Source organism: Agarivorans sp. QJM3NY_33, from assembly GCF_050870865.2.
Classification (GTDB): Bacteria; Pseudomonadota; Gammaproteobacteria; order Enterobacterales; family Celerinatantimonadaceae; genus Agarivorans.
On record NZ_CP194039.2, the window covers coordinates 837,465 to 895,135 of the forward strand.

54 protein-coding genes and 1 tRNA gene (1 of these 55 only partly in view) are annotated in these 57,671 nt (G+C 44.8%); 31 read left to right on the plus strand and 24 right to left on the minus strand.

Annotated features, from left to right (window positions below; all coding sequences use genetic code 11):
- Window positions 1-572 carry the 5' portion of an LpxL/LpxP family Kdo(2)-lipid IV(A) lauroyl/palmitoleoyl acyltransferase gene (gene lpxL / locus ACRRSY_RS03735; protein WP_432454516.1) on the minus strand. It extends 352 nt beyond the left edge of the window, so 572 of the gene's 924 nt are visible here — the first part of the coding sequence; the start codon lies at window positions 570-572; its stop codon lies off the left edge, out of view.
- A 118-nt stretch (window positions 573-690) separates the two neighbouring features.
- On the opposite strand from lpxL, the gene hldE reads away from it, so the two are divergent.
- Window positions 691-2,124 (plus strand): bifunctional D-glycero-beta-D-manno-heptose-7-phosphate kinase/D-glycero-beta-D-manno-heptose 1-phosphate adenylyltransferase HldE, encoded by a 1,434-nt coding sequence (hldE, locus tag ACRRSY_RS03740; RefSeq protein WP_432454515.1) that lies wholly within the window; start codon window positions 691-693, stop codon window positions 2,122-2,124.
- Window positions 2,125-2,236: 112 nt separating this feature from the next.
- Here the strand turns inward: hldE and tolC are convergent, their stop codons facing one another.
- Window positions 2,237-3,562 (minus strand): outer membrane channel protein TolC, encoded by a 1,326-nt coding sequence (tolC, locus tag ACRRSY_RS03745; protein WP_432454514.1) that lies wholly within the window; start codon window positions 3,560-3,562, stop codon window positions 2,237-2,239.
- A gap of 248 nt (window positions 3,563-3,810) precedes the next feature.
- On the opposite strand from tolC, the gene nudF reads away from it, so the two are divergent.
- The 10 genes from nudF to ACRRSY_RS03795 all read left to right on the plus strand — a co-directional run bounded on the left by nudF (window position 3,811) and on the right by ACRRSY_RS03795 (window position 14,999).
- On the plus strand, window positions 3,811-4,461 hold the full coding sequence (gene nudF, locus ACRRSY_RS03750) for an ADP-ribose diphosphatase (protein ID WP_432460934.1): 651 nt from the start codon (window positions 3,811-3,813) through the stop codon (window positions 4,459-4,461).
- Window positions 4,451-4,888 (plus strand): DUF1249 domain-containing protein, encoded by a 438-nt coding sequence (locus ACRRSY_RS03755; RefSeq protein ID WP_432454512.1) that lies wholly within the window; start codon window positions 4,451-4,453, stop codon window positions 4,886-4,888. Before nudF ends, ACRRSY_RS03755 begins: the two co-directional genes overlap by 11 nt.
- Window positions 4,889-4,908: 20 nt before the next feature.
- Entirely contained in the window at window positions 4,909-5,733 is an 825-nt protein-coding gene (gene cpdA, locus ACRRSY_RS03760) for a 3',5'-cyclic-AMP phosphodiesterase (RefSeq protein WP_432454511.1), read from the plus strand.
- A gap of 72 nt (window positions 5,734-5,805) precedes the next feature.
- The gene (locus ACRRSY_RS03765) at window positions 5,806-6,318 is read left to right on the plus strand and encodes a YqiA/YcfP family alpha/beta fold hydrolase (RefSeq protein WP_432454510.1); all 513 of its coding nucleotides are present in this window, start codon (window positions 5,806-5,808) and stop codon (window positions 6,316-6,318) included.
- Between the two features lie 11 nt (window positions 6,319-6,329).
- Window positions 6,330-8,222 carry a DNA topoisomerase IV subunit B gene (parE, locus tag ACRRSY_RS03770; RefSeq protein ID WP_432454509.1) on the plus strand — a complete coding sequence of 631 codons (1,893 nt, stop codon included), beginning with the start codon at window positions 6,330-6,332 and terminating at the stop codon, window positions 8,220-8,222.
- Window positions 8,223-8,235: 13 nt separating this feature from the next.
- A complete protein-coding gene (locus ACRRSY_RS03775; protein ID WP_432464373.1) occupies window positions 8,236-10,632 on the plus strand; it encodes a putative bifunctional diguanylate cyclase/phosphodiesterase in 2,397 nt (798 codons plus the stop codon).
- A gap of 13 nt (window positions 10,633-10,645) precedes the next feature.
- Complete coding sequence (gene parC / locus ACRRSY_RS03780; protein WP_432454507.1) at window positions 10,646-12,937, plus strand: DNA topoisomerase IV subunit A; 2,292 nt, start codon at window positions 10,646-10,648, stop codon at window positions 12,935-12,937.
- A 73-nt stretch (window positions 12,938-13,010) separates the two neighbouring features.
- Window positions 13,011-13,796: a 1-acylglycerol-3-phosphate O-acyltransferase gene (locus tag ACRRSY_RS03785; protein WP_432454506.1), complete on the plus strand. Its 786-nt coding sequence runs from the start codon at window positions 13,011-13,013 to the stop codon at window positions 13,794-13,796.
- The gene (rraB, locus tag ACRRSY_RS03790) at window positions 13,793-14,167 is read left to right on the plus strand and encodes a ribonuclease E inhibitor RraB (RefSeq protein WP_432454505.1); all 375 of its coding nucleotides are present in this window, start codon (window positions 13,793-13,795) and stop codon (window positions 14,165-14,167) included. The genes ACRRSY_RS03785 and rraB overlap by 4 nt, the downstream gene beginning before the upstream one ends.
- An 85-nt stretch (window positions 14,168-14,252) precedes the next feature.
- On the plus strand, window positions 14,253-14,999 hold the full coding sequence (locus ACRRSY_RS03795) for a substrate-binding periplasmic protein (protein ID WP_432464374.1): 747 nt from the start codon (window positions 14,253-14,255) through the stop codon (window positions 14,997-14,999).
- Between the two features lie 16 nt (window positions 15,000-15,015).
- On the opposite strand, the gene ACRRSY_RS03800 is transcribed toward ACRRSY_RS03795, so the two are convergent.
- The 4 genes from ACRRSY_RS03800 to pepA form a co-directional block, all read right to left on the minus strand.
- Entirely contained in the window at window positions 15,016-15,717 is a 702-nt protein-coding gene (locus ACRRSY_RS03800) for a DUF445 domain-containing protein (protein WP_432464375.1), read from the minus strand.
- Window positions 15,718-15,778: 61 nt separating this feature from the next.
- Window positions 15,779-18,652, minus strand: coding sequence for a valine--tRNA ligase (locus tag ACRRSY_RS03805; RefSeq protein ID WP_432460940.1), 2,874 nt, complete (start codon window positions 18,650-18,652; stop codon window positions 15,779-15,781).
- A 14-nt stretch (window positions 18,653-18,666) separates the two neighbouring features.
- Window positions 18,667-19,113, minus strand: a complete 447-nt coding sequence (locus ACRRSY_RS03810; RefSeq protein WP_432460941.1) for a DNA polymerase III subunit chi — start codon at window positions 19,111-19,113, stop codon at window positions 18,667-18,669.
- 117 nt (window positions 19,114-19,230) lie between these two features.
- On the minus strand, window positions 19,231-20,739 hold the full coding sequence (gene pepA, locus ACRRSY_RS03815) for a leucyl aminopeptidase (RefSeq protein WP_432454500.1): 1,509 nt from the start codon (window positions 20,737-20,739) through the stop codon (window positions 19,231-19,233).
- Window positions 20,740-20,932: 193 nt separating this feature from the next.
- Between pepA and lptF the strand changes: the two genes are divergently transcribed.
- Both lptF and lptG read left to right on the plus strand, forming a co-directional pair.
- Entirely contained in the window at window positions 20,933-22,048 is a 1,116-nt protein-coding gene (lptF, locus tag ACRRSY_RS03820; RefSeq protein WP_432454499.1) for an LPS export ABC transporter permease LptF, read from the plus strand.
- A 25-nt stretch (window positions 22,049-22,073) separates the two neighbouring features.
- The gene (lptG, locus tag ACRRSY_RS03825) at window positions 22,074-23,099 is read left to right on the plus strand and encodes an LPS export ABC transporter permease LptG (RefSeq protein ID WP_432456101.1); all 1,026 of its coding nucleotides are present in this window, start codon (window positions 22,074-22,076) and stop codon (window positions 23,097-23,099) included.
- Window positions 23,100-23,224: 125 nt separating this feature from the next.
- On the opposite strand, the gene ACRRSY_RS03830 is transcribed toward lptG, so the two are convergent.
- Complete coding sequence (locus tag ACRRSY_RS03830) at window positions 23,225-23,695, minus strand: RDD family protein (RefSeq protein ID WP_432464376.1); 471 nt, start codon at window positions 23,693-23,695, stop codon at window positions 23,225-23,227.
- A gap of 204 nt (window positions 23,696-23,899) precedes the next feature.
- Here ACRRSY_RS03830 and ACRRSY_RS03835 point away from each other — a divergent pair.
- A tRNA-Leu gene (locus ACRRSY_RS03835) sits at window positions 23,900-23,986 on the plus strand.
- Window positions 23,987-24,130: 144 nt separating this feature from the next.
- On the opposite strand, the gene ACRRSY_RS03840 is transcribed toward ACRRSY_RS03835, so the two are convergent.
- Entirely contained in the window at window positions 24,131-25,051 is a 921-nt protein-coding gene (locus ACRRSY_RS03840) for a hypothetical protein (RefSeq protein ID WP_432464377.1), read from the minus strand.
- 477 nt (window positions 25,052-25,528) lie between these two features.
- On the opposite strand from ACRRSY_RS03840, the gene ACRRSY_RS03845 reads away from it, so the two are divergent.
- Complete coding sequence (locus ACRRSY_RS03845; RefSeq protein ID WP_432464378.1) at window positions 25,529-25,921, plus strand: NUDIX hydrolase; 393 nt, start codon at window positions 25,529-25,531, stop codon at window positions 25,919-25,921.
- A 244-nt stretch (window positions 25,922-26,165) separates the two neighbouring features.
- On the opposite strand, the gene ACRRSY_RS03850 is transcribed toward ACRRSY_RS03845, so the two are convergent.
- The 3 genes from ACRRSY_RS03850 to metN all read right to left on the minus strand — a co-directional run bounded on the left by ACRRSY_RS03850 (window position 26,166) and on the right by metN (window position 28,780).
- Window positions 26,166-26,975: a MetQ/NlpA family lipoprotein gene (locus tag ACRRSY_RS03850; protein WP_432454494.1), complete on the minus strand. Its 810-nt coding sequence runs from the start codon at window positions 26,973-26,975 to the stop codon at window positions 26,166-26,168.
- An 88-nt stretch (window positions 26,976-27,063) separates the two neighbouring features.
- On the minus strand, window positions 27,064-27,756 hold the full coding sequence (locus ACRRSY_RS03855) for a methionine ABC transporter permease (RefSeq protein ID WP_432454493.1): 693 nt from the start codon (window positions 27,754-27,756) through the stop codon (window positions 27,064-27,066).
- Window positions 27,746-28,780 carry a methionine ABC transporter ATP-binding protein MetN gene (metN, locus tag ACRRSY_RS03860; protein ID WP_432454492.1) on the minus strand — a complete coding sequence of 345 codons (1,035 nt, stop codon included), beginning with the start codon at window positions 28,778-28,780 and terminating at the stop codon, window positions 27,746-27,748. The genes ACRRSY_RS03855 and metN overlap by 11 nt, the downstream gene beginning before the upstream one ends.
- A 209-nt stretch (window positions 28,781-28,989) precedes the next feature.
- Here metN and ACRRSY_RS03865 point away from each other — a divergent pair, with 209 nt between their 5' ends.
- Window positions 28,990-29,151: a hypothetical protein gene (locus tag ACRRSY_RS03865; RefSeq protein WP_432464379.1), complete on the plus strand. Its 162-nt coding sequence runs from the start codon at window positions 28,990-28,992 to the stop codon at window positions 29,149-29,151.
- Between the two features lie 410 nt (window positions 29,152-29,561).
- On the opposite strand, the gene ACRRSY_RS03870 is transcribed toward ACRRSY_RS03865, so the two are convergent.
- A complete protein-coding gene (locus ACRRSY_RS03870) occupies window positions 29,562-29,954 on the minus strand; it encodes a helix-turn-helix domain-containing protein (protein WP_432454489.1) in 393 nt (130 codons plus the stop codon).
- An 82-nt stretch (window positions 29,955-30,036) separates the two neighbouring features.
- Between ACRRSY_RS03870 and ACRRSY_RS03875 the strand changes: the two genes are divergently transcribed.
- On the plus strand, window positions 30,037-30,519 hold the full coding sequence (locus tag ACRRSY_RS03875; RefSeq protein WP_432464380.1) for a DUF2938 domain-containing protein: 483 nt from the start codon (window positions 30,037-30,039) through the stop codon (window positions 30,517-30,519).
- A gap of 87 nt (window positions 30,520-30,606) precedes the next feature.
- On the opposite strand, the gene ACRRSY_RS03880 is transcribed toward ACRRSY_RS03875, so the two are convergent.
- Both ACRRSY_RS03880 and ACRRSY_RS03885 read right to left on the minus strand, forming a co-directional pair.
- The gene (locus ACRRSY_RS03880; protein ID WP_432464381.1) at window positions 30,607-31,329 is read right to left on the minus strand and encodes a hypothetical protein; all 723 of its coding nucleotides are present in this window, start codon (window positions 31,327-31,329) and stop codon (window positions 30,607-30,609) included.
- Window positions 31,330-31,522: 193 nt separating this feature from the next.
- Window positions 31,523-31,975: an Lrp/AsnC family transcriptional regulator gene (locus ACRRSY_RS03885; RefSeq protein WP_432460956.1), complete on the minus strand. Its 453-nt coding sequence runs from the start codon at window positions 31,973-31,975 to the stop codon at window positions 31,523-31,525.
- Between the two features lie 119 nt (window positions 31,976-32,094).
- Between ACRRSY_RS03885 and ACRRSY_RS03890 the strand changes: the two genes are divergently transcribed.
- The 4 genes from ACRRSY_RS03890 to ACRRSY_RS03905 all read left to right on the plus strand — a co-directional run bounded on the left by ACRRSY_RS03890 (window position 32,095) and on the right by ACRRSY_RS03905 (window position 36,432).
- On the plus strand, window positions 32,095-33,024 hold the full coding sequence (locus ACRRSY_RS03890; RefSeq protein ID WP_432464382.1) for a DMT family transporter: 930 nt from the start codon (window positions 32,095-32,097) through the stop codon (window positions 33,022-33,024).
- Between the two features lie 279 nt (window positions 33,025-33,303).
- Window positions 33,304-34,131 carry a substrate-binding periplasmic protein gene (locus ACRRSY_RS03895; RefSeq protein WP_432464383.1) on the plus strand — a complete coding sequence of 276 codons (828 nt, stop codon included), beginning with the start codon at window positions 33,304-33,306 and terminating at the stop codon, window positions 34,129-34,131.
- Between the two features lie 235 nt (window positions 34,132-34,366).
- A complete protein-coding gene (locus ACRRSY_RS03900) occupies window positions 34,367-34,834 on the plus strand; it encodes an Lrp/AsnC family transcriptional regulator (RefSeq protein ID WP_432454483.1) in 468 nt (155 codons plus the stop codon).
- Window positions 34,835-34,977: 143 nt separating this feature from the next.
- A complete protein-coding gene (locus ACRRSY_RS03905; RefSeq protein WP_432464384.1) occupies window positions 34,978-36,432 on the plus strand; it encodes a pyridoxal-phosphate dependent enzyme in 1,455 nt (484 codons plus the stop codon).
- Between the two features lie 391 nt (window positions 36,433-36,823).
- On the opposite strand, the gene lepA is transcribed toward ACRRSY_RS03905, so the two are convergent.
- A complete protein-coding gene (gene lepA, locus ACRRSY_RS03910; protein ID WP_432454481.1) occupies window positions 36,824-38,617 on the minus strand; it encodes a translation elongation factor 4 in 1,794 nt (597 codons plus the stop codon).
- Between the two features lie 338 nt (window positions 38,618-38,955).
- Here lepA and ACRRSY_RS03915 point away from each other — a divergent pair, with 338 nt between their 5' ends.
- Window positions 38,956-39,339: a hypothetical protein gene (locus tag ACRRSY_RS03915; protein WP_432454480.1), complete on the plus strand. Its 384-nt coding sequence runs from the start codon at window positions 38,956-38,958 to the stop codon at window positions 39,337-39,339.
- A gap of 117 nt (window positions 39,340-39,456) precedes the next feature.
- Here ACRRSY_RS03915 and ACRRSY_RS03920 read toward each other — a convergent pair whose 3' ends face one another.
- The 3 genes from ACRRSY_RS03920 to ACRRSY_RS03930 form a co-directional block, all read right to left on the minus strand.
- Window positions 39,457-39,966: a YgjV family protein gene (locus ACRRSY_RS03920; protein ID WP_432454479.1), complete on the minus strand. Its 510-nt coding sequence runs from the start codon at window positions 39,964-39,966 to the stop codon at window positions 39,457-39,459.
- Window positions 39,967-39,976: 10 nt separating this feature from the next.
- Window positions 39,977-40,633 carry a hypothetical protein gene (locus ACRRSY_RS03925; RefSeq protein ID WP_432464385.1) on the minus strand — a complete coding sequence of 219 codons (657 nt, stop codon included), beginning with the start codon at window positions 40,631-40,633 and terminating at the stop codon, window positions 39,977-39,979.
- Window positions 40,634-40,974: 341 nt separating this feature from the next.
- The gene (locus ACRRSY_RS03930) at window positions 40,975-42,438 is read right to left on the minus strand and encodes a fructuronate reductase (RefSeq protein ID WP_432454477.1); all 1,464 of its coding nucleotides are present in this window, start codon (window positions 42,436-42,438) and stop codon (window positions 40,975-40,977) included.
- A gap of 858 nt (window positions 42,439-43,296) precedes the next feature.
- Between ACRRSY_RS03930 and ACRRSY_RS03935 the strand changes: the two genes are divergently transcribed.
- The 7 genes from ACRRSY_RS03935 (at window position 43,297) to ACRRSY_RS03965 (ending at window position 50,356) form a co-directional block, all read left to right on the plus strand.
- Entirely contained in the window at window positions 43,297-44,079 is a 783-nt protein-coding gene (locus ACRRSY_RS03935) for an FCD domain-containing protein (RefSeq protein ID WP_432460965.1), read from the plus strand.
- Window positions 44,080-44,211: 132 nt separating this feature from the next.
- Window positions 44,212-45,390, plus strand: coding sequence for a mannonate dehydratase (gene uxuA, locus ACRRSY_RS03940; protein ID WP_432464386.1), 1,179 nt, complete (start codon window positions 44,212-44,214; stop codon window positions 45,388-45,390).
- A gap of 631 nt (window positions 45,391-46,021) precedes the next feature.
- Entirely contained in the window at window positions 46,022-46,849 is an 828-nt protein-coding gene (locus ACRRSY_RS03945; protein WP_432454474.1) for an HDOD domain-containing protein, read from the plus strand.
- A gap of 78 nt (window positions 46,850-46,927) precedes the next feature.
- Entirely contained in the window at window positions 46,928-47,791 is an 864-nt protein-coding gene (gene rluF, locus ACRRSY_RS03950) for a 23S rRNA pseudouridine(2604) synthase RluF (protein ID WP_432464387.1), read from the plus strand.
- Window positions 47,792-47,835: 44 nt separating this feature from the next.
- Window positions 47,836-48,222, plus strand: a complete 387-nt coding sequence (locus tag ACRRSY_RS03955) for a DNA polymerase III subunit psi (protein WP_432454472.1) — start codon at window positions 47,836-47,838, stop codon at window positions 48,220-48,222.
- Complete coding sequence (gene rimI, locus ACRRSY_RS03960; RefSeq protein WP_432460968.1) at window positions 48,195-48,659, plus strand: ribosomal protein S18-alanine N-acetyltransferase; 465 nt, start codon at window positions 48,195-48,197, stop codon at window positions 48,657-48,659. The genes ACRRSY_RS03955 and rimI overlap by 28 nt, the downstream gene beginning before the upstream one ends.
- A gap of 407 nt (window positions 48,660-49,066) precedes the next feature.
- The gene (locus ACRRSY_RS03965) at window positions 49,067-50,356 is read left to right on the plus strand and encodes a DEAD/DEAH box helicase (RefSeq protein WP_432464388.1); all 1,290 of its coding nucleotides are present in this window, start codon (window positions 49,067-49,069) and stop codon (window positions 50,354-50,356) included.
- Between the two features lie 113 nt (window positions 50,357-50,469).
- On the opposite strand, the gene ACRRSY_RS03970 is transcribed toward ACRRSY_RS03965, so the two are convergent.
- The 5 genes from ACRRSY_RS03970 to ACRRSY_RS03990 form a co-directional block, all read right to left on the minus strand.
- Window positions 50,470-51,786, minus strand: coding sequence for a MipA/OmpV family protein (locus ACRRSY_RS03970; protein WP_432464389.1), 1,317 nt, complete (start codon window positions 51,784-51,786; stop codon window positions 50,470-50,472).
- Window positions 51,770-52,342 (minus strand): thioredoxin family protein, encoded by a 573-nt coding sequence (locus ACRRSY_RS03975; protein ID WP_432464390.1) that lies wholly within the window; start codon window positions 52,340-52,342, stop codon window positions 51,770-51,772. Before ACRRSY_RS03975 ends, ACRRSY_RS03970 begins: the two co-directional genes overlap by 17 nt.
- Before the next feature lie 268 nt (window positions 52,343-52,610).
- On the minus strand, window positions 52,611-52,796 hold the full coding sequence (locus ACRRSY_RS03980) for a DUF2986 domain-containing protein (protein ID WP_432454467.1): 186 nt from the start codon (window positions 52,794-52,796) through the stop codon (window positions 52,611-52,613).
- Window positions 52,797-52,921: 125 nt separating this feature from the next.
- On the minus strand, window positions 52,922-53,596 hold the full coding sequence (locus tag ACRRSY_RS03985) for a Bax inhibitor-1/YccA family protein (RefSeq protein ID WP_432454466.1): 675 nt from the start codon (window positions 53,594-53,596) through the stop codon (window positions 52,922-52,924).
- Between the two features lie 71 nt (window positions 53,597-53,667).
- Window positions 53,668-54,009: an HPF/RaiA family ribosome-associated protein gene (locus ACRRSY_RS03990; RefSeq protein WP_432454465.1), complete on the minus strand. Its 342-nt coding sequence runs from the start codon at window positions 54,007-54,009 to the stop codon at window positions 53,668-53,670.
- A gap of 115 nt (window positions 54,010-54,124) precedes the next feature.
- On the opposite strand from ACRRSY_RS03990, the gene nhaR reads away from it, so the two are divergent.
- Window positions 54,125-55,018 (plus strand): transcriptional activator NhaR, encoded by an 894-nt coding sequence (gene nhaR / locus ACRRSY_RS03995; RefSeq protein WP_432454464.1) that lies wholly within the window; start codon window positions 54,125-54,127, stop codon window positions 55,016-55,018.
- A gap of 573 nt (window positions 55,019-55,591) precedes the next feature.
- On the opposite strand, the gene ACRRSY_RS04000 is transcribed toward nhaR, so the two are convergent.
- The gene (locus ACRRSY_RS04000) at window positions 55,592-56,326 is read right to left on the minus strand and encodes an SDR family oxidoreductase (protein ID WP_432454463.1); all 735 of its coding nucleotides are present in this window, start codon (window positions 56,324-56,326) and stop codon (window positions 55,592-55,594) included.
- Window positions 56,327-56,446: 120 nt separating this feature from the next.
- Here ACRRSY_RS04000 and ACRRSY_RS04005 point away from each other — a divergent pair, with 120 nt between their 5' ends.
- Complete coding sequence (locus ACRRSY_RS04005) at window positions 56,447-57,340, plus strand: LysR substrate-binding domain-containing protein (RefSeq protein WP_432454462.1); 894 nt, start codon at window positions 56,447-56,449, stop codon at window positions 57,338-57,340.
- The last annotated feature ends 331 nt before the right edge of the window (window positions 57,341-57,671 follow it).

Here is a 57,671-nt window from a genome sequence, read left to right on the forward strand (position 1 = left end):
AAAGCTTTTATCATGCCTCGCACATCGGTTCGGTCGACCAGGTACTTATTGGCTCTGGTTCGTCCATGGTATTGGAAATACTCGTAGACTTGGTTTTTATTCGGACGATAGATACCAACACCAGGATCAATGACTCCAAAGGCTCTGGCATGGCTTTCTAAAGTCCAGAAGTGAGCACTTAACAGCAGAATGCCGCCTGGTTTTTGTCTCACCTGTTCTAAATGTTCCAAACCTTCAAAATGAAGATGTTTGGCAAAGCGCCATTTGGGCCAAAACCAAGCATTCGCGGTATCAACTACCGAGTGTCCGAGATGTGTGAAGCATTGTTCAAGCAATTGCTCACGCTGCACCGCAGATTTTTCTGGGAAACAAATGTGCAAGTTTCGACGTGCGATATGCACTCGTGATTTGAGTAGTCTTTTTCCTAGGCGGCCAATCGCCAAGCCTAAGTAATGTTGCAGGCGATGGGGCAGCAGGCTAATACCAAGCATGAAACTAATTAACAACCAAGCCCCCCAATTTCGGGGGTGAAAGGAGCCAGCGTTGAGTGTGGGGGGAGATATTTCAGCCATGTTTTTCTTTTTGCTTCAGTTGGTGAGTCAAGTTTACCCGAATTCTGGTAATTATGCCGCAGACCAGATTTTTAACTATGATAAACTGTTCGCAATTTATTTTCGATGAGAGTGAGTAATGCGAATAACCCTCCCTGAGTTTTCTCAAGCTAAGGTGCTAGTTGTTGGTGACGTGATGTTAGACCGATATTGGCAAGGACCTACTGGACGAATATCTCCAGAGGCACCAGTTCCAGTGGTGAAAGTTGAGCAAATTGAAGAGCGCCCTGGTGGTGCAGCGAATGTCGCCTTAAACGCGGTCGCTTTGGGTGCCAGTTCAACTTTACTCGGCATGAGTGGTGACGATGAGGCATGCCATGCCTTAGAAAATCAGCTAGCCGCAGTGGGAGTGAGTTGTCAGTTCAGTAAATTTGCTGATTATCCCACGATTACTAAATTGCGGGTATTAAGCCGTCATCAGCAGTTGATCCGTCTGGATTTTGAAGAGAGCTTTCATAACGTAGATAGCCAAGACTTGCGTGATCGTTTTACCCAACAGATCAACCAGCATCAAGTGGTGATATTATCCGATTACAATAAAGGTGCATTGAATCGGGTTGGTGATTTAATCGGCTTAGCGCGTGAAGCGAAGGTGCCGGTTTTAGTCGATCCTAAGGGCAGTGCCTTTGATAAATATCGCGGCGCAACGCTGCTTACGCCTAACTTCTCCGAATTTGAAACAGTGGTTGGTGCTTGTAAAGATGAGGTAGAGATCGTTCAAAAAGGTCTTCAATTAATTGATGAATTAGATTTGCAAGCCTTGCTGGTGACGCGCAGTGAGCACGGAATGACCCTGATTCGTAAGGGGCAAGATGCTTTGCATTTGGCCGCCTTAGCGCAAGAAGTCTATGATGTCACGGGTGCTGGTGATACGGTTATTTCTACTTTAGCCAGTGCCCTTGCAGCGGGTGCTAGCCTAGAAGATGCCTGCGCTTTAGCCAATGTGGCCGCTGGTATTGTGGTGGGTAAGTTAGGGACCTCGACGGTGTCGACCATTGAACTTGCCAACGCAGTATATGGTCACCAGGAAACCGGTTTTGGGGTGTTGAATGAACAGCAGTTAAAACAAGCTTTAGACGCTGCCCATCGTCGTGGTGAAAAAGTTGTGATGACGAATGGCTGCTTTGATATTTTACATGCCGGTCACGTATCTTATCTTAATCATGCTCGTACTTTAGGTGATCGCTTAATCGTTGCCGTTAATAGTGATCATTCAGTGAAGCGCTTAAAAGGTGAAGGACGCCCTGTGAACAGTGTTGATCGTCGGATGGCTGTATTGGCTGGTTTGGGGGCGGTGGATTGGGTGGTTGACTTTACTGAAGATACCCCACAGCGGCTGATCGCTAGTTTGTTACCGGATTTGTTAGTCAAAGGCGGTGATTATAAACCAGAGGAAATCGCGGGTGGTGAAGAAGTGATTGCCAATGGTGGCGAGGTAAAAGTGCTTAATTTTGAGGAGGGCTGCTCTACCTCTGAGATTATTCAATCGATCCGTCAGAATCAGATTGATTAGTATGCATCATCGTCTAAAAAAGGCGCCACTGGCGCCTTTTTTATTAACCAATAATTCTCCGTGGTCATGCATTCTCTCTGTTTTTAACATTGAATGCATGACATTGGGGGATTTATTGAGCGGCCATTAAACCGGAATTAACCAATACTACGTCTTCTTCATTTAGGGTGCCTACGGCTTGTTTAAGCGACAGCATATTTAAGATGTAATCGTAACGAGCATTTGATAAATCACTTTTTGCTGAGTATAAATTACGCGTTGCATCTTGTACGTCAACGATGGTTCGAGTACCCACTTCAAAACCTGCTTCGGTGGCTTCCAGAGCGCTTTGAGATGAGACAACCGTTTGCTCGAAGGCTTTTACCGAGCCGATACTCGCACTGACATTGTTGACCACCGAGTTTACGGTGCTTTGTACTGAACGATAGGTTTGCTCTAAGGCTTGAGACGCTGCAATGTAACTAAATTGAGCTTGTTTAACCTGAGAGTCAATACTGCCACCTTGGTAGATCGGCCAGTTGAATTCAAGACCGATATTGCCCGAATTCGCACTGCCACCTTGAGCGTTGTCGGTCATACTATTCCCGTATTTATTGTTGTCGTAACCAATACCTGCGGTTAAATCTAAGGTTGGCGCATGACCACTTTGAGCCAATTTAATTTGCTCTTGAGAGACTTCTTTGGCAATCCGCTGAGCGTTCAACTGAAGGTTCTTATCGCTGGCAAGCTCTAACCAGTGCTTTGCGCTTTGATTTAGTTCGGCGGGATCGAAGCGTTCGGTATTTAAAATATTGAGTTGGCGATGTTCTAAACCAGTTAACTCGCGCAAGGCTTCGTAACTATTTGATAAGGTATTACTGGCTTGAATTTCTTCGGCAAGCGTTCGGTCATATTCGGCTTGTGCTTCATGAACGTCGGTAATCGCAGTTAAGCCAACATTAAACCGTTGTTTAGTTTGCTCTAGTTGACGAGCGACAGCAGCCTTGTTTGCTTGTACAAAACTAACATTATCGATGGCGCGTAATACGTTAAAGTAAGCGGTGCTCACTCGAATAATCAGATTTTGCACATCGTTGGCATACAAGGCATCGACCCGAGTCGCATCTTTTTCTGAAATGCTTAAACTGGTCCAGTTGGTTCTGGAATAGAGTGACTGGCTTAAACCTACCGATGCATTGGTATTGGTGATACTGTCGATACTGCTGTTATCGGAATTGGTATATTTTGCCCCCGCTGAAAAACCGATTTGCGGGAGTAGCGATGCTCGGGTTTGAGTTATTTTCTCAAAGGCGATGTCACGCTGCGATTTACTTTGCAAGATGACGGGATCTTTTTCTTGAGCTAATTGATAAATTTGCAATAAGTCGTCAGCTTGAGCTTGATAAGCTATCGAGCCAAAAGTACAAGCTAATATCAATGATTTCATTTTCAGCTTCATTTCGCCTTTCCTCTATTCGCCTTGGATGTGCGAAGTTTATCGGGAGTGAGTTAAATTAATTCTAGGAGTTAAACAATATGGCTTAAACAGCTAACATATTGCGAATAAATGTTAGTCTATCTCAGCTTTAACTTTAGATTAAGACTTAGTTAAGAAAAATCATAATAGATTGTAGTCAATCTGTCATTGGATCATTAAGAGTCGGCAAATTATATACTAAATCGCCAAACAAAGGGGACTAGATTCATATGCTTAAGTTGAAAAACCTGAGTCAGTTTTCTCATCAAGACATGGAAATACAGAAGGTAGAGGATGTCTATAAAGGTTTCTTTAAATTAAAGCGTTACACCTTGCGTCACCGTTTGTACCAAGGGGGGTGGAGTCAGTGGTTTCAGCGTGAAATGTTAGACCGAGGTCATGCGGCAGCAATTTTGCTTTTTGATCCGCTACTTGACCAAGTCGTTTTAGTTGAGCAATTTAGGATCGGTGCGGTCGAAACTGGAGCCAGTCCTTGGTTATTGGAAATCGTGGCCGGGATGCTTGATAGTAACCAACCACCATTGGATGTTGCGGTACGTGAAGCCGAAGAAGAAGCTGGGCTAAGGGTGAAGCGAGTGATTTCGTGTAATAGTTTTTTACCGGGCGCGGGAGGCTTAAGTGAGCGCATTCATTTGTACCTCGGTGAAGTTGATGCAAGCCAAGCGGGTGGTGTTCATGGATTGGAAAATGAAAATGAAGACATATTGGTGAAAGTTTTAAGTCGCGAACAAGCCTTCGAATGGGTACAATCGGGCCTGATTGATAATGCTGCGGCTGTAATTGCGATTCAATGGTTGCAGCTAAATTTGCAGAAAGTGTTGCTGCAATGGCAAAATAATGGCGTTGCAGATGCAGGCTAAAAAACTTGGTCGTTATCGCGTAAATCTTGAGCAACTGATGCAGCTTTATGCTGCTAATTATGTCTTGCTGATGCGCCTATTCCCGACTGAGCTTAGCCGTGGACAGACACTACGATTACAGCCACAAATTGGTGAAGACTACCAGCTCGAGTGTAAAGAACGTACGCGTTATACCTCGCTGTATGAGATCAGACAAACTGGTCGCCAAGCGCATCAGTATTTACGATCTCAGCTGATTGTGCGCTTGTATCACGATGCGCGCTTGGCGGAAGTGTGTGCTAGTCAGCAGATTTATAAGCTAAAACCAAGGTATGATTATCCTAATAAAAAGATGCATCATCGTGACGAAAAGCATCAAATAAATCAGTTTCTTAATGACTGGTTGGCATTTTGTTTAAAACAGCGGATGAAAGTAGAGTTTGAATAATCAAGCTCCAAGAAAAGATTGTGGCATTTACTAAATTAAATATTAATACAGCAGAAGATGGCAGTGTGCATTTGTTGCAAGTGACTGATACCCACCTTTTCGCTGATGAACGTACCGGGTTGCTAGGCGTTAATACTTGCGACAGTTTTAGTGCTGTGTTGTCGAACATCCAACAAGACCAAATTCCCTTTGATTACATTCTGGCCACTGGCGATTTGTCTCAAGATCACAGTAAACGTTCCTATCAACGTTTCGCTGAAAAAATTGCGCAGTTAGAGAAGCCTTGCTTTTGGTTGCCGGGGAATCATGATCTACAAGGAAACATGGACACGCTTGAACAGCATGGGATTTTGACCGCCAAGCAGTTAGTCAGTGAACATTGGCAAATCATCATGTTAGATACTCAAGTGGCGGGAGAGCCGCATGGTTCATTGAGTCAGTCACAGTTAGATCGCTTAGCCAAGGCTTTAGCTGAGTATCCTGATAAACATGTACTCATCGCAATGCATCATCAAAGTATTCCTGTGGGGAGTAAGTGGTTAGATCAGCATAATTTGAAAAATGCAGATGCTTTTTTTGCTGTGATCGCCAACTATCCAAATGTGCGAGGAGTTATTTTTGGTCATGTGCATCAAAACTATGAGTTTCAGTTTGATGGCATCGCTTATATTGCAACACCAAGTACTTGTATTCAGTTTTTACCGTTGTCGGCAAATTTTGCTCTTGATCACCAACAACCGGGCTGGCGTTACTTGCAGTTAACTAAAGAGGGGCGAATTGCCACTCGTTTACGTCGTTTATCTGAGCGAAGTTTTCTTCCGGATCCAAAATCTAAAGGTTATTGAGTGGAGCAAGCGTCAGTTTTATTGTATTTACATGGTTTTAATAGTTCGCCTTATTCTGCGAAGGCGCAAGTTATGGCGAACTATGTCGCAGAGAATGCACCACATATTCAGTTTTTATGTCCTCAGTTAGCCTGTTATCCACAGCAAGCTTGGGAGCAAATTTCCCAGTTATTAGAATCAAATCATGATGCTCGTTTAGGTGTTATTGGTAGTTCTCTTGGTGGCTTTTTGGCGACCAAAGTGGCGCAACAAACGGGCGCTCCTGCGGTACTGGTTAATCCAGCAGTAAAACCATATATCTTATTAAACGACTATTTAGGGGAACAAATTAATCCCTATACTCAGCAACGTTATGACTTGCAAGCGCAGCATATACAACACTTACGACAACTGGAAGTTAGCGATTTGAGCTGTCAACAACAGTTATGGGCGTTGTTACAAACGGGTGATGAAGTGCTGGACTTTAGGCTAGCGGTCACCGAGTATAAAGGCGCAAAATTCACTATTGAAGAGGGCGGAGACCACAGCTTTCAAGGCTTTGAACGGCATTGTGGTGCTATTCTCGACTTCTTGGCTCTTAGGTAAATATTTCCATCATGGCTGACCAATATAATTCCGACTCTATTGAAGTATTAAGTGGCTTAGATCCGGTAAAACGCCGACCTGGCATGTATACCGATACCACTCGTCCCAATCACTTAGCACAAGAAGTCATCGATAACAGTGTGGATGAGGCGCTTGCCGGTCACGCTCGGTCTATTATCGTTACCTTATACGCAGATCAATCTATCGAAGTGGTCGATGACGGTCGTGGCATGCCTACCGATATTCATCCGGAAGAGAAGGTGAGTGGTGTTGAGCTGATTTTTACTCGCTTGCATGCGGGGGGCAAATTCTCGAATGAGCATTACCAATTTTCTGGAGGGCTACACGGGGTTGGTATTTCGGTGGTTAACGCCTTATCTTCCCGGGTCGAAGTGCAGGTTCGTCGTGATAGCCAGGTCTATGAAATGGCCTTTGAAGATGGGAATAAGGTTCAAGAGTTAGCGGTTACTGGCAGTGTCGGCAAACGTAATAGCGGAACCAAAGTTCGGTTTTGGCCAACCCCAAGTTATTTTGATAACCCTAAGTTTTCGGTTTCACGGCTGCGTCATTTGTTGCGAGCTAAAGCGGTATTGTGTCCAGGCTTAAATATTAAGTTTATTGATAAAATTAGTAATCAGCAGGATGAATGGTATTACGAAGATGGTTTAAAAGACTATTTAAGTCAGTCCTTTAAAGATTACATTAGTCTGCCAGACGACCCCTTTACCGGCGCTTTTAGTAGCAATGTAGAGGCTGTAGATTGGGCGGTGAGTTGGTTGCCTGAAGGTGGCGAAAGTATCACCGAAAGTTATGTGAACTTAATTCCTACCGCGCAAGGCGGAACTCATGTGAATGGTTTACGGCAAGGTCTACTCGATGCGATGCGAGAGTTTTGTGAGTTTCGTAATATTTTGCCGCGAGGTCTGAAATTGACGCCGGACGATGTCTGGGACCGTTGTTGCTATGTGTTATCGGTAAAAATGCAAGATCCACAATTTGCCGGACAAACTAAAGAGCGCTTGTCGTCTCGACAGTCAGCAGCTTTTGTTTCTGGGGTTGTCAAAGATGCCTTTAGTTTGTGGCTAAATAGTAATACCGATCAAGCCGAATTGCTTGCCGAAGTGTTTATTAACAATGCGCAACGGCGAATGCGTTCCAGTAAAAAAATTGCTCGTAAGAAAGTGACATCGGGACCAGCCTTACCAGGGAAACTGACTGATTGTACTAGTCAGGATCCGCTGGCTGGGGAACTGTTTTTGGTGGAAGGTGACTCGGCGGGAGGCAGTGCGAAGCAGGCGCGTGAACGAGAGATCCAAGCGGTGATGCCTTTACGGGGTAAAATTCTCAACACTTGGGAAGTGGACGGGAGTGAGGTTCTGGGCTCGCAAGAGGTTCATGACATCTCGGTGGCCATCGGTATTGATCCTGATAGTCATGATTTAAGCGGCTTACGTTACGGTAAAATTTGTATTTTGGCGGATGCTGACTCCGACGGTTTACATATTGCCACGCTATTATGCGCATTGTTTATGATGCACTTTAGGCCATTGGTCGAGCAAGGGCATATCTATGTGGCGATGCCTCCTTTGTATCGAATTGATGTGGGTAAAGAAGTGTTCTATGCCCTAGATGAAGATGAAAAACAAGGCATATTAGATCGTATCGAAGCCGAAAAGAAACGCGGTAAAGTGAATGTACAGCGCTTTAAGGGATTGGGTGAAATGAACCCTCTACAATTGCGCGAAACTACCATGGATCCTAATACACGACGTTTGGTTCAGCTCACTATTGATGAAGAGCACGCAACTTTGCAGTTGATGGATATGCTGCTCGCGAAGAAGCGCGCAGGTGATCGGAAGCAATGGTTAGAAACCAAGGGAAACATGGCCTCTGACTTGGTATAGGGTAGCCTAAAAAATGCGAGATCTTCGACTTGGCTTAGCAACGAAGGCGTTGTTGTTGCTGTGCGGTGTATTGTTGATTAGTTTGGTGGGCCTAATCAGCTTTAATCATGACAATTTGCAGAGTTTCTTCAGAGACAGTCGAACCAATGTCATTGCAAATCAAAATTATCAGTTACAAAAATATTATGACGATGTATTTGCGCGTTTAAATTCCTTTAATGCCAGCCAAGCATATCGTTTTGAGAAAGCTAAGTCCGAGGATTTAGCAATGGTATTCGATTCTTTTTGGCAAGATCTAAAGAACTATACAGAGCTACCCATTCGCAGTTTAACCCTTGTGGTGCCTGAGCTAGGAGAGCGTTATGACTTCGGTTATTTAGAGCATAGCCAAAAAGCGACCGATTGGATGTTACAAGCGCATCAACCGCTTTCTTGGATCTTAGATTGCCCGTTAAGCTGCCGAGTGATCGTTGCTACTCATTTTAAGGTGGGTGAGCAACAGACAGATTATCAAGCCTTTTACAGCATCGACGCCTTGCGGTTATTGGAATTGTTTCCTGCCAGTCGAGGCAGCCACCATTTTATGCTCGAGCTGAACGACGATGCCTCCTTGCATTTATTATATGCCGAATCGATGTATCGTCAGTCAATCGCTAACATGTTGACCAAGCTTGACAGCCATTCGATTGTAAATGGTCTTGAGCAATTTAATAGTGAATGGGGTTTGAGTGAATTACATGCTTTTCCGATAAAACGAAACGTCGGTAACAAGCCGGTTTATTACGCCATTATCAATGACATTAATAGCCAATCTCAGCTGCTTAATCGGGCTAACTATAACAACATGTTGTTTGGCATGGCAGCCTTGGTTATCGCAGGTGCGATTGTTATTTTCTGCTTGAGTCCTTCATTGCGACGGATCCGACAAACCATCGATCACTTACCCTTATTGGCGCGCTCATCACATAATCTATTTCGGCGTAATTTGGAAAGTACAGGTAAACGGGTATTGCCTGATGAGTCCGATGAACTGAATCACGCCTTGGTTCGATTGTCTTATCAATTGGAAGCATTAGAACAACAATTGAAGAGCCGCGCTGAAGAGCTAGAGTGGGTTGCTAATTATGATAACCTCACCGATCTGCCGAATCGTCGTAAGTTTGAGCGAGTCTTGAATCAAATGGTTGAAGAGCAACGTTTTGGTTGCTTGTTGATGGTGGATTTAGATAATTTTAAATATGTGAATGATATTAGTGGTCACGGTGCTGGTGATGAAATGCTTTGCCAAGTCTCGGCTAGCTTAGAGCGCTTGCTACCAAACGATAGTATTTTAGCGCGCATCAGTGGCGATGAATTTGCGATTTATCTTGAAGATACCAGTTTAGCCTATGCTGAAGTCGCGGCACAACGGATCATTAGCTTATTGGCCCAAGTTCGAGTACCGGGACACAACATCATTCATACCACTTCGGCTTGTGTTGGAATTGTTGCTTTTCCTGAACATGGCAGTAGATTTGAAGAGTTGATGGCAAAAGCCGATATTTGCAACAATCAAGCGAAAGAGCGTGGTAAAAACTGTGTGGTGAGTTTTGAAGCGGAGAATAGTGATTCGGAGCTTGCTAAAAAACACTTTTGGTTGGACTTGGCACAACATGCTATCGAACGCGACCGTTTGGAACTGTTTTATCAACCGATCATGAACAATAAGCTGAATAAGGTTGAGCATTACGAGGTTTTATTACGGGTTCGAGATGAACAAGATCGTTTACATTCCCCTTATCAACTTATTTTAGCAGCAGAGAAGAATGGCCAGATCGACAAAATCGATTTATGGGTCGTGCAACAGGCCTTGCAGCAGATGGAAACCAATCTGCGTTGTGGTTATACCGATAAGTTGGCGATAAACTTATCGGCACGCTCCTTCTGCAGTGAAAAGGTTATAGCCCGGATTGCCCGAGAATTTGTGAGTCGTAATATTGCTGGCGAAATGATTATTTTTGAAATCACCGAAACAGCAGCGTTACCAAACATGCAGCAAGCAGAAGAGCATATACGGCGTTTGAAGGCACTTGGTTGTGCGATTGCATTAGATGATTTTGGGGTCGGTTATTCTTCGTTTCACTCGCTGAAACAGTTACCCTTTGATTACTTAAAAATTGATGGCTCTTTTGTTCGAGAAATTTTGAATCAACACCAAGATAAGGTGTTTATTCAGGCCTTGGTTGGTATTGCCAATCAATTGGGCCACAAGACCATTGCTGAATTTGTTGAATCGGAAGCATTAAATAACGAACTGATTAAATTGGGAGTTGATTACTCTCAGGGTTATTACATTGGTAAACCAGCTAGCGCACGCTATTTCTGGCAATTTGACAAAGCATCCGCAGTGCTAGCTTTGCAAGGAACATAAAAGGTTATAGAGCATGAGTAGTGCGAATGAACTCAGTTTAGATGGCATAGAACGTCAATCGATGAGCACTTTTACTGAGCAAGCGTATTTAAATTATTCCATGTACGTCATCATGGATCGCGCCTTGCCCCATATTGGTGATGGATTAAAGCCAGTACAGCGCAGAATTATTTATGCGATGTCTGAATTGGGGTTATCGGCTAACGCAAAATATAAGAAATCGGCACGTACCGTGGGGGACGTTTTGGGTAAGTATCATCCGCATGGTGATTCTGCCTGTTATGAAGCGATGGTATTGATGGCTCAACCATTCTCCTATCGCCATCCCTTAGTGGATGGTCAGGGAAACTGGGGCGCGCCAGATGATCCAAAATCTTTTGCTGCGATGCGTTATACCGAAGCGAAATTGTCGAAATTTTCTGAGGTTTTACTGAGCGAGCTGGGCCAAGGAACCTGTGATTGGGTACCTAATTTCGATGGCACCATGAATGAGCCGAAAGTGCTGCCCGCACGTTTGCCGCACATTTTACTGAACGGGGTCACCGGGATTGCAGTGGGAATGGCCACCGATATCCCACCGCACAACGTGGGTGAAATTGCCAAGGCTTGTGTTCATCTTCTGGATAATCCGAAGGCTGAATTGAGTGAGTTGCTCGAATTTGTACAAGCGCCCGATTATCCAACTGAAGCGGAAATAATTACCCCGAGACGCGATATTCGCAAGATTTATGAAACGGGCCGTGGCTCGGTGAAGATGCGAGCCGTATTCCACACCGAAGATGGTGACATTGTGATTACGGCTTTACCGCATCAGGTCTCGGGAGCCAAAGTTCTCGAACAGATCGCGGCACAAATGCAAGCGAAGAAGCTGCCGATGGTGGTGGATTTGCGTGATGAATCGGATCATGAAAACCCAACTCGAATTGTGGTGATACCGCGCTCTAATCGAGTGGATGTTGACCAATTAATGAATCACTTGTTTGCATCCACCGATTTAGAGCGAAATTACCGAGTCAACCTTAATATGTTGGGGCTTGATAATCGGCCTCAAGTGAAAGGCTTGTTACAGATCTTAAGTGAATGGTTGCGGTTTCGCCGCGATGTGGTGCGCCGTCGACTGCAATATCGTTTAGACAAGGTATTAGCTCGTTTACATATTTTGGATGGCTTGCTGATTGCCTTCCTCAATATTGATGAAGTGATTGAAATCATTCGAACCGAAGACGAGCCTAAAGCGGCGCTGATGGCGCGTTTTGGCTTGTCGAATAAACAAGCTGAAGCGATCCTTGAAATTAAATTGCGTCAGTTGGCTAAGTTAGAAGAAATTAAGATCCGAGCCGAGCAAGCAGAGTTAGCTGAAGAGCGCGATAAGCTGGAGAAGCTACTGGGTAGCGAACGTCGACTCAGCACGCTGATCAAGAAGGAAATACTTGCTGATGCCGAAACCTATGGTAACGCACGTCGTTCTCCACTGATGGAGCGTGCAGAAGCAAAAGCCCTGAGTGAAAAAGAGCTGATGCCAAACGAAGCTATTACCGTGGTCTTGTCAGAAAAAGGTTGGGCAAGAGCGGCTAAGGGCCATGAGGTTGATGCTAAAGCCTTGAGTTACAAGTCGGGGGATGTCTTTTTAAGCAGTGCTTATGGACGCAGTAATCAGCAGGCAGTATTTTTAGATACAGCAGGACGCAGTTATGCGCTCGATTCACATACCTTGCCCTCGGCACGTAGCCAAGGAGAGCCATTGACTGGTCGCTTTAATTTGGCGGCAGGGGAAGTATTCTGCAATGTCGTGATGGCCAATGACGAACAGCGCTACTTGGTGGCCTCCGATGCCGGCTATGGTTTTATCGGTAAGTTTAGCGATATGTTAAGCAAGAATAAAAATGGTAAGGCGTTTTTGAGTTTACCTGCGGGCAGTAAGGTTGTGGCTCCGATTGTGGTGGACAGCTACCAGAATGATAGTTGTCTGGTCATCTCTAATGAGGGCAGAATGTTGGTCTTTCCGCTCACCAGTTTGCCAGAGCTCTCTAAAGGTAAAGGGAATAAGTTAATTAGTATTCCTAGTGCAAGAGTGAAAAATCGCGAAGAATATGTGACTTTGCTGAGTGTTGTTCCGGCCGATGCTTCGGTGACTCTATTTGCGGGCAAACGCAAGTTGACTTTGAAACCGAGCGATTTGGATCATTATCGTGGGGAGCGAGGACGACGTGGTAACAAATTGCCTCGAGGCTTACAGCGCGTCGATGGCATTGAGGTCGAGGCTATCGAGAGTGAGCTTGGAGAGGGGCCCAATGCAGATGCCTAAGTGTAGATTTTCAGCTTACACTTGTTCACTTAAATCTCAGCGCGTATACTGCGTGCTGTTTTAAGGGGGTGCTATGTTAGCTGTAATTCGAATTATTTTTATTGCTTTAGTGATGTTAACGGCATTTCCGTTTGTCATTTTGTATTGTTTGGTTCGACCTCGTCATCCTGACCTAGTGCATCAGATTGGCGTTTTAATTGCCAAATGTGGACGCTTTGTGGGCCTTGAGGTTGAAGTTCGAGTGGTTACACAACAATTGCCAGAAAAGGCGGTATGGATAGCCAACCACCAAAATAGTTATGACATGTTTACCTTGCCATTCGCCTTGCGTAAGGGGGTGGTGTCTATCGGTAAGAAAAGTCTCGCGTTGATCCCTTTCTTTGGGCAAATTTACTGGATTACCGGTAATATTTTAATTGACCGGGATCGACGTAGTAAAGCCGCCGACACCATTAAGCAGGCGGCCGCTGCGATAGAGAAACGTCATCTGTCGGTATGGATGTTCCCTGAAGGTACTCGTAGTTATGGACGTGGCTTGCAGAGTTTTAAAACCGGAGCTTTTCATCTAGCCATGCAAGCCAAAGTTCCTATGTTACCGATCTGTTGTTCTTCAACTCATGGTCAGGTAAAACTGAACCGTTGGAACAATGGTAAGGTGATCGTTGAAGTGGGCCATGCTTTTTCGGTCGCAGAATGGAAAGGACAGCTGCGCAGTCACATTGCCGACTTGCATCAGCAGATGGAACAACGGATCTATGAGCTGACCATGGAAGCACGCGGTGAAGCTGCCGATTATGCCGATGTTCATCAACGAAATTTAGCCAGCCCAGCAGAGACCATGGTAGGAGAGAATACATGAGTACCCAACAATTGATTGCCGATTGGCAGGCCGAAACTGATTTAATTATTCAAGAATTATTGGCCGATGGCAGCGATCCAGATGCCGAATATACCATCGAACACCACCTTGCCAGCAACGATTTTAAAGTGCTTGAAAAAGCGGCGGTAGATGTCTTTAAAGCGGGTTATGAGGTGAGTGATGCCGAAGAAGCCGAGCTAGAAGATGGGACTAAGGTATGGTGCTTTGATGTGATTGTTGAAGTGCCGCTAGAAGCGAAAATAATCAAACAAAGTATTGAAGAATTAGCGAATATTGCCGATAAGCATAAGGTCATTTATGATGGATGGGGCACCTATTTCGAGTCTGATGAGGATGACGACGAGTCATAGAGCCTAAAATTTATCGATGAAAACGACGCCTAGGTGTCGTTTTTTTTATTACACTGAGCTATATGCTCAGGATTTAGGATAGGCTGTGTCGCTGCGTATTGTTGTTCTATTATTTTTTCTGGCTTGGCCCGTTGCCGCTATGCAGATGGTCACCGCCAACGCTAATTGGCCGCCATGGCGAGTGATTGAGGCCGATGGTAGTTTGAGCGGTATCGAGATCGATATTCTTAAGCAGCTTAGTCAGGCTCTTGATCTGGAGTTAAAGACTCAGCCCTGTGGTTGGAAACGTTGCTTAAAGTATATGGAACTTGGTGAAAGTGATGTGATGACCGGCCTCTATAAAAACGATGAGCGTGCGCAGTATATGCACTTTGTTGAGCCGCCTTACCGTAGTCATAACGACATGTGTTTTTATCAAGCGAAAATTAGACCTGTGCAGAAGCTCGATAGCTATTCTGATTTGTACTCCTTAACGATAGGGGTATTGAACAAAGTCGCTTATTTTGAACAATTTGATCAAGATCTTAAACTGTTCAAACACTATGCAACGACCGATGAAAGTTTATTTCGCCTACTACTTGGTGGCCGTATCGATACGCTGATTATGTCTTGTATTGAAGGTGATATCTTTTTAAAGCAAAGACACATGACAGATATATTTGAGCATACCAATTATACAAAACGTAATTACCGCTCGGTTTATTTGGCCATTTCAAAACGTTCTAAGTTGATCGAGCGCGCCGCAGAAATCTCAAAGCACTTACAACAAATGTTGGACTCTGGCGAGATTACTAAAATACTCGCATCTTATGGCGTGGTAGAGCGCGATTAACGCGCGCTATCGAGTTTTATACGAGGCCATTAAGTAGGCCAAACAAGCCCCCAAAAACACCGCCCCAAACCACTAACCAGCCTAAGTGTTTTCTAATCATTTGTTGAATAATTTGCTTCACTAATTGCGGCGTGAGTTCGGCTAAGCGTTGTTCAATAATTAAAGTGATTTTTTGTTGTACGTCACCCAAGTGTTCTGGTTGCTCTAATTCTTGGCGCAAAGCCTCACTAAACTGTGGATCCTGACTAATTTGAAGGACAGCCTCTTTTAGTTTATCGATAAAAGGCTGCTCTAAGGGGGTGAGTGCTTCCTTACCACCAAACATCGCTAACATCCCGCCAAATGAAGATCCTTCGATGGTTTCTACTAAGGCATGATAAGCCGGACTAAAATCGGTTTTGTTGATGACGGGACTCAGGTTGACTTGAATTGCTTTGCCACTGGCATCGGATAAAAAGCGGTCGATGTTTTCGGCGGTAAAAAACTGGCTTAGCATCAGTTCTTTGATACCTTGCTTAAAGTCATCGAAGCGGTCTGGAATAACCCCCGAGCCATATAATCCGGGGACTTTTTCAAATAGCATATGAATGGCTATCCAGTTAGTTGCGGCACCAGATAGAGCAAATAAACCGATGGAAAACATCAGTGCTTGTTGGAAAAAATAGCCGACGCAGACCAATACGAGGGCAATCAGATTGGTGATGAAACTTTTATTCATGTTGGTTCCTCGTCTACAAATAAAAAGGTCCCCCGGCGGAGGACCCTTAACTAGACGTGATTTATAACGCAGCGATAGTCGTTTGTTGCGCGACTAGTTTTGCTTTTGCTTTGTCCATTTCGGCTAACTTAGCACGCTCTTTCGCAATCACTTGCTCAGGTGCGTTTGCCACAAACTTTTGGTTAGACAGTTTACCTGCAACTTTTGCTAAGTCCTTGTCGAGCTTTTCAAGTTGTTTGCCAATCCGCGTTAGCTCGGCTTCTTTATCGATGAGACCAGCCATGGGGATCAGTAGTTCCATGTCACCAAGTAAGGCGGTAGCAGAAGCAGGGGACGCTTCGCCTTCGGCTAACAAACTTGTACTCTCCAATTTGGCTAAAGAAGCTAAGAACGGTGCGTTATCCTTTAGGCGGCGTTGGTCTTCACTGGAGGCATTTTTCAATAAGACATTGAGTGGTTTGTTGGGACTAATGTCCATTTCACCGCGAATATTACGAATTGCCAAAATAAATTGTTTGAGCCATTCAAGATCGGCGATGGCGGCTTCATCCATACGACTTGCATCAAACTCAGGGAAAGCTTGTAACATAATGCTGTCATCCGCCTTGCCCTTGCCAGCCAACGGAGCGACTTGGCGCCAAATTGTTTCGGTGATGTAAGGGGTAATTGGATGCATCAAACGGAGTAAGCTTTCTAGTACATTTAGCAAGGTATAGCGGGTGCCACGTTGCTGTGCTTCGCTGCCTTTGAACAAAATCGGCTTCGTGAGTTCTAAATACCAGCCACAGAATTGATTCCAAGTGAATTCATAGATCGTTTGTGCGGCAATATCGAAGCGATAGCTGTCGAGCGCTTCGCGGTAGGCCTTAATGGTTTGCTGATACTGACCTTCGATCCAGCGATCGGCCAGTGAAAATTCCATGTCGCCGCCGTGCTCTTGTGAAGACAGCCCGCAATCTTGCTGTTCGGTATTCATTAAGACGTAGCGACTGGCGTTCCACAGCTTATTACAGAAGTTACGATAACCTTCGAGGCGGTTCATATCCCAGTTAATGTCGCGGCCAGTAGTGGCCATAGCGGCAAGAGTAAAGCGCAGCGCATCGGTACCGTGGGCTTCGATGCCACTTTCAAAGGTTTTACGAGTATCTTTTTCAATTTTCTTCGCCAGCTGCGGTTGCATCATGTTGCCACAACGCTTACTGACCAAGCTTTCGAGATCAATGCCGTCGATCATGTCTAAGGGATCGAGTACGTTCCCCTTCGATTTAGACATTTTGTCGCCGTTTTCGTCGCGGATCAGCCCGGTCACATACACCGTCTTAAAGGGAACTTGTGGCTTGTTGTTTTCATCTTTGATGAAGTACATGGTCATCATAATCATACGGGCAACCCAGAAGAAAATGATGTCGAAACCGGTGACCAATACGTTGCTGGGGTGGAAGGTAGCCAGATCGGGCGTTTTTTCCGGCCAACCTTGGGTGGCGAAAGTCCACAGTCCAGATGAGAACCAGGTATCCAGAACGTCATCGTCTTGGCGCAGACTGATATCGTCGGCTAAACCGTGTTTGCTGCGTACCTCGGCTTCGTTACGACCCACGTAAACTTTGCCTGTTTCGTCGTACCATGCAGGGATGCGGTGCCCCCACCAAAGTTGGCGAGAAATACACCAATCTTGAATGTCGCGCATCCACGAGAAGTACATATTTTCATATTGTTTAGGTACAAACTCAATTTCACCGTCTTCCACGGCTTGGGTTGCGACCTTGGCTAAGGGCGCTGCACGTACATACCATTGGTCGGTCAGCATCGGTTCAATGACCACTCCACCGCGGTCGCCGTAAGGGACGGTGTTATTGTGTTCTGCTACTTCTTCGAGCAAGCCGAGTTCATCAAACTTAGCCACAATCGCTTTGCGGGCGGCAAAGCGCTCGAGGCCTTGGTATTCGGCAGGAATGTCGGTGGCGTAAGCGTCTGATGGCTCACCTTTGCTATTAAATACTTCAGCTTCATCACGGATCTCTGCATTCAGGGTGAGAATGTTGATCATCGGCAATTGGTGGCGTTTACCTACTTCGCAGTCATTGAAGTCGTGGGCAGGGGTGATTTTCACACAACCGGTGCCTTTTTCCATGTCGGCGTGTTCATCGCCAACAATCGGAATTCGACGACCCACCAATGGCAGTTCAATAAATTTACCAATCAGGCTGTTATAACGCGGGTCTTCGGGATTTACGGCAACACCGGTATCACCCAACATGGTTTCTGGACGGGTGGTGGCAACGACTAAGTAGTTAAAGCCTTCACTGGTGGTTTCACCATCAGCCAGCGGATAGCGCAGGTGCCACATGTGGCCTTTTTGTTCTTTGTTTTCTACTTCTAGATCAGAAATTGCCGTGTGTAGTTTTGGATCCCAGTTCACCAAACGTTTACCACGATAAATTAGGTCATCTTCATAAAGACGGACGAAGGCTTCTTCAACCGCTTTAGACATCCCTTGGTCCATGGTGAAGCGCTCACGTTCCCAATCAACCGAGGCGCCGAGACGACGCAATTGTTTGGTAATAGTGCCACCGGATTCGGCCTTCCAATCCCAGATCTTGTCAATAAATGCTTTACGACCGTAATCGTGCTTGGTTTTATCTTCTTCGGCGGCGATTTTACGCTCGACCACCATTTGGGTAGCGATACCGGCATGGTCGGTCCCTACTTGCCACAGGGTATTTTTACCCTGCATACGCTGATAGCGGACCAGAGTATCCATAATGCTATCTTGAAACGCATGCCCCATATGCAAGCTGCCAGTGACGTTTGGCGGCGGGATCATGATGCTAAACGATTCTTTAGCGGTGTTGCCATGGGGCTTAAAATAGCCCTGTTGTTCCCATTCTTGATATAGCGACTGTTCAATAGCGCTGGGGTTGTAGGTCTTTTCCATTGGATGTCTTGACTCTATTTAATTTCTGGGTTTGTGTAGGCTACGGTGTCTAGTTGTAGACCCTGTTGGCGATACACTCGATAACGTTCTCTAGCCGCTGCTTTACCGATTTCATCCGCGGGTACAAAATCGATAAGATGTTGAAAATTTCTGGCAAAATCGACCGCAGTGCTGGTGAGATTCACCAAACATTGACGGCGTTGCCTTGGTACCTGCCAGGTTATTTCGACAGGCGCTCCCCCTTGGGGGCCTTCACCATTGAGATTGTGCGGTACAAACTGTTCTGGTTCAAACTGCCATAGCAGCTCATCAAGTCGCTCGGCGTGTTGTTTTGACGCACAATAGACGACGATCCGCTCACCATTTCGATAGTATTGTGCGACGATTTGACACACTATTTTATCGAGGGCCTCGCTGTCACTGATGACCGAATCGGGCATGATATAAAATTTCGCATTCATACGCTAGAGACTACTTGTTCCAAATACGCGAGCCAAGCCCTGTCGGGCTATATTCGTGGTGCTTATTTAAACCAAAACAGGGAGCAAGGCTCCCTGTTGATTGATCTAGAATGTTGCTTATTCTTCGATTTCCTGACCAGATTTACTGAGTAAAAATTGAGTCAGTAGCGGAACTGGTCTGCCAGTTGCGCCTTTTTCGCCACCTGATTTCCAAGCGGTACCTGCGATATCGAGATGAGCCCAGCTGTATTTCTTGGCAAAACGGGATAAGAAACAGGCCGCGGTAATTGAACCTGCAGTTTTACCACCAATGTTCGCCATATCGGCAAAGTTGCTCGCCAGTTGTTCTTGGTACTCTTCACCGAGTGGTAGCCGCCAAGCTTTATCACCACTTTGTTCGGCACTGTTGAGTAAATCATGAGCCAATGGATTATGTGGCGTCATTAAGCCAGAAGTATGATGGCCTAAAGCGACGACACAGGCACCGGTAAGGGTGGCGACATCAATCACTAACTCTGGATCATAACGTTCTACGTAGGTAAGTACATCACATAGAACCATACGACCTTCAGCATCGGTATTGAGAACCTCAACGGTTTGTCCTGACATGGTCGTAATCACATCGCCGGGTCGATAAGCGTTGCCTCCGGGCATGTTTTCACATCCAGCTAAAATACCGGTCACCTTGAGCGGCAATTGTAACTCGGCTAGGGCTTTCATCGCGCCATAAACACCAGCTGCGCCGCCCATGTCATATTTCATCTCATCCATGCCTGCGCCAGGTTTTAAGGAAATACCACCGGAGTCAAAGGTTAAACCCTTGCCAATTAATACCAGTGGTTTTTGCTCTTCACAACCAGGAGCGCAATATTCGATGATGCTCATCATCGATTCATTATCGGAGCCACGACCAACCGCTAAGTAAGAGTTCATTTCTAGCTCGGCCATTTGCGCTTCTGCAACCACGCTCACCTTAATATTGTCATAATCATTCGCAAGTTGTTGTGCTTGGTCTGCTAAATAGCTCGGATTACAGATATTGGGAGGTAGATTGGCTAAATCTTTGGCATGTTTCACACCATGCGCGACAGCCAAACCATGTTGCACAGCGCTTTCTCCGATAGCCAGTTCACGACGTGTTGGCACATTGAAGACAATTTTGCGCAGTGGACGACGCGTTTCCTCACGATTGCTTTTGAGCATGTCGAAGCTGTATAAACTTTCTTGAGTGGTTTCTACTGCTTGGCGTACTTTCCAATAAGTATTACGTGATTTGACGTGTAACTCAGGTAAGAAACAGACCGCTTCCATAGAACCGGTATCGTTTAAGGTGTTGATCGTTTTGGTGATAATTTGACGGTATTGACGCTCGTTTAATTCCCGTTCTTTGCCACACCCCACCAAGAGCACGCGTTCGCTCAATACGTTGGGTACATGATGTAGCAGCAATACTTGTCCTGCTTTCCCTTCTAGATCACCGCGGCGTAATAGGGCACTGATATAGCCGTCACTAATTTTATCTAGTTGTTCGGCAACTGGTGATAAGCGACGTGGTTCGTAAACACCGACGACTATACACGCACTACGTTGCTTTTCAGGACTGCCACTTTTTACGCTAAATTCCATGAATGCTCCTACAATTAGCAAAACTGGGTTAAGATAGTTTATCTGCTCGAATGGATCAGTTGATCCTAGCGACTGTTTAAATAAATATGAGTGATACAGTCACATTTAGCTATGTGAAACTGTACAAAATAGAAAGTTTATCTGAAATTTTTGCTATTACCAGCAAAGTTCCAAGTTTGAAGTGAATGACTGAGTGCTAATATTCCGCTACTTATTTAAAGAAACGGCCAAAACACAACTCGCAGTGCTTGCTGTTTTGATGCTAATTTTCACCTCGCAAAAGTTTGTTCGGATCTTAGCTCAGGCTGCCGAAGGCAATGTTGCGGGTGAGATCATCGCCAAGGTGATGCTATTAAATGTCCCTTCTTTTTTAATTCTTATCTTACCGATTAGTATGTTCATCGGTGTGTTAGTGGCTCATGGGCGCTTATACGCCGATAGCGAGATGGTGGTATTACAAGCTTGTGGTTACAGCACCGCTCAGTTATTGCGCGATACCTTGGTTTTGGGTTTGCTGTTTACCGTCGTCGCTGCTGCGAATACTTTGTATGTTAGTCCCTACACTAACTATTTGGAACAACGCTTGTTTGACCAAATGGACGCCGAGGCTGGTATGTCGGTGTTGGTACAAGGCCGTTTCGAATCGCTAGGCGGCGGGGTGGTGACCTTCGTTGAACAAATAGAAAATAAAGGCGAACATCTTGAGAAAGTATTTGTGGCGCATACGCCTGCCGCAGGTTCTGAGACCCGCCCATCAGTGGTTATGGCTGAAGAAGGAGGCATAGAGCGCCGCAGTGACGGTTCACAATGGATGGTACTCAGCAACGGCAAACGCTATGAACAAGCGCCTAAAGATTTAGATTTTAGTATTTTACATTTTGAGCGTTATAAAGTTTATTTACGCGAGCAAGAGAGTACTCAATCACAACGGCGGTTGTGGTCACAACCCACCATGGAATTATGGGGGGCGACCGAGTTAGCACAAATTGCTGAATTACAATGGCGAATTTCTTTACCGTTAACTATTCCGATCCTTACTTTTATGGTGGTGCCCTTAGCTGCCGTGAACCCAAGGCAGGGGCGTTACGCAAAGTTATTGCCAGCTATTTTGTTATACCTTAGTTACTACTTGTTATTGAGTGCCGCTCGCAGTGCTGTTGAGGAAGGGACTTTGCCACCCCACATTGGTTTGTGGTCGGTACATGCGCTGATGTTTAGTATTGCCCTGAGTTATTTGTTTATTCGTAGTGAGTATTACTTGAAAGTGCGTGGAAAATTTAAAGGAAAGGCCTGTGTTTCGAATACTTGATTGGTACATTGGCCGAACGATTTTAATGTCTAGTTTGTTGGTCTTGGTGACCCTACAAAGCTTGAGTATGATCGTAAAATTTGTTGAGCAACTGGGCAGCGTTGGTCAAGGGGATTACCAAGTGGTGGATGCCCTATGGTATGTGTTGCTGAGTGTGCCTCGCGAGTTAGAAATATTTTTCCCTATGGCTGCCTTATTAGGTGCCCTGATCGGCTTAGGATCTTTGGCCAGTACCAGTGAATTGGTGGTGATGCAAAGTGCCGGCTTATCTCGTTTTAATATTGCTTCGGCGGTGCTTAAAACGGCTGTGCCGATGATGATCGCGATGATGCTTTTAGGAGAATATGTTGCCCCTTCCTCAGATTTGGCGGCTAAACAGTTACGTTCTAGCAAGATGTCTGGTGGCTCATTGGTCGCGGTACAACGTGGGATATGGGCTAAAGATGGCGATAGCTTTGTGAGTATTGGCGAAGTTCAAGAAAGTAAAGATATATTCAATATTACGATTTATCGCTTTAATCAGAATGCCGATCTTTACCAACAGGTAGAGGGTGAACGTGCTATTTATGATAAAGATTATTGGTTGATCGATCAGGCTGTGGTGACCGATTTTAGTGATGATGGAGTGACTCGACAACACTTCGACCGTTATCGATGGAATAGCAGCCTCACGCCAGAAAAATTGAGTGTAGTGACGATTAAACCCCATGATTTGTCGATCTCGGGAATGTACTCTTACATTAGTTATTTGCAACAAAACCATCAAGATCCCGCTCGCTACCAGTTAGCCTTAGCACGTAAATTGATGATGCCTATACTCACTGGCATCATGATGTTATTAGCTCTGTCTTTTGTATTTGGTCCGTTGCGTAGCTCCAGTATGGGCGCAAAAATAATGATGGGTGTTGTGGCGGGATTTAGCTATTACATTCTTGATCAAGTCTTAGGTTCGATGAGCTTAGTTTATGGTGTGCCCCCTTATGTGAGCGCAGCCATTCCAAGTGCATTGGTACTTGGGATTGCCTTGTATTTGATCAATCGCCGCGCATAAGTGGTGAGTGAATCACAACAGCCCTCGCGATGAGCTTATTAATCGCGTGGGCTCCTGCCATGATTGCAGCCTACTGTTCGCGTTTTCTGCGCGGCTATTTTTATCATCTGGTGATTTAGATAGGGTTACTTTTTAGGTAGGGTGACCACTTGGCACTTTCCCCATATATCTTGAAAAGCAGTTTTGTCTTTGGTGAGTAATACCATTACGTTACCTAGCCCAAGGGCTGAAGTGAATAAGCGGATCAGCGCTTGGGTATAGGAAATATTCGATCCATCTTTATTTTGAACTCGCAAACGCCAGGCTCGCATTCCGATTGTTTGGCCTTGGTTGTGCCAAAACCAAATATAGAACAAGATGATGCTGCCCCAAATGAGCCCCTGAAACCAAATTTGTGTCACCAAGTAACTCGAGGGCTCCACTCCCTCGGGGAGCGTGAGTAAGCCTAAACTACTACTGACGGCAACCATGGCCAAGCTCAACATGGTTACGACCATCGCAATGGCTGTTGCCATCACTGCATCATAAATATAAGCACCTAAGCGGCGGAAAAAGCCTGCGGTTGGAAGGGCTGAGAGAGAAGCTGCTTGTGTCATAGGATGTTTCCAAAAAAGTGAGGCCTTCATTCTAGCAAAACTCAGTTCACCACCACCAAACTATTGCCGAATTTTGCCAACATAAGCTTATAAAATGCTCGCGCGAGCAAATCTTAAACACTTAGACGGCTTATTCTTAAAAAGCACTTGCCAATCTAAAAACGCAGCTTATAATGCCAATCACTCGCTAAGGCGGGGAAAAATGCCAGAGTGATGAAATTGGTAGACATAGGGGATTCAAAATCCCCCGTTAGAAATAACGTGCCGGTTCAAGTCCGGCCTCTGGTACCAAATTAGAAAAAGCCGTCCTAGTGACGGCTTTTTTGTGTTTCAAAATCACCGTCGTGTAGTCTCCCCCCCAACATTCAACTCCTATACCGTCTCATCCTATGCTCTGTAGACAAATCATTTGCGAAGTCATTATTCGGCGGCATTCTACTCGGGTATAATTGTAGGGTAATTTGTCATCCATTCTTCTCGTGTTAAGTAGGTTTTAGCGCCACTTTTATAGTACTCACTGCTTTTATCTACAATCGAAAGGTCATCGGGCGTTGTCGTTATCATATAGAACCAAGTTGGTTTCGTGCTTAAGTACATAAATCGACTGCCCCCAGCACCAGGTAAATAGTTCGCGTTAGCGAAGTCACCTTTTGATACCGACGAAGAAACCGTTGGGTAGTAGTCGGCACCAATACTTAATAGGATCTTTGCTTCCTCGAGATTAGAATCATTATATTTCTTATCGTTGACCACCCATGCTTTCACGCGAACAAAAGCGCCGAGAACGTTTCGGCCATTTATACAGTTACGACTTGTTCCACCGTGAATAGGATAATGTTGCTCACTGATTTGGTATTCAGCAATACCTTCTTCTGAATATCGGACAGGCGTATCCGAAATGTAATTCATTATGTTGCTGGAGTAATAAGCTGCCCATTCAAAGTCGCTTATGGGAGCTTTAGACCAGTTGGCTTGATTTGTGGATACAGTCTCTTCACTGCTTCTTAGCAGCCATACTTCTGGCTTGCCCATGACAAGCCGTACGTTTTTGTTGGTATTGCTCTGCGCTTCAAATGCGGTAAACCATATTGTGATTGCATTCCAAGGTTCACTGCTAAGTATGGAATGATCGAGAATGCTCGTAGACCAATAGTCTGGTGTAGCGTCGCCTCTTGGTACACCTTGAACCAAGGTGGCATGGTTCGCCCATGCGGCAGTTAAAGGTGCGTTATACAATTTATCGTCATTGGGTAAAGCCATTGATGCATAGGCGTCTGCTGCCATTATATGGTTGGCGCTAGCTGATAGAGAGAAAATCGCCGCTAGCAGTGTAATGAGATTTGTTTGTTTAAACATAATGCTTCCTATACATTGTTTTATTGGAAATTATTTTTCCCTGTGGATGGAGTTTTAGGGATAAAAGGTCGCAGAGTCTGGGGGCTCTCCGCGAATTTATTTATGATTTTCGAGCCTCGTTTCAAGGGGGCTAGTGGCTCATTTTTGCAAGGTTTTTAATGCTTGCTGTTGATGCTATTTTTTTTACTTTAACCGCTTATCTCGATAAGCCCTTAAATCAATCATTTGGTTAGACAACACCTTATAATGCTTAATTGAATTGGCTTGAAAACGGTGGTGTTTACCCGCGGTTTTCACTGTTAGCCCAAGCACCTAAAAACCGAAATGGCTGCCCGTCGATACTTTGTTATTTTCACGAATATATTCTCTTGGTTAAAGAGTGTATGGATGGCGACCAAGTTAAGCCAGTTGATTTTTAGTCTCTCGTCAAAAATAATGATCTATTCATTACATGCTTTATATCCATGAGGGGTAAAAATGGAACAGTTGGTGAGTGTCGGGTGGCTCTATAGAAAAGGAGAGCGCTTACTCTGTGTGAAGTCTAAAGGTAAAGATAAATTTTTTATCCCAGGTGGCAAGCTGGAGAGCGGAGAAACCAATGAAGTTGGCTTACAGCGTGAAATTCGCGAAGAACTGAGTATTGAATTAGCTCTCGATTCAATTCAGCACCAATTCTCGATCACTGATACTGCATATGCTTTAGCCAATACTCAGCTGACAATGCATTGTTACACCGCAAATTTCACGGGGGATATATTTGCTAACGCAGAAATTGAAAAGGCTGAATGGTTGGGACTTTCTGAAATGAGTTGCTGCGCACCAGCGGCGCAGAAAGCACTTCATCGCGTTCTAAAAACCCCCAATGCTTAGGTCTTAAATTTGAGATGGATCTATGGCCACAAACGTTGACTGCAAGATTGGTTTTTCTGAGATTGATGAAAGAGTCTTAAAATGCCCGTTTTGCTATCGCTCGACGGGCATTGTTGTTGGCTGATTAATCAGCAATAAAAAGGCTTATCTTCTATGTTCAGTGAGCGTGATGCGGGCTCTTTATTCGTAAAAGTAAACGCGATGTTTAATTTTGCTCACTCATTTTCTAGCGGCTGTGGCTTGATTACCAGCCTTTTACCACTCCGCCTTTAAAGATTGTGGAAGCCGCTTGGTATACTTCATCGGTTTGGTAGGCTTTTACAAAGTTTTGCACATTTGCTGCGTTAACGTTGTCTTCGCGAGCCACGATTAAGTTGACGTAAGGCGATTTTTTACTCTCTACAAAAATACCATCTTTCTCGGGTGACAAGTCGATGCTACTAGCGTAAGTGGTGTTGATAATCGAAAGGGCAACGTCATCAAGTGAACGAGGCAATTGGGCGGCGTCTAATTCAACAATGCTAATGTTTTTAGGATTAGCAACGATATCGCGAACGGTGCCTTGTAGACCAACGCCGTCACGTAAGGTGAGTAGGCCTTGCTGCTCAAGAAGAATTAATGAGCGACCAAGGTTGGTTGGATCATTTGGAACCGCGATACGTGCGCCGTCTGGCAGTTCTGCGATAGTTTTAATTTGCTTTGAGTAGCCGGCGATTGGGTAAACAAAAGAGTTACCTGCGATAGCCAATTTATAGCCGCGATCGAGGATCTGTTGATCCAGATATGGTTTATGTTGGAAGGCGTTGATATCAACAGAGCCATCATCTAATGCTGCATTTGGTGTGACGTAGTCGGTAAAGGTCACTAACTCTACGTCTAGGCCGTATTTTTCTTTGGCTACCTTGGCTGCAACTTCTGCTACTTGAGCTTCTGCTCCGGCAATTACTCCAACTTTAATCTTGCTTAGGTCGGTCTCTTTCTCGCCACAACCCGCTAAAACTAAAGCAGATGCCGCCAGGCTAACTGCGAGAATACTTTTAAGACTAAATTTCATGCTGTGTTTCCTGTAATTAATATCTATTTGTGTCGATCTGGTGGTCGTTTTTAAAACCGTTATTTGCAAATTTTTTCGTTGAAAATCACTATCTGTGGTCGACCCGTCTTACAATCAAGTCGCCAATCGACTGAATAATCTGGACTAAGATGATGAGCATCACTACAGTCACGGCCATAATCACCACATCATAACGGTGAAAACCATAGCGAATAGCCACATCACCCAAGCCCCCTCCACCAACAGTGCCTGCCATCGCAGAATAACTGACTAAGGTTACTAGTGTGATGGTGACGGCATTGATAATGGTGGGGAGCGCTTCGGGCAGTAAAACTTTGGTGATGATTTGCCTTGGCGTTGCGCCCATCGACTGCGCTGCTTCAACTAAACCAGAAGGAACCTCTAGCAGTGCGCCTTCGATTAAACGTGCAACAAATGGGATTGCACCAATCGTTAGCGGCACAATCGCGGCGGTGGTGCCAATAAAGGTACCTACTAGCAGCTTGGTGAGTGGAATAATTGCGACCATGAGCACTAAAAACGGTACCGAACGACCGATATTTACGATTGCACCTAATATTCGGTTTAGTTTGTTGTTTGCAGCTAATCCACCTTTTTTAGTGATATGTAAAATAACACCTAAGGGAATACCAAGTGCAAAACCAACAATGCCCGCGACCGACACCATGTAGAGGGTTTCGCCCGTAGCGCCGAGTAGTAACTGACCATTGAAGTTTAGCCACTCCACGATTTGTTGAAATGAAAAACCGTTACTGGACATAACCAAGTACCTCCACTTTGACTTTATGTTGTTTCAGAAACTCAATCGCTGCGCTATCGTCTGCTTCATTGCCAAGTAGTTCGGCGACCATCATGCCAAATTTCACCCCTCCGGCGTAATCAAGATCGGAACTCAAAATACTGACATCGATATTAAATTGGCGAGCAATTTGACTGATCAGAGGTGCGTCAACCGTTGCTCCCGTAAACTCTAAGCGCACTAAGGGGTGACTTCCCACGACTCTTTTTGTGTTTAGCCGTACTCGGTAATCTTCGGGGATAGAGAGGTCTAAAGTTGAGCGTATAAAGTCATGAGCCAGTTGGGTTTTGGGATGCGCAAAAATTTCACCAACGGTTCCCTTCTCTACCAGTTCACCACCACCGATGATCGCGACTTGATGACAGATGCTCTTCACTACATCCATTTCATGAGTGATTAGTAAAATGGTAATGCCAAGTTGCAAGTTTATCTCTCGTAATAACTCCAGAATCGACTGGGTGGTTGCGGGATCAAGGGCACTGGTGGCTTCATCACATAACAGTACTTTCGGATCAGAGGCTAGGGCTCGCGCAATCGCGACTCGTTGCTTCTGACCGCCACTAAGATTGGCTGGATAGGTGTCTCGTTTATCGGTGAGGCCGACTAAGTCCAAGAGCTCTGTTACTTTACGATCAATCTGCGTTTTATCTGTGTTTGCTAGCTCTAAGGGCAGCGCGATATTGTTGAATACCGTACGTGAAGACAGCAAGTTGAAGTGCTGAAAAATCATCCCTATATTGCGTCTAGCTTGGCAAAGTTGTGGGTGTGAAAGAGTGGTGAGATCGACCCCATCAACAATGATTTGTCCCGAAGTTGGCGCTTCCAGCATATTGACACAACGGATCAAGGTACTTTTACCTGCACCGGATGAGCCAATCACGCCAAAAATGGTTCCTTGAGGAATAGAAAGGTTGATGGCATTAAGCGCAACAATCTCTTTCTCTCCTTGATAGAAAACCTTATTAACATCGCTGATTTCAATCATTTACATAGGCCTATACAAGAGAGCTTAGAATTACATGCTAAGGTGTGACTGAATGGTAGAAGGATGCTATGGATAAGTGCCCTTGAAGTCAATGATTAATTAGCCGTCCAGAAGTCTAATTGGGTATTTTAACAAATCTAATTTGTTCTGAGTTATAGCCGGCTGCTATAAGAGCGCTTTGTGGTTAAACCAAGCGCTATGAAATTCTGTTGTTGTTTGCAGTGGCGGGGCGCGTTGTGGCGGCTTTTTATTTGCCGCGCGGGCAACTTGGGATGATTGTACCGCCATCAAGCGGTAAGGCTGGCTACTTGCAACAAGGGGGGATTGGCCGCCGTCGTTTATTCAACTTGGTTATTTTGTGTTATTTGTGAAACGCAAAAAGTCATCGAAATAATCGATGACTCGTCACAATTTGAATCTAAAGTCCTAGACCTTTCTTTGGCGATTTTTTGGCTGCTTTGACTGCTTTCTTTTCTTTGGCGGTTAACAGCGGTTTCTTCTTGGAGCCTTTTTTACGGTCTTGTCCTTTACTCATGATCATTTCCTATTTGGGGAAGCACTTAAACCTGCAGTTAGTTTGGATCCAAGCTTAGGAGAATTGTATGCATTGAGCTCTGTAAACGGAATGCGTAACCATTTCGGTATGGCCTCATGGCGCAACAATAGATATAAATAGCTTATTTTAGCTGGCTGGTTTGCCATCACAGGCAATCTAGTCGTTGCTGACAAAGCCTATTTTCCTGAGTTCAGGTCAGCTAACACCGCGCTTGGCCCGATAAATCTAAGATAGATCACGCTTCACTGCGCTCATCATTTTCTGAAATGACGGGCATTCTAAATGCGAAGTTTGTGGGCAAGTTGCAACATGGAAAAGGCTATTGCGTATTGCTTGTAGCTGTTTAATTTGCGCATCAATCTCAGTCGTTTTTTGGATTAACAATGTTCTATCGATAGACAATTCATCGTTTGTATCGAACATCATTGAAATTTCAATGAGCGATAGCCCAGCCATGCGGCCCAAAGAAATAATATTTAATTTATTCAATACACTTGGAAAATATTGTCGGCGTAGCCCTTTTCGACTGGGGGAGTGGATCAGCCCGATTTTTTCATAATATCTTAAGGTTGAAGGTTTTAAACCAGAGCGACGAGCCACCTCTGCAATATCCATCATATCTCCTATTGACTTAAAGTTGACTTCAAGTTGTACCCTGTTTGTGAATCTATCAAATTAAGAGCGACAAGGGGAATATTTAATGCTTACGAATCTTTGTTTACAAGCCGTTTGGATTGGTATTGGAGCGACGCTGGTCATGGATGGTTGGTCGTTGTTTCAAAAAAGAATACTCGGGATCCCTGCGCTGGATTATGCGCTGCTTGCGCGATGGGTATGTTTCATCCCAAGGGGGCAGCTACTGCATCGAACGATTGTGTCTACACCGCCGGTCAAGGGCGAAAGACTTCTCGGTTGGGCCTTACATTATGCAATTGGGATTGTTTTTGCGATGGCTCATGTGTTTTTATTCGAAGAGGTATGGCTGGCAAGTCCAACACTGCTGCCTGCGTTGATCACCGGGATTGTGACCTTGATATTTCCTTTTTGTATCATCCAACCTTGTCTTGGTTTTGGGTTTGCGGCAAGTAAAACAGCGGCGCCTCGGTTGGCGAGGGGGTTAAGTATCGTCACTCACAGTGCCTATGGCATTGGCCTATTTTGCAGTGCCTTAACGTTACCCTAGATACTCAGGGGGGCTTAAAGTCGCGCTCTGGTTTGAGCTGAGCCGCGACACGCCGATAGTTTGATGAAGCAAGCCGGTCGGTTTTGCTTAAGTTATCCTTTCCATAAAAGAGCGGAAAAATTCTTTGAGCCTATCGATATAACTCGGGGGAGTTTCAACCCGCGGTTGATGGCTATAAAATTGCTTCAGATAACGCTGTGCATGGCTTTTTCCTGCCACATCATTACTTGATTGCAAATAAGTGATTCGTTCGTGAAACGCCAGCACCTTAGTTTGTGATTTGAATATCGGCGTATATTTTAGATCAAATTGACTGGCGGTTTGCCGATCAAAGTAGCAGCCTTGATCCGCATTAGGGATGTGTTTCCAATAGGGCCCAGTAATATCGAAAACATCGAAGGTGTTATTCCCAAAGTCCAGTTCAATCCATGTGTGATAAAGGTTCTTCACGTTATCGTTATTTGACAAGGCCTTACGTATTCGCTTGCTTAGTGTGTTGAGCGTTTTGGCGTCTTTATCTGCTGGTTCGAGCAGGCCAATCACAACCCGTGTTTGTTTACAGTGAGCGATTCTTTGTTTCACTTGATCAACAATCGCCAAGTGCACTGGCAGGCAATTGAGGCGCATATCCTCGCCTATATCTTGAGTATCATAGGGGCTGACACGCCAATACCGAGCTCCGTTTGGTCCTGCGGTATAAATCTCTCTGAGAGTTTTTTGGGCGGATTTTTTTAAGTCAAAAACGTCATTTTTATGAATCTGATAGGGAAGCGTAATCGTCAAACGAACCTCTTTGAATGTTTGCAACATGATCGCGATGAAGACCGCAACTGGAGTTTAGCAGTTTATGGCTTGTGGGCACTCGAGTCATCAACTTCAAACCGAGATTGTTATTCAATAAGCGATTAAAGCCGTGATTGAGGTGATATGACTAAGTTATTGTGCCGAGCTTAGGGCCGGGAGTGACTTTAAGTTTGCTCTTGAGCTTGCAAATCGATTCGTTTTAAAAAGGATAGGCTAGGCTCTGTTTTACATTTTCCATCACTACATTTGAGCTGAATTTGAGTATGGTTTGGTCATCCAGAAATAACTCTCGGGTGATTTCTTGATATCTTTGCATACTGGACGCGGTAATCATCAGTATAAAATCTTTTTCTCCCGCCATGTAGTAACACTGTTGTACTTCGGAGTGCGCCTTGGCTTTTTTCTTGAAGTTGTCAATCACGGTGGTGCCACCTTTTGCCAAGGAAACTTCAACAATAATAGTTATGAAGTTGCCTAGCGCGCGGCTATTTAATATGGCGACTTCTTTTTCGATGGTTCCCGATTCCCTCAGTTTCTTGATCCTTCTTTGAACCGCAGTTGCAGACAGTCCTATTTCATTTCCAAGATCTTCAGAGGTTTTTTTGTTGTTTAATTGTAGTTTCGCTAAAAGTTGTCGGTCGAAGTCATCCATGTGCAGTTTTTCTCCATATTAAGTAAAAATCAGCCGAATTCATGCGTGTGTCAGTATTATAGGCTGCGATTTGAAAGGCGGGTAGGCATAAACTGGATAGACACGAATAATGAGGGAAAATGATGATGTTAATGATGGATAAGCGAACCATGGTTGGGGTGGGTCTCGGTTTAATTGCCTCGATGATTTGGGGCAGTTGGCCGGTGGTGTCAAAAGTCGCTGCGCTGCAAAGTTTGTCTCCTTTAGATATTGCGACCCTTCGTTTCAGTATTGCCGGTTTTATCTTGTTACCGGTACTGCTGTTCCATGCGATCAAACTAAGCGTGATTTTTAGTAAAGGTGCTATTTTAGCCGTTGGTGCTGGGGCACCCTACGTGATTCTTGCAACTTCGGGGATTAATTTGTCATCGAGTGCTCACTTTGGAACTATTGCACCGAGTACCATGTTGGTATTTTCTACCCTTGGGAGCATGTTTTGTTTTGCGGATAAATTGACGCCCAGCCGATGGTTAGGGATTGTGCTGATCATTTCCGGCATTGTCTTTATCGGCAAAAGTAGTTTTGAGGAATTGAATGCCGACATTTTATTGGGTGATCTTATGTTTGTAGGCTGCGGCGTTCTTTGGGCTTCTTTCACATTACTCTGTAAATTTTGGCAGTTAAACTCTTGGGTCGCTACCTCGATGGTTTCTGTGGTTTCGGCTGTTGTTTGTTTACCAATATCTTTACTCTTCAATCCGGGGGCACTGACTCAACTTCCGGTGGACATGTTGGTTAATCATGGCTTGTATCAAGGCGTATTGGTGGCGATTGTTGCGCTCTATTGCTACGCCAAAAGTATTAGTATTTTGGGCGCTGCCAAAGGCGCTATATTTGCGGCGCTAGTGCCTCCAATTGCCTTGGTATTAGGCGTTATAGTGCTTGGTGAGTCGCTGACTAGCGCTGAGTTCATCGGTTCTGCAGGTATCTTTCTAGGTATGCTGTTTTCTCTTGGAATGATCAAATATCAGGGTTTTGGCTTGGTCAATTTGACGAGGAAATCGAATTAAATATAAGCGATAATTGGTTTGAAAAGGTCATGTAGGTTAAAGCCACTAGTAAAATCGAGAGTCAAGCAAGGTTTGCAGAGAAGACTGTTTGAATACCACATGCCAGGTTTAAATATTTAATTGATAAAATTCATAAAAGGATGACCATTACAAGATATCTTTTGAGATGTATAATCTGCAACATGCTGTATTTCTAAGTTGTACGCTGCTGATTCAGAGTTTTACAAAAAGCACTGAGCACTTAAGCCTTCCCATTACTCAGCAGTAAAGGAGCAATCAATGAAAGGACTTCGGGGCATTCTCATCAACTTGGCGGCTTATGCTATGTTAATTATGTCGTTTGCAAGTGCAGCACAAGAGACTCGCAGCATTGTTATTGCCACGACAGCCTCCGCAGGCGGCCCCTCTGGGCCAATTTTTGATCATATAGATAAGCAACGTTTAGCAGACCGACCCGGTTATCGTGCTGAGTTGTTGCTGCAGGCTGGTGAGCGCTGTGGTGTTGAAATCAAGTTTTTGTTAGTTCCATGGAAAAGGGCGCTGTTGTTGGTGGAGTATGGTGGTGCAGACGCCGCTTATTCTTCAAGCTATAAAAGCGAACGGGCGGTCTATGGTGCTTATCCGATGAAAGACGGACTACCGGATCCAGAGCGGGCGGTAAGAGGCTACTTTTATCAATTGTTTACGCTTAAACAAAGTGACTTAAAGTGGGATGGAAAAAAGATCAGTGGTCCGAGGACCCGTATCGCGGTTGAACGAGGCTCTGCTGGTATCGATATTGTAAAACGTTTGGGCTTAAAACCGCTTGAGTTTAATGATGAGCAGCAGATGCTGGATATGCTGGTTGCTAAGCGGGTCGACGGCGTTGTTGCGATTGGCGGCAATGTTCAATCGGTGATTGCCTTTGCACCGTTACTCGCTCGTCAGATTAAAATATTACAGCCAGCGCTCAAATCCAAGCTCGGTTATTTGATGTTTTCGAAGAATTTTTATTTTGAGCATACCGCGTTGACGGAGTGTATTTGGAATGCCATTGGTAATATACGCCAGTCCGCAGACTATAAGGCGTTGGTTCAGTCCTATGGTGTTTCTGGGTCGAATTATTAGGGTATCCTTTGCTCTATTCAATGTAAGGCTCTGTTGAACAGCCTCCATCGCTTTTTCTCATCTGTTTGCATCACTCACAAAATACCGTCTGATTCGCTTATCGTGGCACGATGCTACAGATCTCATTTTTTGAGGTCTCTCGAGTGTGCCGAAATATTGTAACGATCCAGTTCTTTGCAAATCTCATTGATTCAGGGAAACTACTGTTCAAACAAAGTGAGATAAGCATGTGGAAATGGATAGTTTAGATTTAAAGATCCTGTCAATTTATCGCAAAGACACTAAAAAGAGCGCTGAGTATATCGGTTCCATGGTGGGTTTATCGGCTTCTGCCGTTCAACGTCGGATTAAGCAATTACGAAGTAGCGGCATGATTGATAAAGAAATCGCGGAGTTGAATGCCGAGAAATTCGGAATTCAAATGCAGTTTATTATTCATGTGGATCTGATCGATGAGCGAAATACCGATATTGGTCGCTTCGAAAATAAGATGCGAATTCATCCTTGCGTACTGCAATGTTATTACGTTACCGGGCAAAGTGATTTTTGTTTGCTGATTGCAGTGAAGAGTGTGGCTGAGTTTGATTCATTTACTCAAAACATGTTGATGGATGATGACAATGTTCGAAGTTTTACTTCTTCGTTAATTATTCGCCAATCGAAACAGGATGCTTCAGCTTTTATCGAGCAACTGTTGGAGTAGTTGTTGGTGTTTCAGATGACGAAAATATGCGTGTTTTGCTGATTTTAAGCCGGATTTGTGCAGCTTTTTTATAAACAATGGCGCTATTGATTACCTCTTTCTCTTAGCATATTAAGACTCATTTTAGTGAAGGAAATACAATCATGTCTGAGATTATGGAAGTGCTGACACCTGATAGTGATGTATCGGGAAGCCTTCGAAAAAAAGCGCAAATTGTGACCGATTTTGACGATAATCTGCGCTCTTGTGTCAACAACTTACATGCCACCTTAAATGATGTTCGCCATAGGCTCGGATTTGGTCGAGCTTTAGCTGCGCCACAAACGGGGCTGTCTTTAAGGATTATTGTGGTTAACCTGGGGGCTGCGCCAATCACCTTGATTAACCCGGAAATCACTTGGCGCTGTGACGCTATGCAGTCGGTTTGGGATGACTGTTTAAGTACCCCAGAACTGATCGTTAAAATCCAACGGCATCAAAGCATTAGCCTCAAATACCAAAATATTCACGGTGAGTTTCGTGATTGGAATGAGCTTCCGGCCGATTATTCGGAGCTATTGCAACATGAGTATGAACATCTCGATGGCGTGTTGATGATTGACCACGCGAAGGGAGATAACGTGTTACCGTCAGCGCAGAAATCGAGGGTTTGCCCACCAGTGGCGGAGTCGAGGATCTCTTTAAGTAAAATCCAGAGGGCACACCAGCATATCAACCCCTTGTTTACCCAGTCTCGGTTATTCCGTTCGTCCTTTTTAAGCCAAGCTTGCAAGGCCAATATCTGGCTTAAAGATGAAACCGATAATCCGATTGCTTGTTTTAAGGGGCGAGGAGCTGAACACTACCTCTCTACAGTATTCAGTCCTGAGGATAAACGGCCAATTGTTTGTGCGAGTGCCGGTAATTGGGGACTTGCACTGGCTTGGAGTTGTCAGCAGCGAAAACGCCCGCTAGAGGTTTTTGTTCCGAGCAATGCGAACCCGCTTAAGGTTTCTAAAATCAAAGCATTAGGCGCTAAGATTCAGCACTATGGTGATGATTTTGATAGCGCCAAAGAGCAAGCCAAGCTGTATAGCCAACAGCATGCTTATTGTTTTCTGGAAGACGGTAAAGAGGTGGCTGTTTCAGAAGGCGCTGGAAGCATTGGGGTTGAGTTACTCAGCAAGGGCCAGCATTTCGATGCGGTATATATTCCGCTGGGAAATGGGGCCTTGATCAACGGTGTTGCGCGCTGGATAAAAGCATCCTCGCCGAGTACCCAGATTATCGGTGTTGTTCCCAAAGGTGCCGATTCAATGTATTGCAGCTGGCTACAATCTCGTGCGGTTGAGCGTGATTCGGTGAATACGATTGCCGATGGGCTTGCCGTAAGAAGCCCCATTCCGGAAGCGGTGATGGACATGCAAGGTTTAGTAGACAAGGTGATTTTAGTTGATGACCCGCAGATCCAGAGGGCTATGGAAGATGCCGAAACTGCCGATTCGTTGAGATTAGAGCCTTCTGGTGCGGTTGCTATCGCTGGCGTGATTGCAATGAGCGAAGAGCAAGCGCTACAAGGTCATATCGCTGTATTGCTTACCGGAGCAAATCGCGCCTAAGCCGTTTCAGCGACTGCTTATACCAATTTGATTAATTATATTATCAGCCTATTGCGTTGAATAAATCTGCTGATAAAGAGGCATGAATAGCTGTAACTAGTGGCTCTAATTACAAGGTTTATAACGAAGTTAGCGGTGATTTAGGCCAGTAAAAATGCGCGGTTCATTAGTTAGATTGGTATTATATCGGGTTTGATATAAAACCTCCTGTCGACCATTGTCAGTCGACAGGAGGTTTACGAATTAGCTTGAATGTTATGACATTTGATACGAGTGAGTTGATATTTCGTTCTTATATCTGTTGTTCCGCTTCGGGTCATCGATTATGGCTGAAAGATCAGCTCCCAGTTTTGGGAGCGTCATTTCATGTTAGCTATATAACCAATAATTTTTAAGCGAGGAGTATTGCGCTAAAGATTTCCCTAGATATTTCCATCCTTAGAGCCCCTCGGCTATTTTTACGATGCTCTCGTTGCTGGCGTATCATTCGCTGTTTTGCTGAAACACTACCATTGAACCCAGACGCAAGCATATTTTTACGTAATGGTGGAATATCTACGCGAGCAATCGCTTTATTGTTAACCACTGCTTGGGCAGGTACCGGATAAAGTTTACGCGGCATGAGGTATTTCAATTTGTTTACCAGCGCGGTGCCGCGCTGAAATGAGCTATCGCGAAGGCTAATAAAGGTTAATGCATCGACAACTTGGGTATCGATATGAATATCAACTCTAACTAGTTCTGAGCGTTTGTAACCATCTGGTTTATAGTCAAGCGTTGCATAGCCTTTGCTGGCAGATTTAAGCTCACTAAAAAAGCCATTAATCATCATTGCAAGGGGCATGCTGTATTCGATGAGAACGTCATCATCGGAAAGGTAGGACATATTCATATAGTCCCCCATTTTGCTGTCACACAATTCTAGAACTCTTCCCGAAAAACGAGAGGGGGTGCTAATGCTCACCCTTACTAAAGGTTCTTCGGCATAGTTTAGAACATCGTGAGATGGAAACAGAGCTGGATTATCGACTTCTAGAATCGTGTTATTTTTTAAAATACACCGGTAATTCACGGTTGGTGCAGTGGTGATTACGTGTTGTTGATATTCCCTCTTAAGGCGTTCTTCAATTATTTCTCGATGCAGCATACCGAGAAATCCGCAACGAAATCCAGCGCCTAAAGACTCTGATACGTGAGGCTCTACGGAGAGTGAGGCATCATTCAGTTGTAGTTTTTGCATCGCATACCTCAGGTTTTCAGCATTGCCTTGTAGGTCGGGATAAATGCCGCAAAAAACCATTGGTTTTATTTCTGTGAACTTTTGCACTAGCTCTGTTGCTGGCTGGTGGCGTGATGTTATTGTATCTCCAACATGCACCGCGCGAATATCTTTTATAGCCCCAGTGATATAGCCTACATCACCCGTATTGAGTCTTCGAGTCGGGGTCATTTGGGGCATGAAATAACCCGTCTCAATCACTTCAAATGACTGACCTGTCGATATGAATTTAAGTGTTTCCTTTGGCGATAGTTTGCCATCCATTATTCTTACATGCAGGATCGCACCACGGTAACAGTCGTAGTGAGAGTCAAAAATATAGGCTCTTAGAGGGTTTTTGGGATTGCTCCTGGGGCTAGGGAATCGTTTTGGGATCGTGTCAAGCAAGGCTTCAACACCCTCTCCGGTTCTTGCTGACAAGTGCATGATATGTTGTAGGGCAAGGCCATCAATTGCCGATAGCTGCGTCATCACCCGCGCAAGATCAGCCTGAGGGCTGTCAATTTTATTCACGACAGGCAATATTGTGAGCCCATGTTGTTGAGCAAGACGCAAGTTAGCCAGTGTTTGTGCTTGTACACCTTGAGTCGCGTCAATCAGTAGGATAGCACCTTCACAGGCAGTAATGCTGCGGGATACTTCAGAAGAAAAATCGACATGACCTGGGGTGTCAACAAGATTGAATTGCCACTTTTTTCCAGTTTTGTCTTGCCAGAGCATGTGAACGGTTTGCAGTTTAACCGTAATCCCTCGTTCTTGTTCGATATCCATCGAATCTAATATTTGATCTTTCATTTCACGGGCTGTGAGGGTATGGGTGTATTCGATCATGCGGTCGGCAAGGGTTGATTTGCCGTGATCGATATGGGCGATGATGCAGAAATTACGAGTGTTAGAATTATTCATGGAATGGAGCCTTGTATCAATATGGGGAACCCACAGAAAATCAGCATTTCTAAAGGAAGTGCTGGGGGGAGCGTGGCGCCATGAAAGCGCGTTTTGATACATTTTTTAGCCGTCGGCATGATAAAACGGCTAAAATTTTCAGTCAATTATTTTTATCGTAGGGAGATCCTGTCATTTTTGTGGGTGTGAAAAGCGTTTGGTGGCATGGCGGTGGTATAATGCCTTACTCCATACTGTTTGATCATGTGGTGACCAGAAAGCAATAAGGGAGATTCGATTGTCGACCCTCGCTTAGTTAAAAAATACCATTGTTTCCTCTGTAATAGATAAGGAATGACATGAACGCAGAAATGACGATCCTCGAGTGGACCGATACCGCGATTGGCCATCGACTGTGGCTGGAAAAACAAAGCTATTCTAGTACTAGATTATGCTTGAAAGTGGTGAAAGATGTGGTGCCGGAAATTTTATATCTCGATTTAGTGATGTGTCATGATAAGGCGGTAAAAGCGTGGCAAGGTCAAGCCTTCGCGGTATCTTCAGTGTTTGATGATGGCCACTTGTATTCTCAGGTTCGTTGTTTACTGAATCTAAGTGATGGGTGTGTGCTCTGGTTAGTTAATCATATTAAGCTACCCAATGGTCAAAAGATGTCGGCAGATAAGCTGACTTTTGTACCAGGTATGCGCTGTGTGAATGGTGCCTTAGCCGCCATTGATTAACTGCAATTATAAGCACTTCAAGCGGTGAAAGCCTTTGCCTAAGCTGTCGCAATGATAGTCGTTTATGATTGTTTTATGCCATCTACAGCCACCGTGCCCTTGGCTTCTCTCGAATACTTATTCAATCGCTTGTTTGTTGTTGGCTCTGATGAGATTGATGATGGTATAGGAATTGACCAAGATAAAGGTTGTTTCCATCATCGTGCCACCAATGGAGCCCAACAACAGGTTGTTGCCTAACCAACAAAAGGAGTTGAATAGAAGCAAGGCGCGAAGTTTTAAGCCTTCCGTTTTAAATAGCCCCCAAGTCGCTAAGGACGTTCCAATAATGGGGAGCAGTTCATAGGGATTATGCATCGCCAGCACACTCATTAACCACAACAGGGCAATAAAACTCCACATGACGCCGCTGGACTGAGTTTTGCTCGACGCATAGGTTCTTAACGCGCTAATGGCACTGGCAAACACCGCCGTATAAGCCCCCATTAATATAAAGTGACCACACAGCACAATTTGAAAAATGGTCAGTCGGCGTCTAAATGCATGGCCATCTTGGGTAAAAAAGGCACTGATACCGATTAGGAAAGCGATCAGGCCGACAACTTGCGCGAGGTTTAATTCTGGCATGATAATTCCTTTAAATTTGACTGAATTGCAATTGCTCGCGTAAGTAGTGAGCGGCTAACTCGGGGCTGTTTAATATGCTTATATTTGGTTGTTGAATATATTGAGTCGCATGGGCCATCGAAGCCTGTGCAAGTACAATGACATCATCATCGAGACGCTGTTGATTGATGTGTTGGGCAATGGTACGTGCATAGTTGTCGGTGTCGCCCGCCAGATAATAGGACCAGGCTTGAGGGATCAGTTCGGCGTTTACTCTGGGGTTTTTCGCCTGTTGTTGGGCACAGCTGGCGATTAGCTCAAGGGTTGGAGTGAGTGTGCTTTGCAGCGCGGCAAATACTCGCACTCGCTGGGCTTGAACCGCTTGATTGGCCATGGGACGGTCGACTCGGATCACTCGGGCGGACACATTCGGGGTATTTTCTGCAATGTCTCCGATGGTTGAGCAGGTACATACAATCAGCTCTGCGCCTGCCTGTGCGATTTGTTGTATTACTTGTTGTACAGCTTTAATCAGCTGTTCATTTAAGCCTTGCTCGATGGCTCTTTGTAGTAATTCGGGGTGAACATAGTGCTTGATATCGAGTTTGTTCATCTCTAAGTGTTGCTCAAGGTAGGGTTTAAACAGGGCGATATTGGCCTCTAGAGTATAGAGCAGAGCTAGTTTCATGCGGTCTTGCCTCATCCCCTGTGAATCTGGAGATCATGGTTGATTTTACTGGATAAATAAAGGTTTATTATGGAAGCTTTTTGGCTTGAAGCAAGCAGTATACTCGTTCTTCAGCGGTGAAAGCGCTTGTTCCTTAAGCTGAGCATATACACCTCCAGCATCCATGGCGATCGGTTTTATGGTTTTCCGTGCCGTGCGCAAAGATTGCAGTTGCCCATATTTGAAACAATTCTTCGCCATCTTTGGATGGCCGATTATTGCGAAGCGGGTATTCGCTTCGCAATGATATGGGTTTGTTTAGCAATGCATCCTTCGACGCCCCACCTTCGGAGTCGGCTTGTTTATAGGGAAGCCACGGCCGCGCGAGCGCCTGTTTGACAAATGATTTGGTAGGCTTTGCTGATTTCGGCAACCAAGTGATGATGATTCACAAGCTCTTTACCGAAGACGGATTCAAGTCCTAGCAGGGCTTTGACTCGTGATGCTTGTTCTGGATGTGCTTGGTAAATCGCTTTCAATTGCTCTGCCATCGGATCTCGAACCTCTATGGGCTGTTGGTTTTCATCTTCGCCACCGACGTATTTCATCCAAGCAGCGATGCCCATTGCTAACCATTTGTAGTCTGAGCCTTGGTTTAAGTGATAACGCAAGGCGCTACCAAAACGTTGTGGGATCTTTTGGCTACCATCCATGGCGATTTGCCAAGTTTGATGTTTTAAACTTGGATTACTAAAACGTTCTATCAGTTGCTTGGCGTAGGCAAGTAAATCGGTACCTTCTGGCATGTTTAAAGTCGGAGCTTGAGCTTTGATCATTAAATCGAAAGCGGCTTGGCGGTAACTCTCATTGCTCATGGTATCGGAAATATGTTGATACCCTCCCAGATAGCCGAGATAAGCGAGGAAGGAATGGCTGCCGTTTAACATGCGTAGTTTCATTTCTTCGAAGGGAACCACGTTGCTTACAAATTCTGCACCGGCGATATCCCAATCAGGACGCCCATTAACAAAATTATCTTCAATCACCCATTGTTTAAAGGGTTCACAGGCGATACCACAGGGATCGGCAACGCCAAGTTGTTGGCTGATTTCTTCCAAGGTTTCGGCGGTTGCCGCAGGAACGATACGATCAACCATGGTACAGGGAAAGCTTACTTCTGCTTCGATCCAAGCGGCAAGCTCTTGATCAACCGCTTGGGCAAAATCGAGTACGGCGGCGCGGGCAACATGACCATTTTCTTGAACATTATCGCAAGACATCACCGTAAAGGCGCGCCGACCTAAATCGCGCCGCATTCTCAAGGCTTCAACGATATAAGCGATGGCCGAACTCGGTTGTCGAGGATTAGCCAGATCGGTGGCTATCAACGAATTATTGAGATCTAAACGACCGCTTGTCGGATCGACACAGTAACCTTTCTCGGTGATGGTCATCGAGATAATCGCTACTTGTGGCTCGGCCATCTTCGCTAATACCGCCTGCGAGCCTTCGAAGCTGGGATGCAAGGATTCGGTTACTGAAGCGATGAGCTTCACGGTGGTTTCGGTAGCCCCTTTTTCGCTAACCGTATATAGATGGTCTTGTTGGCGGAGTTGGCGGATTAGTTCCTCTCCGCCAAATAGGTTGATCTCGCAAATCCCCCAATCACTGCTGGATTTATCTAATACTTCGTTGGTGAATAAGGCTTGATGGGCACGATGAAAGGCGCCAAAACCAAGATGGACAATGCGACTTTTCAGATTTAATCGAGGGTAGCTCGGGCGGAGTACTCCAGCCTTAAGAGTGGTATTAGCAATATTGTTCATGATTTTTCCTTATTTTCCGTCAGTCAAACTGGCGGAATGTTTATCGATAATAAAATTCATTTTTGATTGAGTCTTCAAGTCTCACCCTTCCCCCAGGAGGCAAAGGTTGCTTTGTGAAATCGAGTCCACTGTATTGCGCGATAATCGAAGCTGCATAGAAGCACCTTTGTTGTTTCATGGCTTGGTTGGTGAGTTTGCTAAGCATCGAGCTGTGGAGAAATCGCATAGCAGTCGTCGATAAAGATCGCCCTCGGTTCATTGAATTTGTTAACTTTGGTATACCAATTGTTAGTTGTTTTCCATTTGAGCGAATAAAGTAACTAGTGATAAATTTGGTTGAGCAGTTATTTTTGACGATAAATGGTCTTGGGCTTCTTTAGGTCAGGATTATAAGGAAATGCCATGAAACAGATGGTGATCGGTGTCACGTAATTGGTTAACCAAAATGTTGGGTTGAATTGTATTGGTCGGTGATTTGTGGATATTGGTTTGACATTGCGTTGTTTTATCGCGAATATGTGCGTCGAAGCTGAATCAAATCGAACTTACAAGCTTTGAGGTTTCTACTGCTCGAGAGTAAAGCGATGACGCTGGCTCTGCTTTGGCCGCTGTGAGTGCTATACAGCAATAAACGGCGATGCAACTGAAGTATTTCGGCCTAGAACGCGTGGCTCTACCGCTGTATTGATGATTTCTTTAGGGCGATTGGGGAAGCCAGCTGTTGAGCTGTTGAGCAGTTGAGCCGATGAAGGCTATTAATTCAATTGATTATTGAAACATGAAAACAAGGTGTTACGGCAGTTTTAGATAAACAGGTTGACCAATTTGCTTGGGCCATTATGATGAACGCATAATGTAATGGACAATAGTGATAAGCAGATCATGATGCTTTTTGAACCGAAACGACCGTATCAGGAACTCGGTCTAATACTGAGACAAGAATTAATGGATGGTCATTACCAAGTGGGTGACCGTCTACAACCTGAGCGTGAGATTGCCGAAAGGCTTCAGGTGAGTCGCACCGTGGTGCGTGAAGCCATTATTATGCTGGAGTTGGAAAATTTAGTTGAAGTCAAGAAAGGTTCTGGGGTTTACGTTGTGAATATTCCGGACCAATCGAATGGCCGTGAAAATGTGATGAAAGATGATGCAGGCCCTTTTGAAATGCTGCAAGCTCGGCAATTACTCGAGAGTAATATTGCTGAATTTGCGGCGATTCAAGTAACTCCAGGCGATATCGTGAAGATGCGGGCGGCTTTAGAGCTGGAACGCAAAGAACTGGCCGAAGGCTCTTGTAATAGCAGTGGCGATGAGTTGTTTCATTTAAGCATTGCCGAGGCGACGCAAAACTCGGTTTTGGTGGATATGCTGAAGCATTCTTGGGAGCGCAGAGAACAAAGTCCAATGTGGAAAGTTCTTCATTCATACATTACTGATACGGCTTATCGTGAAGAGTGGCTTGCTGACCACGCCCGTATTTTGGCGGCGATGCAACGTAAAGATCCGATAGCGGCTAAAAATGCCATGTGGCAACACCTTGAAAATGTAAAACAGCGACTATTGGAGCTCTCAGACATTGACGACCCCAGTTTTGACGGCTATTTGTTTAGCTCGAATCCGGTGGTGTCGTTGGGGAAATGATGATCGGCCCCTGTTGGTTCTCCAAAATTGCTATGACTTAAATTTTGCAATGAATTGCTATTTTTAGTTTGCTTCATCGTTGGCACTACGATGGTGAAGTAAATTGATTATATAGATAAAAAGGTGGTTGTAATGGAACAAACTTGGCGTTGGTATGGTCCCAATGATCTGGTGTCTCTCGACGATATTCGTCAGGCGGGGGCGACCGGAATTGTGAATGCTTTGCACCATATTCCTAATGGGGAAGTATGGAGTAAACCGGAAATTCTAAAGCGTAAGCAAATCATCGAAGCGAAAGGTTTAAGCTGGTCGGTGGTAGAGAGTGTTCCGGTACATGAAGATATCAAAACTCAAACCGGTGATTACCAACAATGGATCGAAAACTACAAGCAAACCCTGACTAATTTGGCGCAGTGTGGCATCGATACGGTATGTTATAATTTCATGCCTGTTTTAGATTGGACTCGCACTGATTTGGCATTCGAAATGCCTGATGGTTCCAAAGCGCTACGCTTCGATCAAATCGCTTTTGCCGCGTTTGAGCTACATATTCTTAAACGACCAGCGGCCGAAAAAGATTATTCCGCAGATGAGCAACAACAGGCGCTGGCATATTTTCAGAAAATGTCTGAACAAGATGTGATTAAACTGACCAGCAATATTATTGCAGGTTTGCCGGGCGCAGAAGAGGGCTATACGCTCACCGAGTTTCAGGCTCAGTTGGACCGTTACGCGGGTATTACTAAAGATCGTTTGCGTGAACACATGGTTTATTTTTTACAGCAGTTAATGCCCGTTTGCGAAGCTTATGGTTTGAGAATGGCGGTTCATCCGGACGATCCTCCACGACCTATTCTAGGTTTGCCGCGCATCGTATCTACCATTGAAGACATTAATTTTCTCACTGAACAAGTTCCCAGTAAAATGAATGGGATTACCATGTGTACTGGCTCTTATGGGGTACGTGGTGACAACGATTTGGTGAATATGATTAAGCAACATGGTGAGCGTGTTTACTTTACTCATCTGCGTTCGACTATGCGTGAAGAGAATTCGAAGAGTTTTCATGAGGCGGCTCATCTGGAGGGTGATGTTGATATGTATCAGGTCGTCATGGCGCTGTTAGCAGAAGAGCATCGCCGTAAACAGCAGGGGGAACAAAGACTGATCCCAATGCGTCCTGATCATGGCCATCAAATGCTCGATGATTTGAATAAAAAAACTAACCCTGGTTATTCGGCAATTGGCCGTTTGAAGGGCCTTGCTGAAGTCCGTGGCCTTGAGCTCGCTTTGCGCCGCGCTTTTTTTTAAGCGGGTTGTTTAGCGAATCTTAAACATTTTCTTAAGCTGGATCTGCTGGTGAGTGCTTATGCCACTTCGCTGTGATTCGATTGCCCGTTTGAGTCTCGAGCGCAGATTTGTGTCTCGCTCGATATTTTGCCGCTACAGTGAAGTGACAGTTGATGAATATTTGTAGTCGGTGCTGATCCATGCGGTGTTCGAAGGGCTAAAACTCGTGTGGTTAGCGGAGCGTCATTTTGGCTAGTTCGATTGGCTCATTAGCTTATGCTTTAGCTGACACTTGAATCGGTCGCCTGCGAATCTATTCTTTGGCTCATCGTCTGAGCGATCAATCATAAAACTTTAATTATAAGTAGGGCGCTACAGATGTAGTGCCTTTTTTACTTACAATATTCACTAGTTTGTCGCTGACTAATTGGCCGGGTGAACGTTGGTTTGCGCTTACGCAGATTTATCTTTATTGTGTGTTATCAAATACTGATAAATTTCATATTTTAACAATTCGTCAACTCAAAGTTACTCGACTGGCTTAAAGCAGCTATATTAGTAGTTGAATTAGTAGTTAAAATTCGTCCTTAAATCGACATATTGAGTGAGTCTGCCGACACTCAGCAATGATATTGGTGGCAGGGAGGTTAGGATGACCGAACAAGAATTGCTTGCCCGGGTTAATGAATTACCGAAAGTTTCGAGCGTGGTGCAAGAGTTAGTGAGCATGCTTAATCACCCTGATTGCGATTTTGCGGTGCTCGCCAAGAAAATCTCGATGGACCAAGTGATTAGCGCACGGGTATTGCGCTTGTCTAACTCCGCTCATTTTGGTCATAGCAGAACGATTGCTTCGGTCAACGAGGCGGTGATCCGTTTGGGGGTTATCCCTTTAAAAACAATGATTGTGGTCTCTTGGTTGACCAATGCTTTCCCAAGATTTAAAACCTTAGACATGAAATTATATTGGGGAGATACCTTCGAGATTGCGATTATCGCCAGTAAAATTGCAAATAAAGTTGGGATCGATGCCAACGAGATGTTTACGGCTGGTATTTTGCACAACATTGGCGACTTGATGATCCATAGTTTGGTTCCCGATATTGCCTGCGAAATTCTCGCGAGGGTGGCAGAAGGTGAAGATGAGCTTGAGTTACAACGGCGTTTGTTGGGGACGACAACTGCCAAATTGGGCGCGGAATTGGCCCGCAGCTGGAAGTTTGCACCGCGTTTAGTGGATACCATTGAGTTTTATATGAATCCTGATTTAGCGACTATTGAGCCGCTCAGGGCGTTGGTATTGAACTTTGCCTGTAAAGTGCATCGAGACTGGGACTCATTAGAAAGTAAAGCCGCGAAAATCGATTACTTGGTTAGCCATGCCCATTCTGGGCGTTTGATTCTGCCTTCGTCATACTATGTATCGATCGATAAGGTGAGAGGACAGGGGCGTGAAATGGCCGAGCAAATGTCTAGTTAGCTTGTTGTCGCATTTATTGGATTGGTGTTAGCGACCTGTGTTCTAATAGGCGGGTAAACTAGCCAGTGGAAGCCCTTTGTGAGTGCCTCAAGCGAAAAACGTCTAAATAAATTTATCAGTGACTCCGGTTTTTGTTCTCGTCGTGAAGCAGACAAGCTCATTGAGCAGCAGCGAGTCACCATTAATGGCATCAAACCCGAATTGGGAACCAAGGTTCAGCCTACCGATCGGGTTGCCGTGGATGGCAAATTAATTAAAGCCATCGCTAGCAATAAGTCTGATCGGGTTTATATCGCTTACAATAAACCGATTGGGATCACCAGCACCACCGAGCGTCATGTGAAAGGTAATATCATCGACGCTATTGCTCATAAACAGCGTATTTTTCCGATTGGTCGACTGGATAAGCCCTCTGAAGGTTTGATTTTTCTAACCAGTGATGGCGACATCGTTAACAAAATTTTGCGCGCTGAGAATGCCCACGATAAAGAATATGTGGTGACTGTGGATAAACCGCTGAGTGAGCGTTTTGTGGAGCGAATGTCACGCGGCGTACCGATCCTCGATACGGTTACCAAGCCCTGCAAGGTCAAATTAAATAGCAAATTTGTGTTTACTATTATTCTCACCCAAGGACTCAATCGACAAATTCGTCGGATGTGTGAATACCTCGGCTATGAGGTGCTGAAGCTCAAGCGTACCCGGATTATGAATGTGCGTTTAGATGATTTACGACCGGGGCAGTGGCGTAATTTAAGCGAAGCTGAAATGTCTGAAATTAATCAGGCGGTGGCTCACTCGAGTAAAACGGCGGTTGAAGCGAGCAAATCTGGCGCTAAAACCGTATGGCATAACAAACAAGCGACGAGCACTCATCGGCTGAAGAATGCTCCCAAAAACAGTGGCAAAACCACGCTGAGTTTAAAGAAAAAACCACGTTGAGAACGGTTCGTGTGGATAACTGAAGATGGATATAGAGGCGTGAAATGTTAGATAAGCAGGCGCTGACCTACTTGGCTGAGATGGATATTGATGTTTGGCAAACTCGTGCTAACCTCGTCAGCCAAGTTATGACTGAGCCCTTGGCTTGGCCTTTGGTGATAGTGATTGAGCCAGATGAGTTACAAGTGCATATCGATCTATTTAAAGCTATTGTTGCTGCTATGGAGCTCGAATGGCAGGATGTTCATTGCGTTAGCGCCGCTCATTTTCCAGCGGCTTACCAAGCGTGGGTATTATGGGCAGATCCGCATCAGCCGGCACCAATTCACCCTTGCTTGATTGAATGTGATCCGCAACGCCTGCTCAGTGATCGCCAGGCAAAACGTATTTTATGGCAGCAAATATGCACTCAGCTCCTCAAGTCGAAGTAAGCCATCTGTCGGTGATGGATGTGCCGATGATGTTGAATATTGAACAGGCGGCTCATTCACATCCTTGGAGTCGCCAATTACTCAGTAGTAATTTTGGTGGTTTGTACCGTAATTTGGGTCTGTGGCACAAAAATCATTTGTTAGCTTATATGATCTTACGGGTGGTCGCCGGAGACGCAGAATTGATTAATTTGGCCGTTGATCCAGCACATCAAGGGCAGGGTTTAGGTAAGCGCCTGATGCAAGCGATGTTTGCGTTGGCTGAGCAGCAACAATGGCAGCAAATTATGCTGGAAGTTCGTCGCAGTAATGTGATTGCTCAGAGTCTATATCAGCGTTTTCAGTTTGTTGAAATTGATTGTCGTAAAGGATATTACCCCTGCGATAAGCTGGGCCGAGAAGATGCCCTGATTATGCAATATTGTTGCACTGTTTAGATTTATCAATTTGTTTTCTTGCTCCTTTAAACTAACTGATGATTTACATCAGTGTATGCAGGATGCGATTGGCTTTGTTCATGCGCTCGTATTCCCGATACTAGCCTAGCATCGTCGTTATTAAAGCACGCAAAGCGCTCACGCTTTGGCGGTTCATCATGGCCTTCGAATTGACTAAACCGCTTACTCAATTCGCAATACTTGGCGTTTTCATTGCAAGATTGCGCAAAATAGCTGATTTGAGTCGATGTTGTCGACTGAGCTTGATTCTGTTGTTAGGATGGCCGCCCTATTATTTGTCGGTATTTTCCAATGTATAAAATGGCTGTCTCAACATTTTGCATTTTATTTGGATACTGACGCTGTGCGCTTGAGCTTGGCGTGATGCTGTAAAGGAAGATTTATCTATGTCATTTGGCTCTTTAGGCTTGTGTGCTCAGCTGTTGAAAAGCGTTGCCGAGCAAGGTTATGTAAGACCATCTCCAATACAGCTTGAAGCGATTCCGGTGGTACTTAGTCAGCGTGATGTGGTGGCAGTGGCACACACTGGCACTGGAAAAACGGCTGGTTTTACCCTGCCTATGGTGCAGCTATTATCAGGTGGCCCTTGTCCACAGACTCATTCGGTAAGGGCTTTAGTGATTACGCCAACCCGAGAGCTTGCCGCTCAAGTGGTCTTGAGCGTTCAAAATTACAGCCAGCATATGAATATTCGCTCTGCGGCTGTGTTTGGTGGCGTGAGGATTGAACCACAGATAGCTCAGTTGGAAAGTGGTTTGGATGTGCTGGTTGCGACTCCTGGTCGTTTGATTGATCTTTATAATCAAGGCGCGATTAACTTTGAACAGCTTGAGATATTAGTCTTGGATGAAGCTGATCGGATGTTGGATTTAGGATTTGTCGACGATATTCGTCACATTCAAAGCTTGCTCCCGAGTAAACGTCAAACGTTGATGTTTTCAGCAACATTTTCTAAAGAGATCAAGTTGCTTGCGAAGGGGATGTTAAATAACCCTGTTTTGATTGAAGTAACCGCTGCCAACAGTACCGTTGATACGGTTAAGCAGCTTATCTATCCAGTCGATAAGGCGCGTAAAAGCGAGCTATTGATCCACTTAATTAAAAGTAATCATTGGCATCAAGTTTTAGTCTTTACTCGTACTAAAGTAGGCGCCGATAACATGGTTACTCAGCTACAAAACGCTGGGATTAGTGCCGCATCAATCCATGCTAATCGAACTCAGCACGCCCGCACTCTTGCTTTAGAGGGTTTTAGAAATGGTGAACTAACCGTTTTAGTCGCCACTGATATCGCCTCTCGGGGGATTGAAGTTCATCAGTTGCCTTGTGTGGTTAACCTTGATCTCCCTTATGTACCGGAAGACTATGTGCATCGTATTGGTCGTACCGGGCGTGCAGGTACCTCTGGTTTGGCGGTTTCATTGTTTAGTGAAGATGAAGCCAAGCAGTTAGCGGCGATTGAACGTGTGATTGGTGGTAAATTTAAGCGGGAGTTCATTCCAGGCTTTGTGCCCACCCCCAAAGAGAAGGTCACAGTAGATGTATCCGATGATGAGGAGTATGGTAATTTTGAGCCCGATCCAGCACCTCAAGGTCGAAGAAAATCGAAGGGGCGTGGGAAGCGTGGTGGGAGTTCATCGAGTCGAAGCCGTAACAAAGGAAGTCGCAATAAATAAAAAGCTTAGAGCCCAGTATTCGATAAATTGATTTATCAGAGATTTTGATACTTAGGCTTGTTTTTGTTTGACTGTCGGAACCACAATATTCGAACTATATTGCGTAACCTAGACTACCAGGTCCATTGAATATGTAGCCCTTGGTAGTTGCTACCACCTTTAATACGGCCAAATAGTGAAGAGTTTTCAAATATCCCCGAGCGATGGTGGATGTTGTAACCTACCCAAATATTTTCTAGTTGCTTCTTATTGAGTAAATCACCTAAGTTAAGGTCTAGAGAAAAGTTCAAATAATTTAATAGCTTACTAGGCTTGTAACCCTTTCCTTCCTCACCTAATTCTGATGCTTCGAGGTAGGTTATGTTGCTGGTATAAGATAAACCTTCTGCAGCACCAAATCGCCAGCGTAATGGCCAGTGAAAGGTGTAATAGGCTTTAAATGCCAAGATGTATTCTAGGATCGGATCTTGAACCGCCGAGCTGTAGTGATAGGCGAAGCCGGGCGTGAGATATACTTCAACGGGATAACCTAGTAGGGTCTTACTGAGTAAATGTCCATAAAAAATTGAAGTTAATTGATTGTTATATTCATCTTTTTCCGCTTTAAAGTGGATGATGTCCCCTAGATTCGATGGTGTTGCCCAGGCGTGGGAGAGTTGTAAGTACCCCTTTGGCCATTTGCTGGATGTATTTGAATATTGATAATTAAAGAAGCTGATCCCTAAAAAGCTTTCATATTGAAAACGTTGATCGATGATCGGGATATTTTGAGTGCGCTTACCCAGATAAGAAGCGCCAACCTTCGCCATTAAGTAAAAGTCTCGCCACACTTGATAACGTAAATTGATGCCCATTTTTAAGTCGGTATCGGCTTTGGTTTTAAAAATTTCAAGGCCATAGTAGCGAGTATTATAGTTACTACTCTTCAAGTGGGCTGAGGCATAGGGTTCGAAATACCAAGCTTGATAGAATTGTTGCCAGGTTAGCTCAAGTTGACTGTGAAAGTGACCGAGGTCGTCACTCAATAATTCTAGGTTGAGCGAATAGTCGGGTTTAAAGCGCCATTGAGTCCTTAAACCAAAGTCGATGCCATCGCCACGTATCTTGTTTTGGTAGTTCGCCGGAATGTCGAAAAAACGGTAACGCCCCATTAGCGCGAGGTCAAAGTCTTGTTCTTTCCATAATTTATAGCCAGCGCTTAAGCCATCTAAATACAGTCGCTCTCCTCGATAATAAAATAAGGGAACTACATCGGACACGGTACTAATGTTAGAAGTGTAGGGAATACTCGCATGACGCAGACCTATTGCAATGCCCCAGTCGTGCTGTTGTGGGCCATCAAGTATGGGGTTGGCATGAGATGGTAAACTGGTGAGGCATAGACTTGCCAATAGACACGCAACTACTTGAACGTTAAGGAATTGAGTCACCGGTAGATGTCTCCCTGAGCGCAGCTTCTTGGGCCAGTATTGTTGCATGGCTGAGAGATAAACGAAAGCTCGCTTCAGAGAGCGGCATAAAATTACCACTATTGATATTATCTTGGGCGACCCAAATTTGTTGCATCGCTAACACTAAATATAGTGAAACCGGGTGATTGTCGTCGAAAAGAATAAATGCAGATGGATAGGTATTGAGTTTAAAACGTTCGGCAAATAATCGATGACGGCGGTCGGTATCGGTAAGGATTTGCACCTTTACATAATTCGCTAATACTCGTTTTAATTCGGGGTTATTCAGGTAGTATTGTTCGAACGCTAAGCAACGTTGGCAGGCTTTACGCCGCAGATATAGAAATACCGGACGTTGGCTCAGCTTTGATTCGCGAATCGCACTGTAATAGCCATCGATATCAAACAACCAGCCATCTTTAGCGCTGACACCTCTATCTTTTACATGATAAATAAAAATGTAACTTAGAGCGCCTACACCGAGTCCAATCAGTAGCAGGCTAAAAAATGTTTTTTTTATCGGTGCTAAGTTCATCTCATCTGCTCTTCTTATTTCACAATGACGATGCGGCTACAAGTCTATATCGGCTTTGTATCAGTAAGCTTGAATTACATTAGAAAATCAACTGAGTACTTGAAAAGTGTGGCTTGAGTCTGCGATTCAGCTAAACCGACTCCGCACTAAATTTATTTATCACAAATTTACGATTTTATTCTGCTTCAATCGGGATGTTTTACTTCTCGATTGGTTTTAAATGGTAATTAATGACGTCAATTTTGATGAATGATTCAATTTCAAGAGCTTAGGCTTGATTTGGCGACTCGCTGTCAGCTAAGGGGGGATCATTTGGGATGCCCGCGTCTCGTTCAGCTAAGGTCGCTCGTTCGGCCTTGCTGACGTAGCGAGGTTTGTTGGTTTTTTGATTTTTAGCATTCGCCTTTTTTGCTTTCTTTTTGAGGGTTTCGTTAATTTTCTTTTTACGATTCATCTACGGCTCGTTCAAGGTATTATTTATGCCTGTAAGGATAACAAATTCGTGTTTTCTTCGCATAGTTGAGCGTTAACAGAAAGGGCAGCACATTGGTGCTGCCCTTTGACGCGGACTAAAGCGTGTTAATCATCGCCATTAAGAAAGCCAAGCAATTGCAGCAGACTGGTGAATAAGTTAAAGATGGCAACAAATAAGGTGACGGTCGCCATAATGTAGTTGGTTTCTCCACCGTGAATAATGTTGCTGGTTTCATAGAGGATCAGTCCAGACATCAGCAATACAAACATCGCCGATACACCTAATGACAGGGCTGGGATACTAAACAGCATCGCACCTAATCCGGCTAGAAACGCCACCAAAATACCAACCATTAAAAAGCCACCCATAAAGCTGAAGTCTTTTTTGCTGGTGAGTGCATAAGCTGATAATGATAAGAAGATGGCGGCGGTGCCTACCATAGCTTGCATCACAATTTGGCCACCATTTGGTAGGCTTAAGTAGCTGCTTAAAATCGGCCCTAGAGTGAGACCCATGAAACCAGTTAGGGCAAATACACAGACTAAGCCCCAGCCACTGTTACGACATTTTGTCGTGGCAAACAATAGTCCAAAATAGCCAACCATAGTGAGGATTAAACCAGGGTGGGGGAGGTTTAGAGCCATCGAGGTGGCAGCCATCAGCCCGCTAAAGAGCAGGGTCATGGACAATAAGGTATAAGTATTACGGATCACTTTATTACTTGCCAGCACGCTCTCGTTGGTGGTGCTTGGTGCATTTGAAAAAGGTGATGTGTTCATTTTGGTATTCCTTATTACTGCGAATCGCTCAGTTGTTTGTGGTAAATAACGCTCAAAGTGCGCTTGGTCGTTTATATCGGTTCGCTGATTAGCGGTGCGCGTAACGCTTTGTTGCGTATTCGAGCTATTTTACGATTTACAGTGCGGCTGGCTCGGCTGGCCGCGCGATCAACTGCAACACTGATCTGCGATTGAGTATCCTCAATCACCACATCTGCTTGACCACTCAGTTTCACTAATATTTGACAGCGTTTATCGTTGCCACCGCGCGTCCCGTTCGTATCGGAAAGTCTCACCATAATGCGCTTAATACGTTGGTATTGAGATCCCATGGCGAAATGTAGCCGACGGCGAATATAATCTTGTAAAGACGGTGTTAGGGGTAAATGACGTGACTGCATGTCTATTTGCATCTGCTTCTCCTCACCAATAAAAACTGATTAGAGCGATTAGCTTATGTTGCTTTCATTGGCAGGTATACTCGAATATAGTTGTTGTATAGTTCGTATAAAACGAGGTATTTGATTCGTGATTAATTACAAGCACCTGCATTATTTTTGGGTCGCAGCCAAGCAAGGCGGAATAGCTCGTGCCAGTGAGCGCTTGCATATAACGCCACAGACAATTAGTGGACAAATTACGTTGCTGGAACAGCATTTTGGTGAAGCCTTGTTTAACAAGGTGGGGCGAAACCTAGAGTTAACCGAAATTGGTCGTTTGGTGCTGAGTTATGCCGATGAGATTTTTTCCTTGGGTGATGAACTTGAAGATACGATGCGCAATAAAATTGCACAGCGTCCACAGTTATTGAAAGTTGGGATTGCCGAAGTTGTGCCTAAATCCATCGCTTATCGTCTATTGTCACCGGCGCTCAATTTGGCGGACTCGGTACGTATGATATGTCGAGAGAGTAGCCTTGATAATTTACTGGCCGAACTGGCCTTACATCGCTTAGATATTGTGATCGCCGATGCGCCAGTTCCCCCAGGTTTAGGGGTTAGAGGCTTTAATCACTCTTTGGGGGAATGTGGTGTGAGCTTTCTCGCCATTCCTAGCTTAGCCGAGCGTTTGGTTGGTGATTTTCCTCATAGTTTACATGGTGCGCCGTTATTGATCCCTAGTGAGAGTAGTGTGATGCATGTGCGTTTATTGCAATGGCTGGATAAACTTCACATTCATCCGCGAGTGGTGGGCGAATTTGACGATAGCGCATTAATGAAGGCTTTTGGTCAAGCCGGGGTCGGGGTGTTTCTTGTGCCGAGTGCAATTGCCGCGGAAGTCGCGGCGCAATATGGTGCAGAAGTGATTGGTGCGAGTGATGTGGTACGCGAGCAGTTTTTTGCGATTTCGGCGGAACGACGTTTATCCAATCCTGCGGTGCTTGCGATTACTGAAGCGGCCAGAGAGTGGCTAAAAAAATAGACTAAATATGCTCACAGAGTTTGTTTAGATTTAGCGTTTAATATTGCTTGCTCATCACAATAACAAGCAAAAATCAGCGAACGCAGGTGTTTGCTCGTGATTGCTCAATGGCGAATTTTTGATTATTCAGAGTCTTCCTAACACCCTAAATAATGAATGGTATTTGAATGGCAATTAATATTAATTCCTCTCGGTTCGGGCCAGCTATATGTTGGTTTTCGAATATCCCCATCCTGTTTTAGCAACGCTAATCGCTGATCGTTCCATCGGCGTTGTATGTGTCGAGGTGATTAATGAGTGAGTGCTTAAAGTTCGCATTGCTTGCTCGTTAGTTCGTGTAGGCAAAGCGCAACACTCACACTGCAATCGTTGGTGGTTTTACCATAAACCACCATGGCACCACGCTCTCACTCGGCCGGTCATATAACAACTGCGCATATCAGCTTGGAATTGGCTGAAACAGGCATTCAGCTAAGCACATCGAAAAGAACGCCTCTTGTCACGGTGGCGCCTGGAGCGACATCGATAGAGAGCTTTAGTGATGATGTTCGGGGTCTTGCTTCTTACTTTGGTTTAAATCATACCGCCATTGGCGCGAATAACCTGACCATTTATCCAGCCACCTTCTGGACTCGCCAAAAACATCACCACATTGGCAATATCTTGTGGGGTGCCAAGGCGCTCTAATGGGTTCATATTTGCCAAACGGTCAATCAATTGTGGTGATTTTCCGTCTAAAAACAAATTAGTGGCAGTAGGGCCGGGAGCCACGGTATTGACTGTAATACAACGTCCACGAAGCTCCTTTGCCAGTATTGCAGACATTGTTTCTACCGCTGATTTAGTTGCCGCGTACACGCCGTAGCTTTCTAGTTTTAGTCCTACGATGCTGGTGGACAGGTTGATAATCCGTCCTCCATTTGTGACTCGTTCTGCAGCGAGGCGCAGGGTATTAAAGGTGCCTTTAAAATTCACGGCGACTTGGCTATCAAACAGCTCCTCATCACTCTGAGAGAGTTGAGCAAGTTTCATGATTCCAGCATTGTTCACCAATAGCGAGATCGCTCCCAATTTCTCCTCGACAACATTAAACATGTGTGCGACCTCTGTTGAGTTGCCCACATTACCCTGTACCGCGATAGCGTTTCCTCCACTGGCTTTAATGTCTGCGACCAGACTTTCTGCCACATCTGCACTTGATGAATAATTCACGCCGACGGCATAACCTTCAGCGGCTAATTTGTTTACGATTGAAGCACCGATTCCTTTGGAGCCGCCAGTAACAAGGGCGATTTTTGACTGAGACATATTGCATTACTCATGAGTTGTTAAAAGATTATGGCCAGTATATGGTTATATCAATGCTTAATAATTACCCATTATTTAACTTAATAATTCCAAATAAATTAATAATGTCGAGGTGAGTGGGTGGATAGATTCAAAGAGATGCAGGTGTTCGTGAGGATTGCAGAGCGTAACAGTTTTGCTTTAGCGGCGGATGACCTGAGTATTCCAAGGCCGACGATGACAAATATAATCAAGCGACTTGAAAGTCGCTTAGGGATCCGCCTGTTAGAACGAACTACCAGGCAAGTGCATATGACTCATGAAGGTGAATCCTATTATCGGCAATGTGTTGGGCTACTTTCAGATCTAGAGGAAATTGAATCTTCCTTTTTGGAGGTTTTACCTAAAGGTCATTTGCGGGTAAATCTGCAAGGCACTTTGGCAAAGTACTTTGTGATGCCCAAGATTGCTGACTTTATTCGCCAGTACCCGGATATTACGCTACACATCGCTGAAGATGATAAGTTAATCGATCTCGTCCATGAAGGAGTCGACTGTGTCCTCAGGGCTGGACCACTGCAAGATTCCTCGCTGATTGCTCAGAAAATAGCTGAAATGACGCAAGTCACTGTGGCAAGCCCTGCGTATCTTGAAGCCTTTGGGATCCCTAAGTCGCTGGATGATTTACAAGAGCATCTTGCTGTTGGTTATTCTTTTGCGCAGTTATCTAAACCTTCAAGCTTGGCGTTTAAGTTAAAAAACAAGTATGTATCTATCAATTTAGCTAGCAGAACTTCAGTTGCTGGCGCAGATTTGTACACTGGGTGTGCTGTCGCGGGTTTAGGTTTAATCCAAGTGCCCAAATATCGTTTGGTGAATGAACTCGCAAATGGTTCTTTGGTTGAGGTGTTAGCGGACTTTCCGCCTCCACAGATGCCAGTATCCATTGTTTATCCAAATCATCGACATCTTTCCGCCAGAACCCGGGTATTTATCCAGTGGCTTAAAAGCCAGTTTCAAGAGAATAAAAGATAGCGAATACAAGCTAGCCTGCAGTTAGTGAAAGCGTATAAAAGTGAAGTTTATATTATGGCTTATTGAACCTAAATCAGCGGGATTGAATAAGCATTGATTGTTTATATAGTCAAGATCGGTGAAAATAGCGCCCAATTATGATTAACATCGCAGATTCGCCCAGAGCAGAGCCTCGAGAGGGACTTCTAAATGGTTTGCCAATCTGTGTGTACACTAAAAGAACTCTAAGCCATGTAAAAATTAAGCCTGCATTACGACTTACTGAGCCTAAATCAGCGGGACTGAATAAGCATTGATTGTTTATAAAGTCAAGATCGGTGAAAATAGCGCC

Excerpts from the sequence above, each read along its gene's own strand:
- hldE (WP_432454515.1), top strand. The coding sequence starts at position 691 with ATGCGAATAACCCTCCCTGAGTTTTCTCAAGCTAAGGTGCTAGTTGTT.
- tolC (WP_432454514.1), bottom strand. The coding sequence starts at position 3,562 with ATGAAGCTGAAAATGAAATCATTGATATTAGCTTGTACTTTTGGCTCG.
- nudF (WP_432460934.1), top strand. The coding sequence starts at position 3,811 with ATGCTTAAGTTGAAAAACCTGAGTCAGTTTTCTCATCAAGACATGGAA.
- ACRRSY_RS03755 (WP_432454512.1), top strand. The coding sequence starts at position 4,451 with ATGCAGGCTAAAAAACTTGGTCGTTATCGCGTAAATCTTGAGCAACTG.
- ACRRSY_RS03765 (WP_432454510.1), top strand. The coding sequence starts at position 5,806 with ATGGCGAACTATGTCGCAGAGAATGCACCACATATTCAGTTTTTATGT.
- parE (WP_432454509.1), top strand. The coding sequence starts at position 6,330 with ATGGCTGACCAATATAATTCCGACTCTATTGAAGTATTAAGTGGCTTA.
- ACRRSY_RS03775 (WP_432464373.1), top strand. The coding sequence starts at position 8,236 with ATGCGAGATCTTCGACTTGGCTTAGCAACGAAGGCGTTGTTGTTGCTG.
- parC (WP_432454507.1), top strand. The coding sequence starts at position 10,646 with ATGAGTAGTGCGAATGAACTCAGTTTAGATGGCATAGAACGTCAATCG.
- ACRRSY_RS03785 (WP_432454506.1), top strand. The coding sequence starts at position 13,011 with ATGTTAGCTGTAATTCGAATTATTTTTATTGCTTTAGTGATGTTAACG.
- rraB (WP_432454505.1), top strand. The coding sequence starts at position 13,793 with ATGAGTACCCAACAATTGATTGCCGATTGGCAGGCCGAAACTGATTTA.
- ACRRSY_RS03800 (WP_432464375.1), bottom strand. The coding sequence starts at position 15,717 with ATGAATAAAAGTTTCATCACCAATCTGATTGCCCTCGTATTGGTCTGC.
- ACRRSY_RS03805 (WP_432460940.1), bottom strand. The coding sequence starts at position 18,652 with ATGGAAAAGACCTACAACCCCAGCGCTATTGAACAGTCGCTATATCAA.
- ACRRSY_RS03810 (WP_432460941.1), bottom strand. The coding sequence starts at position 19,113 with ATGAATGCGAAATTTTATATCATGCCCGATTCGGTCATCAGTGACAGC.
- pepA (WP_432454500.1), bottom strand. The coding sequence starts at position 20,739 with ATGGAATTTAGCGTAAAAAGTGGCAGTCCTGAAAAGCAACGTAGTGCG.
- lptG (WP_432456101.1), top strand. The coding sequence starts at position 22,074 with ATGTCTAGTTTGTTGGTCTTGGTGACCCTACAAAGCTTGAGTATGATC.
- ACRRSY_RS03830 (WP_432464376.1), bottom strand. The coding sequence starts at position 23,695 with ATGACACAAGCAGCTTCTCTCTCAGCCCTTCCAACCGCAGGCTTTTTC.
- ACRRSY_RS03840 (WP_432464377.1), bottom strand. The coding sequence starts at position 25,051 with ATGTTTAAACAAACAAATCTCATTACACTGCTAGCGGCGATTTTCTCT.
- ACRRSY_RS03845 (WP_432464378.1), top strand. The coding sequence starts at position 25,529 with ATGGAACAGTTGGTGAGTGTCGGGTGGCTCTATAGAAAAGGAGAGCGC.
- ACRRSY_RS03850 (WP_432454494.1), bottom strand. The coding sequence starts at position 26,975 with ATGAAATTTAGTCTTAAAAGTATTCTCGCAGTTAGCCTGGCGGCATCT.
- ACRRSY_RS03855 (WP_432454493.1), bottom strand. The coding sequence starts at position 27,756 with ATGTCCAGTAACGGTTTTTCATTTCAACAAATCGTGGAGTGGCTAAAC.
- metN (WP_432454492.1), bottom strand. The coding sequence starts at position 28,780 with ATGATTGAAATCAGCGATGTTAATAAGGTTTTCTATCAAGGAGAGAAA.
- ACRRSY_RS03870 (WP_432454489.1), bottom strand. The coding sequence starts at position 29,954 with ATGATGGATATTGCAGAGGTGGCTCGTCGCTCTGGTTTAAAACCTTCA.
- ACRRSY_RS03875 (WP_432464380.1), top strand. The coding sequence starts at position 30,037 with ATGCTTACGAATCTTTGTTTACAAGCCGTTTGGATTGGTATTGGAGCG.
- ACRRSY_RS03880 (WP_432464381.1), bottom strand. The coding sequence starts at position 31,329 with ATGTTGCAAACATTCAAAGAGGTTCGTTTGACGATTACGCTTCCCTAT.
- ACRRSY_RS03885 (WP_432460956.1), bottom strand. The coding sequence starts at position 31,975 with ATGGATGACTTCGACCGACAACTTTTAGCGAAACTACAATTAAACAAC.
- ACRRSY_RS03890 (WP_432464382.1), top strand. The coding sequence starts at position 32,095 with ATGATGATGTTAATGATGGATAAGCGAACCATGGTTGGGGTGGGTCTC.
- ACRRSY_RS03895 (WP_432464383.1), top strand. The coding sequence starts at position 33,304 with ATGAAAGGACTTCGGGGCATTCTCATCAACTTGGCGGCTTATGCTATG.
- ACRRSY_RS03900 (WP_432454483.1), top strand. The coding sequence starts at position 34,367 with ATGGATAGTTTAGATTTAAAGATCCTGTCAATTTATCGCAAAGACACT.
- ACRRSY_RS03905 (WP_432464384.1), top strand. The coding sequence starts at position 34,978 with ATGTCTGAGATTATGGAAGTGCTGACACCTGATAGTGATGTATCGGGA.
- lepA (WP_432454481.1), bottom strand. The coding sequence starts at position 38,617 with ATGAATAATTCTAACACTCGTAATTTCTGCATCATCGCCCATATCGAT.
- ACRRSY_RS03915 (WP_432454480.1), top strand. The coding sequence starts at position 38,956 with ATGAACGCAGAAATGACGATCCTCGAGTGGACCGATACCGCGATTGGC.
- ACRRSY_RS03920 (WP_432454479.1), bottom strand. The coding sequence starts at position 39,966 with ATGCCAGAATTAAACCTCGCGCAAGTTGTCGGCCTGATCGCTTTCCTA.
- ACRRSY_RS03925 (WP_432464385.1), bottom strand. The coding sequence starts at position 40,633 with ATGAAACTAGCTCTGCTCTATACTCTAGAGGCCAATATCGCCCTGTTT.
- ACRRSY_RS03930 (WP_432454477.1), bottom strand. The coding sequence starts at position 42,438 with ATGAACAATATTGCTAATACCACTCTTAAGGCTGGAGTACTCCGCCCG.
- ACRRSY_RS03935 (WP_432460965.1), top strand. The coding sequence starts at position 43,297 with ATGGACAATAGTGATAAGCAGATCATGATGCTTTTTGAACCGAAACGA.
- uxuA (WP_432464386.1), top strand. The coding sequence starts at position 44,212 with ATGGAACAAACTTGGCGTTGGTATGGTCCCAATGATCTGGTGTCTCTC.
- ACRRSY_RS03945 (WP_432454474.1), top strand. The coding sequence starts at position 46,022 with ATGACCGAACAAGAATTGCTTGCCCGGGTTAATGAATTACCGAAAGTT.
- ACRRSY_RS03955 (WP_432454472.1), top strand. The coding sequence starts at position 47,836 with ATGTTAGATAAGCAGGCGCTGACCTACTTGGCTGAGATGGATATTGAT.
- rimI (WP_432460968.1), top strand. The coding sequence starts at position 48,195 with ATGCACTCAGCTCCTCAAGTCGAAGTAAGCCATCTGTCGGTGATGGAT.
- ACRRSY_RS03965 (WP_432464388.1), top strand. The coding sequence starts at position 49,067 with ATGTCATTTGGCTCTTTAGGCTTGTGTGCTCAGCTGTTGAAAAGCGTT.
- ACRRSY_RS03975 (WP_432464390.1), bottom strand. The coding sequence starts at position 52,342 with ATGAACTTAGCACCGATAAAAAAAACATTTTTTAGCCTGCTACTGATT.
- ACRRSY_RS03980 (WP_432454467.1), bottom strand. The coding sequence starts at position 52,796 with ATGAATCGTAAAAAGAAAATTAACGAAACCCTCAAAAAGAAAGCAAAA.
- ACRRSY_RS03985 (WP_432454466.1), bottom strand. The coding sequence starts at position 53,596 with ATGAACACATCACCTTTTTCAAATGCACCAAGCACCACCAACGAGAGC.
- ACRRSY_RS03990 (WP_432454465.1), bottom strand. The coding sequence starts at position 54,009 with ATGCAAATAGACATGCAGTCACGTCATTTACCCCTAACACCGTCTTTA.
- ACRRSY_RS04000 (WP_432454463.1), bottom strand. The coding sequence starts at position 56,326 with ATGTCTCAGTCAAAAATCGCCCTTGTTACTGGCGGCTCCAAAGGAATC.